Here is a 57,671-nt window from a genome sequence, read left to right as displayed (position 1 = left end):
CGCCGATCATTGCTGCGGTACCGGCCAGCTGCGCACCGGCTTCGTCGGCGCGGAATTCGCGGCGGCGCGAGAACCACATCACGATCATGCTGGCCAGGATGCCAAGGATCAGCTCGGCAACGATGGTCGCCACATAGTAGGCAATGCCTTGGCCCTCTTCGTTCTTGAAGATGACCTTGTCGACAAAGTTGCCGATGATGCGGGCAAAGAACATCACGAAGGTGTTCACCACGCCCTGCACCAGCGCCAGGGTGACCATGTCGCCGTTGGCAACGTGGCCGATTTCGTGGGCCAGTACCGCGCGCACTTCATCGGGCGAGAAGCGCTCCAGCAGGCCCTGGGACACTGCGACCAGCGCGTCGTTGCGGTTCCAGCCGGTGGCGAAGGCGTTGGCCTCGTAAGCCGGGAAGATACCCACTTCAGGCATTTTGATGCCCGCTTCGCGGGACAGCTCTTCGACCGTTTGCAGCAGCCACTGCTCGTGGCGGGTGCGCGGCTGGCTGATGATCTGGGTGCCGGTGGTCATCTTCGCCATCCACTTGGAGATGAACAGCGAAACGAGGGAGCCGGCAAAGCCGAACACGGCGCAGAACACCAGCAGGCTGCTGAGGTTCAGGTCGACCCCGTTGGCGGCCATGAACCCGTTGAAACCGAACAGGCTCAGGGTAATGCTTGCAACCAGCACCACCGCGAGGTTGGTGGCTACAAACAACAGAATGCGCATCATGGTTGTTACGTTCTCCTGACGGATGAGTTGTCGCTTACTGCGGGGTATATAAGGGGCCTGCCGCGCCGATTCAATCGGGGGACTATTTCAAACTGTGTACGGCGGAGTATGGCAGAGGATGGCGTGGGGGCTGTGGGATAGAGCGTTGCAGGATGTAAGAAACATTCGGCTTGGGGGCTGCGTCAAGGCCGCTGGGTGTTTGCCGCAAGTGGTGTGGTGCCTGTGAGATGAGGGTGTCAGAAATTTTGTGTTCGGGCATAACATGAGTAAGAGGTGCATGTATGCCAACCAAAAAGAAACCCTTGCGTGACCTGCCCAAAATCCCCAAAGAGCTGCTGGAGCAGTTCGGTGAGGGCCTGATGACCGCAGAGGCTATCGAGGATGCCTCTGCGGCGTTCAAGAAGGCCTTGATCGAACGCGCTCTGCACGCCGAACTTGGCCACCACCTGGGTTATCCGCCGGGCGCGCAGCGCCCAGAGGATGAAACCAACCAGCGTAACGGCAAGAGTGGCAAGACGGTTTTGACCGGCGATGGCCCGCTGCGGCTGGAAATTCCTCGTGACCGAGACGGCAGTTTTGCGCCCATTCTCATCCCCAAGCATGAGCGGCGGTACACCGGTTTCGATGACAAGATCATCGCCATGTACGCCCGTGGCATGACGGTCAGAGAGATCCGAGCCTTTCTGTCCGAGCAGTATGGAACAGAGGTCTCACCCGACTTCATCAGCTCTGTGACAGACGAGGTCATGGAAGAAATTGGCGCGTGGCAGCAGCGGCCACTAGAGCCCATGTACCCGGTCATTTTCTTCGATGCACTGCGGGTGAAGATCCGCGAAGAAGGCTTGGTGCGCAACAAGGCCATTTACTTGGCGCTGGGCGTTCTACCCGACGGGACGCGCGATATCTTGGGCATCTGGATCGAGAACACCGAGGGTGCGAAGTTCTGGATGAAGGTCTTTAACGATCTCAAGACACGTGGTGTCGAGGATGTGCTGATTGCCGTGACCGATGGCCTCAAAGGCATGCCAGAGGCTCTCAGCGCCGTGTTTCCAGAGACGACTCTGCAGACGTGCATCGTGCACCTGATCCGCAACAGCCTGGACTTTGCAGCCTGGGACAAGCGGCGGGCACTGGCCAAGGCGCTCAAGCCGATCTACCAGGCCATCAACGCCGAAGCGGCTGAGCAGGCACTCGATGAGTTTGAAAACGGGCCCTGGGGCAAGCAGTATCCAACGGTCGTTGCGGCCTGGAGACGCGCCTGGGATCGAGTGATTCCCTTCTTTGTCTTCCCACCAGCCATCCGGAAAGTGATCTACACCACCAACGCCATCGAGAGTATCAATGCCCAGCTGCGCAAGATCATCAAGACCCGAGGCCATTTCCCGAACGATGACGCAGCTACCAAGCTGATCTGGCTGGGGCTGCGAAACATCACGGCAAACTGGGGCTCAGCGGCGCATGATTGGAAAAGTGCGATGAATCAATTCGCGATTTTGTACGGAGATCGGTTCATCAGGCCGACCTGGTGAAAGTCAGGGCCTGCCTGACGGCAGGCCGTTACCGGCCCGCACACAAAAAATCTGACACTTCCTGTGAGATCGAGCGCCGCGCGGGCGGCGCTCGATCTGCGCCCCACCACCACCCCCGCGTCGAACCTCTCGTAGCCCCCGGCGCCCCCGTCGAACCCTACTGCGAATAACCCTTCAGGAAATTGCCGATCCGGCCAATTGCCGCTTCCAGGTCATCCACCCGCGGCAAGGTCACCACGCGGAAGTGGTCCGGCCACGGCCAGTTGAACGCCGTCCCTTGTACGATCAGCAGCTTCTCCGACAGCAGCAGGTCAAGGGCGAACTTCTCGTCGTTGAGGATCGGGCAAACCTTCGGGTCGATCCGCGGGAACGCATACAGCGCGCCCATCGGTTTCACGCAGCTGACGCCAGGGATGTCGTTGAGCAGTTCGTAGGTGCGGTTGCGCTGCTCCAGCAGGCGGCCCGGCGGCAGCACCAGGTCGTTGATGCTCTGGTAGCCGCCCAGCGCGGTCTGGATGGCATGCTGGGCCGGCACGTTGGCGCACAGGCGCATGTTGGCCAGCATGTCGATGCCTTCGATGTAGCTGTGTGCGTGGTGCTTGGGCCCGGAAATGATCAGCCAGCCAGAGCGGAAGCCCGCCACCCGGTACGACTTGGACAAGCCGTTGAAGGTCAGGCACAGCAGGTCCGGAGCCAGCGAGGCGGTGCTGATGTGCACGGCTTCGTCGTACAGGATCTTGTCGTAGATCTCGTCGGAGAACACCACCAGGTTGTGCTGGCGGGCCAGCTCCAGCATGCCCAGCAGCAGTTCTTTGGAGTAGACGGCGCCGGTCGGGTTGTTCGGGTTGATGATCACCAGCGCCTTGGTGTTCGGGGTGATCTTGGCCTTGATGTCCTCAAGGTCAGGGAACCAGTCGGCCTGCTCGTCGCACAGGTAGTGCACCGGCTTGCCGCCGGCCAGGCTCACGGCGGCAGTCCACAGCGGGTAGTCGGGGGCCGGGATCAGCACTTCGTCGCCGTTGTTGAGCAGCGCCTGCATCGACATGACGATCAGCTCGGACACACCATTACCCAGGTAGATGTCCTCGATGGTGACGCCTTCGATATCTTTCTGCTGGCAGTACTGCATCACCGCCTTGCGGGCACTGAACAGGCCTTTGGAGTCGCTGTAGCCCTGTGCGGTGGGCAGGTTGCGGATCACATCCTGAAGGATTTCATCAGGCGCCTCGAAGCCAAACGGCGCCGGGTTGCCGATGTTCAGCTTGAGGATGCGGTGGCCTTCCTCCTCCAGGCGTTTGGCGTGCTTGAGCACTGGGCCGCGAATGTCGTAGCAGACATTGGCGAGCTTGTTCGATTTGCTGAACTGCATGATGGGATCCCGATTGAGAAAACGCGCTACGCCCCGCCGAAAGGTTTGAAAGGGCAGGAAGCGGGTGCCAGACTGAACGCCTGGCACACGAAGCCAACTAATATACGTGCCACCCGCGCCCCGGAAAAGACGGTGCGGGGTGAAATTCAGCCTGCCGAGGTCCCTACATGAAAAAGATTGAAAAAACCCTGGACGAATGGCGGTCGATGCTCGACCCCGAGCAGTACCAGGTATGCCGCCTCAAGGGCACCGAACGGCCATTCAGTGGCAAGTACAACAGCGAGCGCCGCGACGGCATCTACCACTGCATCTGTTGCGGCCTGCCGCTGTTCGATGCGCAGACCAAGTTCGACGCCGGCTGCGGCTGGCCGAGCTTCTACGCGCCGATCGAGGACAGCGCGATGATCGAGATCCGCGACACATCCCACGGCATGATCCGCACCGAGGTCACCTGCGCCCGTTGCGACGCGCACCTGGGGCATGTGTTCCCTGACGGCCCGCCACCGACCGGCCTGCGCTACTGCATCAACTCGGTGTGCATCGACCTTCGTCCGCGCGACTGACCGGAGCCCGACCATGGCTGCAACGATGCTGAACATCCCCTGCGTGACCCTGGGCGGCGAGCACAAGACGCTCGGCGACTTCCCGGGCAAGGTGCTGTTGGTGGTCAATACCGCCAGCCAGTGCGGTTTTACCCCGCAGTACAAGGGCCTGGAGCAACTGTGGCAGGCCTATCGCGACCGTGGCCTGGTGGTACTGGGCTTTCCGTGCAACCAGTTCGGCAAGCAGGAACCTGGCGATGCGCGGGAAATTGCGCAGTTCTGCGAGCGTAATTTCGGCGTGAGTTTTCCGCTGTTTCGCAAGGTCGAGGTCAACGGCCCGGGCGCTCACCCTCTGTTCGTCGAACTCAAGCAACGCGCCCCGGGTATTTTGGGTAGCCAGAAGATCAAGTGGAACTTCACCAAGTTTCTGGTCGACCCGGCCAGTGGCCAGGTCAAGCGCTATGCCCCACCACCAAGCCACAGGCCCTGGAGGCGGACATCGAGCGTTTGCTCAGCCGCTGAAGGGCACCCAATGGTCGACCAGGGCCAGTAGCTCTTCGCGGCGGAATGGCTTGGCCAGGTAGTCGTTCATGCCCGCCGCCCGGCAGCGTTCGCGTTCTTCGGGCATGGCGTTGGCGGTGAGGGCGACGATGGGCAACTCGGGCCAGCGGCCGCTTTGGCGGATACGCCGGCTGGCCTCGTAGCCGTCCATCACCGGCATGTTGCAGTCCATCAGCACCAGGTCGAATTCCTCGCGCGCCAGCAGCTCAAGGGCCTCCGCGCCCTGGGTGGCCAGTTGCACCTGGCAGCCGAGCTTGGCCAGCATGCCCTTGGCCACCAACTGGTTCACCGGGTTGTCCTCTACCAGCAGTATCCTCGCACGGCCTTGCTCCTGGGTAATGGCCGGGATGGCCAGCGGGTGTTCGGGCTCATGGCCTTGCAAGGTGCGGCGCAGGGTCTGGTACAGGGCGTTGCGTGCCAATGGTCGGGCCAGCTGGTGCAGCGGGGCCAAGGCCAGGGACTGCTCGTTGGGCAGGAAGTTGCCGTAGGCGGTCACCAGCAGAATCGGGGTTTTCAATGCCGGGCGCAGTTCGAACAGGTGCTCGACGTCGTCGGTGATCAACAGGTCGATCACTGCGGCAACCAGCGTGGCGCAACTGTCATGGCGCTGGTAGGTCAGGCCCCAGGCGGGCAGCAAGTGCTGCAACAGTTCATTGAGCCCGCTGCCGGCTGCGCTCAGTGCGGCCACGCGGCCATGCAAGGGCGCTGGCGGGATGGCTTCGGTGTGCACGGTCAGCGGCAATTCGGCGGTAAAACAGCTGCCAAAGCCCGGCTCGGAGCGAATGTGCAGGTGGCCCTGCATGGCCTTGCACAGGTTACGCGTCAAAGCCAGGCCCAGGCCGGTGCCACCGTACTGGCGGGTGATGCCGGCACCGGCCTGGGTGAAGGGCTGGAAGATGCGCGCCTGGGCGTCTTCGGGGATGCCGATGCCGGTATCCCGTACCTCCAGACGCACACCACCGACAATGGCCGCCAAGCGCACGTCGACGCGGCCGAAGCGGGTGAACTTCAGCGCGTTGGACAGCAGGTTGCTGACGATCTGCCGCACACGCGTGGGGTCGCCGAGCACGCTGCTGGGGAAGTCGCTGGCGATCAGGCAGGTCAGCTCCACACTTTGCGCGGTGTTCTGCGACAGCAGGTTGGCGGTGTCTTCCACCATCGAGCCCATGTCGAACGCAATGCGTTCCAGCTCTAGCTGGCCGGCATCGAACTTGGACAAGTCAAGAATATCGTTCAGCAGCTCTACCAGCACCTTGCCCGAGTCATGGGCGATAGCCAGTTGCTGGCGTTGCTCGCTGGGCAGCGTGTTGTCCAGCGCCAGGGCGATCATGCCGAGCATGCCGTTGAGCGGGGTGCGGATTTCGTGGCTCATGTTGGCCAGGAAGGCGGCGCGCGCCTGGGCCATGTCCAGCGCTCGGCTGCGGGCTTGTTCCAGCTCCTGGTTGGACAGGCTCAGGCTGCTGTTGCTGGCCTTGAGCTCGTTGGTGCGCGCCGACACGATGTCTTCCAGCTCGTTCAGGTACTGGGTCAGGCGGTTTTCCGCGGTGCGCCGCTGTTCGATCTCGGTGGCCATGCTGACGAACTGCTGGTTGGCGACCTTCACCAGCACGCCGATTTCGTCATGCTCGTGTCCATGTGGGCATTCCAGGCGCGTTTGCCGGGGTTTGCGCGGGTCGCTGCCGCTGAGTGCGCCGATCACCGTCACCAGCGGTTTGGTCAGCATCATGTAGAACAGCGCCAGCAGAAGGCCGGTGAGCACCAGGCTGCGGGCAAAACCATTGAGCAGGGTGATGCCGGCACGGTCGAGAAAGCGGCTGCCGAAGGCGAAGGTGTCGATGTCCAGGTACAGGGTGCCCAGGTATTGCTCTGGCATGTGGGTCAGGTACAGGCGCTCCTTGAACTGGCGTTGCTCGCCGAACAGGAAGTCGCTCAGTGGCCGATAGCGGTCCTGCAGTTTTGGCCGCTCGACATCGGCCAGTACCGTTTCGTTGTTGTCGATCAGCCGTGCGCGGATGACGGCCGGCGACTGCAGCAGGCCGCGGGTCAGCTCCAGCGCCAGTTCCGAGTCGATGTTGTAGGCGATGCGCGAGGCCGGGTTGTGGCTGATTTGCAGCAACGCGTTCACTTCACGGTTGATGGACGCGTCTTCGCTGGCATAATCGATGCCGATCTGGATGAGACTGAGCAATGTTCCCAGGATGAAGCCGACCAGGACTGTCAACCGGGCTTGCTTGTATGACAGGCGATTGGTGAACTTGATATCCATGAGTCCCGAGCCGGTTTCCCGTTCCTTGCGCTGCGCAAGCATAGCCGAATAGCCCCGGCTGCTGGTGGGTCTGTCTGTTCATTTCAGTTGATCGCCAAGCGGGGGCCGCTTGGCGCCCCTCCGCGGGCTTGCCCGTTCCCACAGGTACAGCTTAGCCCCAGGCTGAACGCAAGCCCTGTGGGAGCGGGCAAGCCCGCGGAGGGGCGCGCAGCGGCCCCCAAAAAACTGAGATTGTTAGGAGTCGTCATGGACGCTCGCTTGATCGCTTTTCTGGACCGCGCCGAATCGGTACTGGCGCGCCTTGAACCCCTGTTGCCGGCACAACGCCCGCACATCGACTGGGGCACCACACTGGCCGCGCGCTGGCAGCGTGATGGCCGCAGCGGCTACCTGCTGCCGCTGGACGTCAGCCTGGATATCCGCCTGACCGACCTGATCGGCGTCGACAAACAGCGCGACCAGCTGGGCCGCAATACCCATCAGTTCATCAACGGCCTGCCGGCCAACCACGCGCTGCTGTGGGGCTCGCGCGGTACTGGCAAGTCGTCGCTGGTCCGTGCCTTGCTGGCCGAGCACGCCAGCGCCGGCCTGCGCTTGATCGAAATCGAACGTGACCACCTGGCCGACCTGCCACGGGTGGTCGAGCAGCTGCAAAAGCTGCCGCAACGCTTCATCCTGTTCTGCGACGACCTGTCGTTCGAAGCCGGGGAGGGCGACTACCGGGTGCTCAAGAGCGTGCTCGACGGCTCGCTGGAGCAGGCCCCGGACAATGTGCTGCTGTACGCCACCTCCAACCGCCGCCACCTGGTGCCCGAGAAGGAAAGCGACAACGAGAACTGGAAGCGTGTCGACGGCGAGCTGCACCCCAGCGAAGCGGTGGAGGACAAGATTGCCCTGTCTGACCGTTTTGGCCTGTGGCTGTCGTTCTACCCGTTCACCCAGGACCATTTCCTGAACGTTGTCGAGCACTGGATTGGCCAGTTGGCGCAACCTGCTGGCCTTGTGTGGCAACGCACCGAAGCACTCGACATCCTCGCCGTGCGCTGGGCCACCGGCCGCGGCAACCGTAATGGCCGTTGTGCCTATCAGTTCGCCCGCTACTGGGTCGGGCTGCAATTGCTGGAGCAAAAGTAAATGATCGACCTCAATGCCAGTGGCGCCGGCCTCGACGGCTATAACCTGCTGGCGGCGCAAGTGCAGGCGCTGTTCGCCGACGAGCGTGACTTCATCGCCAACGCCGCGCAGTTTTCCGCGTTTCTGTATAACCAGGTGGACGACCTGAACTGGGCGGGGTTCTACCTCAACCGCAACGAAGAGCTGGTGCTGGGCCCGTTCCAGGGGCAGGTGGCGTGCGTGCGCATTCCGTTCAGTAAAGGTGTGTGCGGGGCTGCGGCGGCAACGCGGCAGACCCAGCGGGTTGAGGATGTACATGCATTCCCTGGCCACATTGCCTGTGACAGTGCCTCCAACAGCGAGCTGGTGATCCCGTTGGTGAAGGACGGCAGGTTGATTGGCGTGCTGGACCTGGACAGCCCGACGGTCGGGCGGTTCAGCGAGGCGGACCAGGTGGGGCTGGAGCGGTTGGCGGCGATCTTTCTGGCGTTGACTGACTGCTGATCAATGTTGCCTGAGTCGGCCTCTTCGCTTGTAGGAGCGGGTTTACCCGCGAAGAGGCCGGCACAGGTTAACCAATCAGTCGTAGATCACCTTCTTCTTCCAGGTTTCTTCCTCATCGGTCTTGAGCCCATCGGTCAATTCGTTGTGCTCGTCTTCTGCCGGGGCCATGCGGTCCAGTACCTGGGCATTGGCCCGGGCCAACAGTTTCTCAAGATACGTCAGCTGCTCTTCATACACCTTCGGCTCCGGCTGCTTGCGCAAATACTGCACGCCGCGCTCGAAGGCCAGGCGCGCCTGGCCGGGCTGGCCTTTTTGCAGGGCCTGTTGGCCGAGGTTGTTGAAGAACTCTATATGCAGCAGCACCAGGATATGGCGGATTTCCTTGACCCAATGCTTGGCCTCGACAGCGGGCAAGAAGCCCTCATGGGCAGCGCGGGTCACCTGATTGTGCAGCGCCTCCAGCAAGAAGCGTACGTCCTTGGCCTTGATCTCGGTGTGGATCGGGTTGGGTGGGTTGTTGACCGGGATCTTGTCGCCCAGGGCAATCAGCCCTTCCAGTTCGGCGATGCGCGCCTTGAATTCGGCATTGTGCTTGTCCACCGCCAGCAGGCGCTGGTTGAGGTTCAGCTCCAGGCGGGTCAGCAGCAACTTGAGGGCCGGGGTCATGAACTGGCCGGGGAACGTTTCGGTGATCTCGCCACAGCGGCGCAGGCGGTCGGCGAGCTCGATCTTCATCCGGGCGCGCTCAAGCTTGCCATTCTCGACCACATTGTTGAGGTAGCCGATCACGATCAGCAACGCGATGCCCGCCACGATGAGCAGGGTGATCAGAAGTGGTGTCACCGTTAAAGCCTCATGAATAGGTTTGCATGATTGAGTGTAGGAGCGAGCTTGCTCGCGAGAGCCCTGACAGCCATTCTCTTTTTCTATCGGCAAACTGTGCCATGACTGGATGCTGGCACATTAATGCTGAGTTAACGCCAGAAAATCAACGCCAGACCCCAACAGGCGTACCAAAACAGCGCTAGGTGTACCCGGAAGTCATTGATTTAAATAAATTTCTACAAAGGGGTTGACGCCTTCCCGAACCATCCATAGAATGCGCGCCACTTGCAGCGTAAAGCACACAGCGAAACGCGGCAGGGAGTGAAAGCAGGCAGTAATGCCAGCAGCGTGTCCCCTTCGTCTAGTGGCCTAGGACACCGCCCTTTCACGGCGGTAACAGGGGTTCGAGTCCCCTAGGGGACGCCAATGCGGGAATAGCTCAGTTGGTAGAGCACGACCTTGCCAAGGTCGGGGTCGCGAGTTCGAGTCTCGTTTCCCGCTCCAGTTTCTCCGGCACTGCTTAGCGGCGGGGCAGGAAAAGAAAACCCAGGCTGAATCGTGAGGTTCATGTTCTGGTGCACTGAAAAGTGTTGTGTGTCCCCTTCGTCTAGTGGCCTAGGACACCGCCCTTTCACGGCGGTAACAGGGGTTCGAGTCCCCTAGGGGACGCCAAATGCGGGAATAGCTCAGTTGGTAGAGCACGACCTTGCCAAGGTCGGGGTCGCGAGTTCGAGTCTCGTTTCCCGCTCCAGTTTAAATACTGTGGCGTCTATGCGGTGCAGTGGTGGTGAAGGTCGTAAAGGCGCTTCACGCCGAACGTGGTAAAGCTTCAAATTGCGGGAATAGCTCAGTTGGTAGAGCACGACCTTGCCAAGGTCGGGGTCGCGAGTTCGAGTCTCGTTTCCCGCTCCAAATCAAGATTTACAGCCTTCCACGGAGGTCTGTAGATCCTCGAAAATAGACGCTTCGGCGTCTTTTTTCGTTTCGGTCAAAGCCATCGGGATCCATGGGCATCCCCACATTTGGCTTCACTGCAAAAAACGCCACTCTTTCGGGTGGCGTTTTTTTTTTGCATCGGGCTACGGCTTGTCTTCCAGTTGGGCTGCCGCATCGGGAAATTTCAACCAGCTCAGCTTATCGTCGAACGACACTTCAACCGACACCCGGAACTGATAGTTGATTGCCAGCCTCAACAGTTCGGTTTTCGTGACGCTACCCAGCACCATCACGCCCGTTTCGCTGGGTACAGGCAGCGCGGTGGCAATCGGCAGCCTGATTTCCCGAGTGACGTTGCCGCTTTCCACCCCGTCGATCCAGGCGTTGACGAATTGCGACGTATGCCGGAACGGCCAGCTTTCCAGGGTAAAGGTGGTGCTTTCGCCCAGTGTGCGCAGATTCAGTGCGCGGTTGCGGATATCACTGCACTGCACGATTGGCAGTCCTTCGATTTTCCGCACCGTGACATAGTGCGAAGGCGAGGGGGGCACGTCAGGCTTGTCGATTTGGTAATACAGTTCCACCCGGCCGCTCATGTGCGGCGGCACATATTGGCTGGGGATCAGGTATTCAAGTGCGCCTGGCGATATGGGCGTGCTGGTGGAGTAACCGCCGAGCGTCCCGGGTTGGCCCCAGAATACGGTGACAGTTTCATTCGGCCTGATGTCGGCATCGTCGGGTATGACGAATGTGACGCCGTCGAATGCGTTGCCAGGTTCCAGCGTGCTTTGGTAATCGCTGCCCTTCGCCTCCTTGATGCGTGGCGGTGGCAATTCGCGTGGTGCCAGGGAAAGGTCGGACTCCAACGCGACCGCTAGCGCACGCTGGGGCTGTGTGCCAGCGCGGTCCTGCACTTCATAACGCACGTAACGCGTGCCGTTGCCGGACTGGCGAATGAAAGCGCCCGGGAAGGTCAGCTCGAGCGGTTTGCTGGTGCCTAGCGGGCCCAGTGTTTCGATGTGCTCCTGGGTCAGTGTCATCATGTCGACCATTTCCTGCCCGGCGCCGTTCTCGCTGTAAAACCACTTCACGACATCGCCCGGCTCTGCACCAATGAACGAGGGGACTGTGCAGACGAGCTTGTCGCCGTTGGCCGCGAGGTACTCCTCGGTGACACCTTCGCGAATAACGTAGTCGGGAAGCATTAATCGATCATCCGCGGGGAGCAGTGGCGGGGTCTTGTCGATGTAGATATCCAGTGGCCGTGAAGACACATGGGTATCGCTGTACAGCGTGACTTCGTAGTGCAGGCGGTGCGGGCCTTCAATAAGCTTGTCGACCGGTACCAATATGAATAGCTCTTCAGGTTCGATAGGCTTGCTGAAGGTCTTCTTGTCGACCAGTACGTCATTCCAGTAGAGGAAAAGGTATTCCTCATCTATTTCCGGGTGCGAATTTGCCCACGGGTGGAACTCCACCCGCAGGGGGGAATAGGTTGCCCGGAACTCGACCGTGTTGGGTTTCCCCCCTTCAACATCGTCCACCACGCTTGGTACGGTTGGGGGGACAAGAGAGGCCGAGTCCAGTTCAGGGGTTGGAGTTCTGCGGTTACCGGAGCGCTTGTTCTGTGTCATCGTCCATCTCCATGTGTCACGCATGAATGCAGAAGGGAAGGCGCATTGGCCTTCCCTCGTTTCTTTACCAGTTGTAACGGGCGCCGACGCTCACGCCCCATGGCTGTTCAAGCTTGCTGCCATGGCTGTAATCGAAGTCGGCGTGGGCCTGCCATTTTTCGCCCCAGGCGACCGCCACCCCTGCACCGATTTCAGCACGCGAACCGGCCAGGTTGCTGCTGAAGCGGTTGTCGTTGACTTTCACCTGGTTGTCGTTGACGAACTCATGAACTGCTGCCACCCGCAGGTAGGGTTGCACGCTACGGCCTGTGCCCGCGCTGAAGGTGCGCCCGACCGAGGTACCCACTTTGCCCAGCAGCGAGTGGGTACTGTTGCTGTTGGCGCGCATGCCGTTGTCCAGGCTGTAGTCCTTGCCCTGGACCACGAGCCCGGACAGTTGAGCGAACGGTTCGAGGAACCAGTCGTCGGCCAGGTTCAGATGACGCCCCACCTCCAGCGAAACGCCAGCACCCAGGTTGCTGTAGTCACCCTTGGCCTTGCTGCCGTCACTCAGGCGCACGTCGGCCTGATTGCGGAAACGGTTGATGCGCGCCACGGTGTCGATGTAATAGCCGCTTTCGGGATCGAGCCAGGTGGCGTAGGCACCGGCGTGGTAGCTGTCGACGCTGGCCGAAGAGCCGCGGGCAAGGTTCAGGTCGGAATTGCTGTAGCCGGCCGTGATCCCGACCAGCCAGTTGCCGTCGCCAGCTGCCAGGGGCGCATCTGCGCCGATCGACAGGCCTTGTTGCTGTTGCTGGTACGCCGCGCCAGACGTCGCCGAGACATTGAATTGGTTACCGTAGCTGCGTACCCAGCCACCGGCCTTGCCAGGGTTGCGGCGCACGTCGCCCATGCGGCTACGCAGCACGCCGAGCTCGCCGTACCAGATGGTCGGCACGACGTTGGCCAAGGCCATCACCGTTTGTGTGCCGGGGCTGACCGTACGGGTGGTCGCGTCCAGGTACCAGTCATTGTCGCCGCGTTGCACCAGGTCGTAGGAATAGGCTCCCAGGTCCACGGAGCCACCCAGCAGCGAGAATTGTGAATCACCAGCAGCGGTATGCACCACATGCAGGCTGTTGTCTGTCAGCGGATCGTTGCCGCTGGCGCTGATCAGCAACTGGTGGTTGCCGCTGGCGGTGCCCGTCACGTCGAGGAAGTCCGACTGCGAGGTGCTGAAATCGGCCTCCATGATGAAGGTGCCGTTGCCGGTGAGGTTTTCCACGGAAAGGGTAAAGAATTCGCCCGGCCCGCCGAAGCGCACGGCACCGTTATCCAGTGACAGGTCGGTCACCTGGCTGTTGTCGACCAGGGTCCATTCGCCACCGCTGTTGATTTCCAGGCTTGCAACGTTGTCCAGCCGGCCTTTGAGGGTGGCGAAGTTTTCCAGCAGCACGTTGGCGGTGCCGCCGCTGGCGGCGACGATATCGCCGACCAGGTGGCTGTTGTTGACCCGCAGGTTGGCGGCAGCATCCTCCGCCACGTGCAGCAGCATGCCGTTGCCACCACTGAGGCTGGCACCGTTGATAACGTCGATCTGCGCCGATGCTGCAAAGCCGGCCCCTCGGCCGACGGCAATCGCTGGCCCGTTGCGTCCCTCGATCAGGCTGTTGTCGACCACCAGCGTAGAGCCGCGGCCGTCGTCCTCAAGAATGCGCGCGCCATAATTGCCGCCGCTGATGGTGCTGCCGTCCCTGGCAATCAGGGTGCCGGCAACCAGGCGTGCGCCCTCGCTGCTGGCGCCCGTCCCGCGTAGTTCGCTGCGCTGCAGTTCGGCAGAACTGGCATTGAGGGTCGCGCCTTGTACGCCGCCTTCGATCACGCTGTCGTTGATCAAGGCGCGCGAGCCGTTTCCCGCCCCTGCAGCACTCAGCGCCAGGCCACGGGCGTCACTGCGGATGGTCGAGCGGTGTACGGTGGCACTGGCACCATTGAGCGCCAGGCCATTGCCATTCGATTCAGCGGTGACCTGGCTATCCGACAGGTTCACGGTGGCGCCCGCCTGGGCGGCGATCTGCAACGTCGTCGCCCCGGTGGCTGTCAGAACGGCCGGGCCGATCACCCGGTAGCTGTCGAGTGTGCTGCCGGCATCCAGCTGAGTATCGGCATCTACGAGGGTTTCTGCCCAGCAGGCACTGGCGAAAAACAACGGGCCCGCCAGCACGAGATGAGCGGGTGTTGAACAGTGGCGAAGGGCGTGAAAAAGGCGGCTCGGCATTCAGGGAAAACCTCGAAGTGAACAAATTTTTGTAAGACCGTTCTGCTTTTCGCTGGAGAACAATCCGCATACCGCGAGGCTAAGCGCGTTAAGTCGCAAAAAATGTAAGGAAATTCCTACTCTTCAATGGAAAATTCCTATAAGTGGATCGGCAGCGGACGATTGCCAAAGCCGCTGCCGAGGCTTGCTCAAGGTTGGCTCACGTCACACGAGCCTCCGGTACCCTGATCGGCGACGCTGATCTTGTTGGTCGTGGTATTGGAGGTAATAGGTGGCTGCGTGTTGATGACGTAGTTCACCTCGGCCCGCCCGCCCGACGGCGCGGCGTCATAGATGGGCTTGATGTGCTGATCGTACGGCTCGACTCGCGTGACGAAGCCGTTCGCGATCTGCCCGGCGTTCAAGGTCACAGTCCAGGTTTTCTCGACGCCATCGATCAGGTTGCCATCCACAATTTGGTCATACACCACCCAGTTCAGTGTCATGGTGGTGTTTGGTGGCACGTTGAAGCGGCTGCAGGGCGGTACCTTCACCCTGATCGCCGGGGCGGCGGAGGGGTCATCAGGGTCCCAGAGGGATTGGCAACTCAGCCAGAGCCGGTCCGTTAAACCCAGGAACTCGAGATCGTCGGCCGTCATGTCGATGGCCGATACCTCTACGAACTGTGGAAGCGACTCCTGTTCATTGAGCGCGTTTTCGTCGCCCCTCACGGTGTAATGCACAGGCAGCGCCAGCTTGTTACCAGCTGCCTCGATATAGCTCCACGGAATCGTGACGGACTTGTCGGCACCGGGTGCCTCATCGACAACCCAGCGTGCCGGGGTCACCTGCGTGCCGTCCCAGTAGAAGTCCACTACCTGGGGGGCTGCGGCGCCCTCGAATACCTTGAAGGTCAGCGTGGCGTCTCTGCCGCGGTCGGCCGGGGGAATGAGATTCGTATCGCCGCTGAAACTGGTGATTGTGGGCTCGAGCATCTTGTCGTTGACCGGGTCCGGCCAGTCGGGGTCGGGGTCAGGGCGTTCCGGGCCAGCAACGGAAAAGTCGACAGCGAAGTCATCGGCCGCCGGTCCGTAGGCGGCGTGGCCACGTAACACCTGGTAGCTGACAGGGGTCGCTACCTCCCCGGAAGCCTTGCCGTATTCGTTTCGCAAGATATCGCTGGGTACGGGTATCGAAACAGGGAATGGGCGTGAGCCTACCTGTTCGACGATCAGGGGCGTCGTGCCCCACTTGATCGCGATCTTGTCCTCTTTGCGGGAATTGGTGTAAGCCCGTATTTCTATGTGCACACCCGCCTGTGCATCTTTCAGGCTCAGTACGCCGTCATCTGCCGCTAGCGGCACCTCGGGTGGCAGCAGGTCCTTGGGCTCTGGTGTGAGCACCACATCGACCGTCGCCGGCAGCCGGATGCGACTGCGGTTCTGGGCTTTATCGAACAAGTAGTAGACGATGTAGAACCTGCCATCACCCAGGCTGCGTACCACATCTGCCGGAATGGTTATCTTGCGGTCGTCTGTGACGGTGCCATTGACGACAGGGTTATCGTAGTCCGCATTTTCTTCAGGCCATTCCTTCAGATAGAACGCCTGGTAGGTATCTTTGGATGTACGGTCCGGGTACTCAGGTATACCCAGTTCAATGCCGGCTTGGTGGTTGGTCAGGTAGGCTTCGTTGATGATGTCCGTGGGCGCGGTCAGCGGGGGAGCGGGCTCATCCCCCCAGGGCGGAACACTGTCGCAGATCAGCTCGATGGGGTGTGAAACATATTGGTCGCCCTTGTGGTCGACCAGTTCGTAGCGAATCCACAGTTTGCCATTGCGTGGAATGGACGCCTGGGGAAAAGCCAGTGCTAACGGAAAGTCTCCTGGCACGAGGGGCGGGAGAAACTTTTCGACAGGGCCAATGGCCCTGAAGGTGTTTTCGGCGCCAGTCAAGGTGAACTGCAGTTGTAACGTCGAGTAGTCATTTGGATCACTGCCCGGTGGCAGGTCAGACCATGCGGGGATCTCGACGGTCAGGTCGGTTTTCAGGCGGTCTTTGTGCAGCGTGCCATCGTCACTGTCGATGATGCCTTGGACATTGGGGGCGGTCACCGGTAACGGCGCTGTCTTGTCAGGGGCATCTTGCAACTTCAGATACTTGCGCCGGGCTTTGGTGGTGCGGTCATGTTGCTGCGTGCTGAACGTTAGTGGTTTCATTGTTGTCTCCAACAAGTATGCCTGCCTGAAGTGTTTAACTGCAGTGACGGGTTTTGTGTTTCGGTTTGTTATTTAGCGTCTGATTTCTGTAGACGGTAAATATATTTTATGGCCGACTGGAATATCCTCTGCTACGGGGAAGAAATGCTTGGATTTTGAGACTGAGACAGGGCTTCTTGGGTGGATGATTTGCCTTGCCATTTTTAATTCGGATAGGGTTTTCCCGCTGTTTATTAGAGGGTCGTCGGTGATCGTTGTGACTGTATAACTGCCAGCGCGCCATGCAAGATTTGGTATTTTTGCAATCAACTGCATCGCGCCCACCGCAAGCCCCAAGATAGCTGCCGAGTAATTCAGGATTGTCCCAATATTGTTCCGCTTTTCATGCCCCGAAAGTATCGCTTCCGTTTGGAGCGCCGTACCGGTGACTGACAACGTGGCTGTAGCCACCGCGGCCGCCAACTTGATGCCGACGGCGAGCGATACGCTGGCAATTGCCCCGACACCTGCCGAAAGTGCCGCACCCGCGCCACTGATGCCGCCACCGGCGGCTGCCCAGGCAGCCGCGATTGCCGGCGCAGCTACGCCACCTGTCACCACGACGGCGGCCACGGAGGCAACTGCGGCGAAGAGTATGCCCAGGCCTATCCCCGTCCAGCCGATCGCACCTAAGGCCTTGCCCCGCCAGATGCTGTAGCTATTCAGGTCTGCCAGCGATCGGCTTTGCCCGCTGTAGCCGATGCTGTAATGCCCGGTCGGGTCGCGGAAGGTTATCGGGTTGCCTTGGCAATAGCCGTAGTAGTTCAGCCCCCCCGCGCCGAAGGGGCTGAGTGCGTCGGGGCTGTGAAAGCGCATCAGCACCGGGTTGTAGGCGCGGTAGCCGCTACCGAGCAGGTACCAGCCGCTGTCGGGATCGAGCGCTTCGCCGTTGTAGCCCAGGGTGCCGAGCAGTGGATCGTCGGCGTGCCGCTCGCCATAGGCGGTATAACGGACGGCGCGCGTGCTGCCGGCCTGGCTCTCGGCGATCACGCTGTGGCTGGCACTGGTGTGCAGCAGCAGGGGCGATTGCGCACCAGTGCCTTTCTGCTGCTGGCCCAGCGCCTGCTCGTCATGATGCAGGTACAGGGTTTGCAGGCTGTCACGCACGGCCATGCGCAAACGCTGGCCGTCATGCAGCAGCAGCGTGCGCTCGCCGGCCTCGGGCCTGCTGACCAGCAAGCCGCCTGCGTCGTAGCCATAGGTGTCCGGGGCGCCGCTGTCGTTAAGGCCCAGCAACCGGTTCTGGCTGTCGTAGCGAATTGGCCGGGCTTGCTCGTCTCGGGTCAGGTTGCCATTGGCATCGTAGCTGAACTCAGGATTGGGCGCGGTGCGCGGCGGTGTGTACTCGATACGCTGCAGCTGGCAGGGGTCGCGTTCGGCATGAATGAACGTGGCGCGTTCAGCGGCCGGCCCACCTGTGAAGGAAGTGACGGTCAACTCGATGTTGTTGTAGGCATCGAAGTTGAACACCTGCATGGCGATGCTGCGGCCCAGCGCATCGCGAGGTTGGTCCGGCCCTGTGCAGTTGTACATGTTCAGGCGTGCATGGCTGTCGTAACCGAACTTTTCGACCAGTCGCGATACTCCGCCGACCTGCAGGGTGCGGCTGAGCAGGAGGTCATCCTTGTCCCAGACGGTTTCCTGTGTGCGTTCTGGCTGCCCGGGCTGACGCCAGGTGCGTTTGACTTCACGGTCCTGGTCGTCGTACTCGATCTTGGTTTCCAGGGCCTGTGCGCTGGCTCGGTCATGGCTTGTGATGAGTTCTATGCGGCCCAGATCATCGTATTTGAACTCGGCCTGCAGCTGCCCCTGAAGGGTTGAGACCAGGCGGCCCTGGGCGTCGTATTCATGGGTGGTGTCTTCACCGTAGGGTTCGTGGGTGTTCTTCAGACGATCTTGCAAGGTGCTGCTATGAATGCGGCTCCAGGTCTTGCCGTCGCGCTTGTCCTCCCAGTGTTCGGCGGTCAGCTGATTGGCTTTGTTGTATTCGAAGCGCCGTGCGCATTGCCGGTTGTCGTCGCTCAGCAATCGGGCGCTGACAGGGTCGTAGGCGAAGCTGGCGTGTTCCTCGGGCGCGGTGTTGCTGATCGGCTCATTGGTCAGCTGCAGGTTGTAGTCCTGCTCGATGGTCTCGCCAGCGGGGTTGATGCGTTGGCGCGGTATCGATTCACCGTCGCGGAACAGGAAGTACTCCGTCCGGTCACCGGTGGTGGTCCCTATCAGGCGGTCCAGGCCGTCGAAGTACTGCGCGCCGAACGGTGTCTCTGGCGATACCCTTTCCTCGGTGACTCGGCGCAGGGCGTCGTACGCCCATTGTGTGTGAACCCCGTTCTCGTTGAGTTCGTAGAGCTTCTCGCCATGCAGCAGCGAGCGCCGTTGAACGGTGGACCGTTGCGCGCCGTCGTAACCAAAGAGGGTCTTGCGGGTTTCCAGTACCTGATGGCCGCCCAGAGGGTCTAGCAGTGAATTGAACTGGTACTGGGTGGTGGTTTCCAGCTTGTTGCGTTTCACCACCTCCTGATAGCGACGGCCGTGCCGCAGGCTGGACTTGGGCGCATCGAGGTAATAGTAAATTTTCTCTTCCAGGGGATGCGCCGGATCGTGCGCATGCGTCAGGGTTTCACTGTGCTCGACAATCATCGGGTTGAGGGTGATGGCGTTGCCTGCCAGTGGCGCCAGCGCCTTGTAGCGGTAGTGCTGAGTGAGAACAGGGGCTTGCCCCCGGCCGCTGCTCGCCGGGGTGGTGGTTTTGCTCTTCAGGTGACGAACGAAACCATTGGCATCACCGGGGTAGTCATCTTCCGCTTGGGTGCCATACCACTCTTGGGTCTCGGTCACGCCGTTGGCGAGTTTGCGCCAGATGATGTTGCCCGATGTATCGTAGGTGGTTTCGACGGTTTCAAGTCGGCTGCGCGTGATGTTGTCCGCCAGCGACCAGCGTGTCTGTTCCCTGATCGGCATTTGCAGGGTCGACACCTGTTGATTGAAGGGGACGTCCTTGATGTTGTACTGCATGGTGACTTCATGTACGCAGTTGTTCTGCACGGTTCTGGTCGAGGTCAGCAGATGGAAGCGGTTGAAGGTGCGGGTGATGTCGCGCAGTGCCGTTCCGTCCTCGTCGCGCAAGGTTTCGACCGTTTGATACTCATAGTCGTACCGTTTCGACTCGTACAGGTTGTCCAGCCCGTTGTCAGACCAACCGATCCCGGCGCCGTAACCCAGAAAGTTGTTCAAGCCCGGATAGGTATAGGTTCGCTGGAACGCAGGTTGGCCACCGCGCGGTTCGATGACGTGCCGGGTCACGCGCGGCAGGGGGGGCCGGGCGTCACCGGGGAACAGATGGCCACGGTCCTGGTAGTAGAGATATTCACGGGCACCGGTCGGGGGCTCGACCTTGCTCACGCACAACAACCCGTTCACCAGGGCGTATTCCAGGCGCCAGCTGGCCAGCTCATGGGTTGGCAGCACGATCGATGTGACCCAGTCCGTGTTGATCAGGTTCATCGCATATCCGGAGCTGGAATTGGGCGATTCGCTGGTGCTCTATGCCGTAGGGCCGGAGGTGACGCTGCGCAGCCTGCGTGTGGATGCGAGTTCGGTGGACAGCAAACGCTTGACCTTCCACCTGGAGCGGGAGTGGCTGCAGAGCGAGGTCAACCGCGGCAAGCGGTTCGCGTTCAGCTATGAGTTTTCGCGTCAGGGCGCGCAGAGGCGCTCCCAAGTGCTGGATCTGGTCTTGCAGCGCAAGCTTTACCTGCCTTTACCGATAATCCCGGACGCCACGCAGGAAGACGGTGACGCGTCGTACCAGGGCGTGGTCCATCCAAGCAGGCTGGAGTCTGGCGCCAAAGTGCGAATCCCGGCAGAGGCCGAGCTGGGTGATGGCGCGGAGCCTGCGCCGACCGTCAACCTGCATTGGGAAGGGCACGGCAGCACGGGGGCAGCCATCGTTCCCCGGCCGCCGTCAGGTGACACACGCCTGTTCACGGTGCCGCGGTCGGCCATGGCCGCCAATCTGGGTAGACGTCTGTGGGTGTACTACACCGTCACCCGCGCCGGCGAAACGCCACGCACATCAGAAAAGTTCGAGCTGCGGGTAAGCGATTTCGATCAGCGCAGCTACCCGATAATTCAGGTCGAAGGTGCCGAGAACCGGGAATTGAAACTGCATGAGGTTCCAGTGGGTGGCGCTTTGTGCACGCTGCCTTTTTGGACGTTCATGGCAGAAGGGCAATTGCTGGGTATCGAGGCGCTAGGCCGTTCGGCATCTGGCCAGGATGTCACGCATATTCTGCGCCCCCCCACCGAGGCGGTGACATACGACGAATATTCTGATGGCGTTATTAAAGCCTACCTGCCCAAACAGTTTCTCGGGAACTTGGACTTAGGCAAAGATTTCAGATTGACCGTATCTGCAAGTTTCGATGACGGCGAAACCTGGCGGGCATTTCCAATCGTTGATCTTAAGCTGGTTTCTTAAACAGACGCGCCTGCGTGTGTGTAAATGTGAGGTGATTTATGTCGAGCAATTCGAAACAGGATTTGCTGGAGTGGTTGCAGTCTGACTACCGGATGTTGGGGTGGAATACGATTTTCGCTATCCAGAAGGACAAGGCGGACGCTTTATTGACCCAGGAATATATACGGCGCTTCAAGACCAGCGCTTACCTGGACCCTATCAGCGGTGAGACGGCGCCGGACAATGGTTACAAGGTTTATATGCAGAACTTTGTTCTGGATCACCCGCGGTTGTCATTCGATAATGCCGATATCACCGGTTCGCGTGCCAGCCTGCGTATGAAAATACTCGGCGGCAACCAGGGAGGGCTGAAGCAGGTGGGGGCCCATTGGTACCCACAGCGGATCGATCGGATAGAACCTCTGGTCGGGCCAGAGCTGCGCCTGCGTCTGGAACTGTCCGACGTGCCTGGCTATGTCGCTGACAACGGCGCATTGACGCTGGACTTGCACAACAGTGATGACTTTGTAGTGACCTTCTCGGATTCCAGGCGCGTTCGCGAGCTGGGGGGGGACTTCTTCAAGGAGCTGTTTCGGGGGTTGCCGGACCATCAACGTGTCTGGTCATTCGGCAGCATCGAACATGGCGAAAATGACCTGATGCGGCCCGAGTCGTTCATCCTGCGTACCCAGCGTAACCCCTCGGTCGCCCTGGCCCCGATGGAGAGCGATGACGCCGCTGACGTGGACGGTGCGCTCGTGGGGCTGGTCGCCATGGGGCCCAGTAACGGGCCGCAGAATATGCCTGGCCCGGAATACCGTTACTTGATTCCCGATGACAACGGTGATTACTCGGCGACGGTACTGCTTGATAAGGCCTGGGTGGCGTTGGCTACCGTGTTAAGCAAACTGCCATTGGAGTTTTTCACGAATGTTGAATTTGAATTTGAACGTGCAGAAAACGGTGATCTGACAGCGACTGCCATTGCAGGTGTGATCGCCGCAGAGAAAGAAAGTTTTGTTAGTCCTTACTATGAGTCTTACTGGCGCGGTAGTGTTGATTGTCGGGCGTACATCGATTTGATTACCGATGAGCTGTCGCTCAAGGATGTGCTGAAGTTTCGGGTGTCAGGGGACCGTGTGTCCATGGAACTGGTCACCGTTCATACAGCCACTGCGGATTTTACCCGATATGAAGAAATCGTCGCCACGCCGCAGTCCTGGACGTGGGGGCACGCGTGCGTGGGGCTCTGGCATGCTGAAATCAATGTGGAAATAACAGCCAGTTGGCAGATACAAGACCTGCAAGGCGCTACGTTGAAACTTGAAGAGTATAAGCACAAAATATACCCCAAACAGGACGGTTCGTTTAAATTTGAAGGGGACCCCTACGAAGATCAGATCAGCGCGTTGAGCCTTTTTCATGTACTTTGGGGAGTTGCAGCGCCGAATGTTTCATTTGTCTCGCTGAGCTCCGATCGCGGCCCCCTTGCCGCAGCAAGAGCCGCACTCGCCAAGGACCTTCGTTTAGACCTGTACATGGAGGAATTGATCGATAAGACCATCAAACTGAACTTTGGTGGCGCGATACTCGCAGGCGAGCGGCACATGCCCCGCGACATTGCCTGTTTTGGCGGCGTCGCTCCACAGCTGACCACGTTCGCCGTCACCCCCCTGGAAAAAATCGTGACCCACGGCAGCACGTTGCAGCTTGCCACCGTCCCGGCGCAAGCCAACGTAACCTGGTCGGCCGAGTCGGTAGAGGGCTCCTCGGATGACCCGGGCCATTTCGACCAACACACCCATGGCCTGTATCTGGCGCCCGGGGCCACGGGCATCGAAGGTGAATTTACCAGGGTGCGTGTCACTGCCACTGTTCCAGGCTCAGGCTTTGCCAGTTCGGCCCTGCTCACCGTGGTCAAGAACGCGCTGCAGGTCAGCCCATTGCTGTCAGTCTGCCAGGTGGGCGATGAGGGCGTCAGCCTCAAGGCGGACAGTGTCGCTGAAGGACCGCTGCAATGGCGCATCCTCGGCGCTTCACCCCATGGCAGGCTGGCGCAGGAATCGGGCACGGCCAATCGCTATATCCCCGGCGAGAACCTGCCCGACAAGTCATTCATCGTCGAAGAAGTCGAGGTCCGTAACAGCTTGACCAATGAGCACCGGACGCTGTGCATCGTTACCCAGATGACCCTGAAACGTCCCTCTGATGTGGTGGTGGACAAGCGCGATGAACAACACGCCAGGGTGTGGCTGTCGATCCATTTCAGCGAGGCGTCAGGTGTCGACCAGTTGACGGTGGTGCATGGCCCGGGGCAGATCGATATCGATGAAGACGGCAAGCCTTACTACCAGGCCGACGCCGCGAGCCCCGCACATTTCTGCGTGGTTGGTGCGGTCTGGAGGCTCTCCCCCGACTTACCCATCACGCTCGAGGGTTTCATCGTGCTGCCGCTGCCGCTGGGGCAGCACAGTCAAGCCTATCAGGCCCTTGAGCAGGCAGCGCAACGGGCAACGCGCAGGTAGTCAACCGGCGTTCACCTAAACCCATACCTTTCAGCACTCCAGTTGAGCGGGGCCACATCATGCCTACCAATTACCTCTCGGTCATCACGACCTGGATGAAGCATAACCACAAGCACCTGAACTGGGACCTGACGTTCGCCACGCGTCCCGAGGCCATCAATGACCTGCTCGCGTTGGCACATTGCAGCCAACCAGACAGTGCCTTGGGCGATATCGAAGGTGAGATCGCCATGCCCGATTCCGATGTCACCCACATTCTGACGGGCTACCGCATGGGGCCGCCCGCACTGGTGGATATGCAAGCGAACTACACGTCGCCCAAGGTCCGGCAAAGCCTGGCATTGGAAGGCGGCAGCCATCTGGTCATGGACAAGACCGACGGGTTGCTCAGCCTGTCGGTTCATGACCTCCTCGACCCGTTGCCGGTCACTCAGACAGTGCCGCTGAGCGCCGATGCCCAGGGCGTGAGCGCCGACCTGCGTGAAGGCACGGACACCGAGCTGGACCTGGGCGGTGGTTTGCCACAGCGGCAGGCCGCCGGGCGATTCTTCAAGGAGGTGCTCAGCGGATTGGGCAGCGCCCGGCAGGTCTATCCCTTGGCGGACTTCAAGGCGCTGTCTGGCAACCCCTACCTGGCGGTTCGGCACAGTGAAGTACGCACCCACGTCAGCAAAGCCGACGGCAAGTCCGCACTGGTGATATTCGCGGGTATCAACAATGGCTCTGTGGGCAACCTGCCCGCTGAGCAGTCCGATTACCCGTTCCTGCTCCCCGATGATCTTGCGCAACCGGTCGACAGCGCACTGTTGCTGACGTCGCGCTTCCTGCACCGTGCAGCTTACGCCACGGGCCTGGCGCAGATGCTCGAGGGAGGCGCGTTCGAGGCTCAGTTCGATGAAGACAATAACCTGCAGCGGCTGAATGCCACGGCCGGCCTGTTGGAGGTGTACCCCAGCACTTATGAGAGCGACAAGTATCAGTTTGCCTGCGAGGGTTTCAAAATTGCCGTGGACGCAGGGGCCCCGGCCAGCGATCAGGCGCGGGCTGCCCTGGCGGATTTTCAGCCCCTTCTGAGTGTCACCTTTGAACACGATGAGGTCCGCCAGCACTGGAAGTCCCATTGCACGCTGACCTTCACCTACAAGCCCAAGCCAACAGGTCCCCTGTACAGCCGAACCGCAACGTTCCAGTTCGACCTGCAAACGGTGTTCACCCTGAATGCACCTGCATCACCTGAGGAAAGCGCTGGTTGTATGTTGCTAGGGCAGGTTTTGTGGCCGTGGCAGGCGGCCGAAGTGACGGAAGTCAGTGGCCTGCCCAGCGACACGCCATCGGACCTGCGAGAGGAGATTTATGCGTTTGTCGCCTTCCTGGTCAAGCAGGCGGTACTTGAAGGGTTGGCCAGGGAGTTGACGGCGATGATCCCGGAACAGGTGATGGCCGGTCTGTCGCTGGCAGATGGCAAGCGCCTTGTACCGTTCGACTTCCAGTTACCCGATGGAATGGCCGTGTTCGCCAGCGGCTACGGCACGGCCGGCATGCGCATCGTCGATCGCCCCGTGACGCTGGCACCCGGGCAGCGGCATACGTTCAGCGTTGAACCGCCGCGTGAAGGGCTGACATGGTCCCTGGAGGCTTTGCCAGGCACTGTCGGTGATCTGGGGCGCATCGACCCCGCCAGCGGTGAATACCGGGCACCGCCTGCGCACGCCATGGCGGGGAAACCCGTGCGGGTCCGGATCATCGCCACCGACCCGGGTACCAGCAAGCAGGCCATCAGCATGGCCTCTGTGGCGCCCGCGACATTGACGGTCAATCCACTGATCCGGGTCTGCTACTTCGACGACACACTGACCCTCACGGCGGGTGCGCAGACCGGAGACCTCGACTGGTCTGTGGTCGATGATGGCGAAGAAGGACGGGGCTCGGTCGTCGCTGAGGGCGATGGCAGGCGTTGCACCTATACCGCAGGCAGTAAGGTGGATGCCAACGTGGCCTACGTGCTCGATCAGGTCAGGGTACAGAACCGGGAGACCAGCGAGTCGCGTTCAATCTATGTGCTGGTACGCCAGCGGCGGCCTGAACTGGTGATCGACGTCAAGCAGTTGCCCGATGGCGACCTGCAGTTGACAGGTATGTTCGATGGGGTAGGCCAGCCAGACACCCAGTGGGCATTGCCAATTGCAGGGACTGGCGAGATCGATGAGGCCACTGGCCGCTATTCCCCTGCATCTGCCGACGCCGATGCGCGTTTCGCGCTGATTACCGCCAAATGGGCGATTCCAGGTTCTGTCTTCATCCTGGAAGGTCACCTCATTCTGCCGCTGCCCCTTTCCTTGCACTTCGACGCTGCACGGCGCGCTGCCAGCCCGACAGGCCTGCGTGTGGCCACATCACCATCCATTGGAGGTTGAGACCATGTCCAATTCACTGGAAGAACTGCTTGAGCTCATGAAAAAGGGCTCAGTAACGCTAGGCTGGGGGGCGGTTGCTGTCTATAGCCGTGACCGGCTCAACCGCTTGCTGGAGCAGCAATACCTGACGCGCTTCAAGGAAAACCGCTACCTCCCGCCTTTCAGTCACACGTTCGCAGGCGTGGCCATGCCTCCGACGACGGCCTGGAGCTGCTTGCCCGACTGCTGTTCCCTGAGCTCAATGCCTTTGTCAAGAAAGTGGACAGTACGCCGCTGGACCGCGTCATGTTCGGCAATATCGACCCGTTGCGCACGCAACTGACGGTGAAACCGACCATGGGCACCGTGGTGACGGCCGGCAAGACGCAGCAGTTTCGGCTGTACGACGGCAAGGATCAGCTGATCACTGCCAGCGCCTGGTCGGTGATCAACCCGCAAAGCCATGATGACGCAGGGCATGGTTCGATCGATGGAAATGGCCTTTTCACGGCCCCTTCACCGGAAGTGATCGGACAGGAAGTGCAGACATTCATCATCAAAGCTGAATATAAGCAGGGTGAGGAGACTTACCATGCCGCCGCCCGCGCGCTGGTGATTTCCGAGCCAGTGCTGGCGATGCCTGCCTTCGGCGCCTATCGCCCGCAAGAGAGTGCGAACGGGATCGACCTGTGGAATGCAGGCAAAGGCAACGTCAGCTTTGAAATGCTCGGGCAGCCGCTGGGCCAGATAGCCAGCCTGGGCAATGGGCGCTCGCGCTTTGTGCCTGATCAGCAAGCCGGCCGGCGGATTCTGGGCGTGCAACGATTGCAGGCCGGTTCAACGGCAAAGGGCTACAACGCGCTTGTCCTGGTGAACAGCCAGCCACTGGTTTCGGTTGACCCACCTTTCGTACCCAGGGTCGGCCACGGTGAGACCACCCAGCTGAGCGAGGTGAACCGCATCATGCCCAACGAAGCGCGGCGTTGGCGGATGCTGGCAGGGCCGGGCAGCGTCTCGCCATCGGGCCATTTCCGGGCTTCTGAGCTTGCTGTTTCGCAACCCAACGTAGTGACCTGTGAAGTGGTGCGCAACGGTGTCGTGTTCGCGGCGGGCTACAGCGTGGTGAAAGAGACTGCGGTCAAAGCCATCAGCGGCTGGGTGGATCTGCAGCGCTTTGCCCTCACGGTCGGCAAGAGCCCTGACGGTGTGATCGGCACTGTGGGTTCCAATGGTTACCAGCAACTGGAACTCGAGGTCACCGTCGAAACCATGCAGGCGGATGGCCAGGACTACAAACTGTGTCTGGACGAGATAGCCTCCATCGCGCTGTTCGACAGGTCGGGGATGAAGATTCCTTTTCTGTGCGGGGATGGGATTGACTCGGGCTCTGGCAATGTCTGGCGCACAAACCTGAAGCCGAACGATTTCATCCGCGCCAATGAAAGTCTAATGGCGACTGAAGGGCAGGGGCCGCAGCCCGCAGCGCCACGAGGTGCGGAGGACCGAACCATCCGCCTGCAGATGTTCTTGCACCGCCGCGGAGCCTCTACGTCGGAAGTTTTTTACGCCGGTTTCCAGGCAAGGACCGGGCGATGGTTCTACTCGAACGACACCCGTCATCAGAATGCCGAGATCGAGGTCAAGGTACACACGCCGGACGCCTACAAATCCACAGACTACACATTTACCCGCACACGGGCGGCGGGTGGCGGTGGTAATTCGGGCTCGACAGATCCGGAGCACGAAGATTTCGACCTGCACCCGGAGACCGACGATTACTGGATGTTGAGCTACAACCACGGGACCTTCTATACCGCCGAATTCGTCAAGGCCAAGGAAAGTGATAACGACAGGGATGTGAATACCTCGATGGTGCGCTGGGAAAGTTCTTTTCCTGGAGAGTACTATCGCAGTTACACAGGGTATGTTTTTCAGGGCTACAACGAGCCGCTGCCGAAGTTTGTTTCCTTTGATCCCGATTCGAAGCCTTTGATCGATGGCGTCGAACGTGAAGTCAGCTCGGTGTACCAGCCCGGTCTTTTGGCAATTGTCAATTACCGTCGGCGGGATCTGCCTTTTAATCGTACAAGCGATCATAGGGCTCTCTTTGAGAAGCTGAGTAAACCGTTACGCGTTCAGTTGCGCGATGCTCACGCTAATTTGCATATTATCCAGATCGATTATCTGCCCGCTGACACCATCGGTGATCGTAATATTCTGGCCCACACGGTCCCCTCGCGACCGACGGGCAGACAAACTTCGATTACCCGGCTTAGTAATTACCAAGAAGGAGAGCACGTATGAAACGCCATTGCATGGCAGCCCTTGTGATCGGTATGTTTTCCGGCTTCCACAGTGTGGGCCAGGCAGCGACTGAGCCAGTTCGTCCAGGTACGATTCAGCTCGCCGAGAATATGGAAGCAGGGCTACCCAGTGGCAAGCAATGTACGGTCGTGGGGGTGGCGGGTATGCCTGCACCCTACAACATGTCAAACACCAACTGTAAGAATGATACGATTAGCTACTTCAAATTCAATAATGTACCCTCAACGACAACGGTGACGTTTAAGTCCGATGGCTGCAACGATAGTAACTATGACTGGAGGTTTGTCGTTAAAACAACAAAACAACCGACTACCACGGGTTGGATGAGTATCGAAGAGCTCAATGCGCATCGTGAAGGCGACCCGGTGACAGCGGGATTGGAGCTTATTAAGCATGTCTATAATCATGGCAATATCAAAGGCAAGCTATCTTGTGTGGTCATTCGTGTGCCGGCGGGCGAAGTAGGGTCTAGTGCGCGTAAATAGTCTCGATTCTTTGATGGAGCCAAGTGATGAGCACATCCACTTCAGTGCATTCCAATGCCTTTAATTTTTCTTCCTATATAGAAAGCGGCGTTGATCCTCGCACCGGGCAATACACCGTGTCGATCAGGCTGCCCGAACTGCAAGGCAATGATTTGCAAGGCCCAGGTTTCGAGCTGGCCTTGTTCTACAGCCCGTTGAATGGCGAGGACTCTGGATTCGGCAAGGGCTGGAACCTGCAACTGACACAAGTACGCAAGCACATCGTGACGCTGAGCAGTGGTGAAACGTACAAGATTACCGGTAAGTCTTCGGTTACCGGGCGGCTGGAAATGAAAGAACAGAAGCTGCGGCAGTTCGATCTGTATGAGGATCCCCCTGGGCCCGGTGGGGCCGCACGTTTTCGCGTGGAGCACCGCTCAGGGTTGGTCGAGGTGCTGGAAGTGATGGGCTCGGGAGAGGGCGAGGTCGCCTTGCCCGTGGAGCTGCATTCACCGCTGGGGCACAGGTTGCACCTGAGTTACCTGCCCTTCGGCCAGGGTCACATGCGTTTGAGCGAGGTCCAGGATGAAAGTGACGTGCTGCTGAGGCTGCAACGCAGCGACAATAGCCGTGTCGAACTGCTTTGCTACCCTTCCGGTGGTGATGATGGTGGCCCGCTGGCCCGGTATGCGATGACGTTGAGTGAAAGCGACAACCGGGTCAGTGAGATCATCCTGCCCACGGCCAACCAGGCCCGTTGGCGCTTCACTTATGAGGACGTGTTGGGGTACTTGTGCGTACGTGAATGCACAACACCCTATGGTGGGGTGGAGCGCGTGTTCTACCAGGACGCCGGGCATAAGTTCCCAAGCAGCGCAGCACGTGACAAAAATCTGCCCAGGGTTACCCGCCATGAAATCGATCCACGCTTTGGTCAGGCGGCGAAAGTGGTGCGGTATGAATACCCCGGCACGCACAACTTCATCGGCGGTGGCAGCAGCATCTCGTGGTCTGACGATGGCCTGGACAATCTCTATAAGGTGCCGGAGGACTATACCTACAAGTCGATTCAGATACAGGAAGTGCGGAGGCAGTCGGTGCGTACGATCACGCGTACATTCAACCGCTTCCATTTGCTTACCGAGCAGGCCACCGCTCAGGGTGACAAGCTGTTGCAAGCCTTCACCCGTTACGCTGACAACGCTGGCAACTTCGAGAGCCAGGAGCCTTATTTCCAGCTGCCCCATGACGAAACCCAGCGTTGGTCGCTGATCAGCAACCCCTCCCGGCAGCGAGAAGAAAAGCGAGTCACCCGCTATGACAGCCACGGCAACGTGTTGACTCGCCTGTTGCCGAATCAGGTACTGGAAACCAATGTCTGGTACTCGGCCGAGGAGGAGGGTGATGAGCACGGTTTCGTGCGCAACCTGAAGACCCGGACCGTGCAACCCGCAGCGACAGGACACGGGGCGGCCGCCACCTTGACCCAGGCGTTCCAGTACCGGGCGCTGACCCCGTTGGGTAGCTACCTGAAGCAGCCCTGGCGCTTGCTGGAAAGCGAGACCCTGAGCGAATCAGGTAGCGCGCCTGGTACGTTCCTGGAAAAAATCAGCAAGCTTTACCAGGAGGAATCGGCCGAGCGCTTCAGCTATGGGCGAGTCAGGCAGCAAACTGTCAGTTACCCCGGTGTCGATGGAGGCAGCCCGTTCGACACCCTGACCCATTATGGCTACTCCCTGCCGGACGATGAGCGTGCACTGCAGACGGTGGAAAAGCTGGTGGGTGTTGACGGTGAGTCCAAGACCATCACCTTGCGACATGCCCTGGACACGGGCGAGCCGCTGCTCAACCTGGACGACAACGGTGTCGAAATCCGCTACTACTACGACGCCTTGCGTCGGGTAACACGCGAGGTCGTGGCGCCAGGCAAGCCTTTCGAAGCGGAACGCAATTACAAGTACTTCCTCTGCGCATACGACAACGAGCAGGCCCAGCAATGGGCCTATGACGTGAAGCAAGTCGAGACGCACACACTGCTCGACGGGCTCAGCCGACCCATCTTCGAAGAACGCGCAGACAAGGACAGCGCGACGTATGCTGGTGCTTTGCGGCCTATCTATCGCGCACGTTACGACGAACTGGACCAGCTGGTCGAGGAAACCGAAATCGACTGGCTGGGTGATGGTTTGCTGGAATTGACGAGCCACATCAGTTACGACGACTGGGGCCAGAGGTACGCTGTCCTGAATCCGGATGGCACGACTCAAGTCGAGGAAATCGACCAGGTGGCGAGCACGGACGGTCCGGTGCATCGCGCCTGGCGTGAGGTGGAGCACTCACGGGTCAGCGGCATCACCGAGACGTGGTACAACCTGTTCGAGAAGCCGGTGCGGATCGAGCGATTTGCCCTGGATGGAAGCACCAGTATCAGCTTGCAGGTCAATGACTACGATGGGCTTGGCCGGCTGAGTAGGGAAGCTCAAGGAAGCGGTGCAGGCCAGCGTGTGGTTGAGTATCGTTACGATGCTTTCGACCGTGTCCGTGAGGAACGGCTGGCCGATCGAGTCAATACGGTCTATCGCACCTATGCCGGGCACAGTCGCAATGACCTGCCGGTCAGCATCAAGGTGGGGAACACCGAAAGTGCCGCCGTGTTGTTGGGCGAACAGGTGTTCGATGGCCTTGAGCGGCGAACCGTAGCCATTACCGGAGGGCGAGAGCAGACATTCGAATATGACCCAGGTGAGCGGCAACCGCATTGGGTGAAGGCGCCGGATGGTACCCGGATCGAGTACCAGTACCGGCCAGCGTTGGGTGAAGAGCCCGTCCTTCGGGTCCTCTCCGGCAAGGAAGCGAAATACGAGTATGACCTGAAAAATGCCAGGCTTACCCATTGCGAAGAGCCTGGGGATGACGAGAATTCCGGTTACACATTGGACCGTAGCCATTTCCTGAGCAACGGCGAGGTCAAGCGCGAGTCGCGAACGGTGGATGGTGAAGCGTTCAGCATGACTTACGACTACAGTTTTCGCAGTCGCTTGCGTGCCTATGTGGATGTGCTGGGGCAGACACAGCTCTACGATTTCGACGATGTCGGGCGCCTGGAAAAAACCACGCTGCACGCGCCTGAGCCCAAAAGGACTCGCTACCGGCTGCAGCGTGCGCCTGCCAGGCAACTGCTGCTGCTGGAGTCGACGTTCGGGTATGACCGCCAAGGACGCATGGCGTCCATTACCACCACCGATGCCAGCACCGGGCATGCTTTGGCAACTCTGCTCGAGTACGATGAATTCGACAGGGAGATCCTGCGGACCTTCGATTTTGGTGACACCGTGCAAACGTTGGCACAGGACTATGATGAGTTCGATTGTTTGAAGTCCCGCATTCTGAAAGAGCGCCCGAAGGGCAGCGACGAAAGCCAGGCCACGCTGTTGCGGCATGAGACTTACCAGTACGATCGGCGCGGGCGGCTGCAGATATACACCTGTGATGGCCCTGAAGCGCCCGTGGACCCCTCCGGTCAAACCATTGCCAGGCAGATATTCGGCTTCGATGGCCTGGACAACATCCTCTCGGTGATCACCTACAGACCGGACGGGTCGTGGCAGCGGACCTTGTACGAATTCAAGAATAGCGATCCGGCACAAATGAGCCGGATCATTCCGCCTGATGCGCTACTGGAGACCTATGACGTCGATCACGACCTGGAGGAGTTGTTCAAGATCGTCAAATACGATCCGCAGTTGGCTATCGATTTGCATTACGACGGCAATGGCAACCTGATCAGTGATGAGCAGGGGCGGGTACTGACGTATGACGGGCTCAACCGTTTGCTCAGGGTCGAGACCCCTGACGGTGAACGCTGTCGCTACAACTATGACCCAGAGAACATTCTGTCCGGCACGGCCCCTGGCTAAGGGCACCGGGGGGGCGACGAGGCCGGTATAGGGACCGGCCTCGTCGCATTCAGCGGTAGCGAATGGTGAAGTTCAAGGCACCCTTGGCCAAGCCCGTGCGCAGGCTGCTGTTGGGTTCTGTCTGGAAGAAGCGGGCCTGAAAATTCAAAGGCACGTTATCGCTCGTCAGGGGTACCAGGTCGATCTCTTTGTTCAGGGGCATCGATACCCCGTTGTACAGCATCTGAATACCTATGCCACGGGCTGCGGAGTCGTCGGTCAGGCTGAACACATTTTCATCTGCAGGGCCAATCGGTCGAGAACCATTGATGCCATCGAGTTCGATGGTAGCGAGCGTTTCGTTACCCGGGTCAGGGTCCACCTGGCAGTTGCTCAAGCGGACCTGGAATGCTGCAGGAGGCGTGGTGAAGCCTGGGCCGGTGAAGTCGTTGACGCTCCATTCGCCGAGGTCCACCGGGTTGGCACTGACGTCTGCTGAAGCATCGCACTGGGTCTGGATGACCATTGCCCTGAGGGTGTATTCCAGAACTTTGCCAAAGCCTCCCCAGTCCAGATGGCCGGTCACCAGTACGCCATCCAGCTGATGCTCGCCGGGCGGCAGATCGCCGGTCTTGACCAGCGTGATCCTGTGCCTGAACGTGGCTAGCGTGGCCGGGCCCAAAAGGGTCTGCTCGTAATAGGCCGTGAACGGCACTCTGGGTGGCCTGCTGTCGGGAATGAACTGGTCGGTGCCACCGAGGAAGGGGTGCAGCAACTCTACGATCGCTCCGATGCCTGGAATGTTGGTCCTGAGGACGGGTGCGTCGAGGAAGCGCCCATCAACCGCAGGCAGGGGAGGATGTACCCCGCGGGCGGCCTGGAAGTTGAAATTTATCCGCTCGCCGTAGGTCCGGCACAGGAGGGCAAGGTTGTTCTGGTCGAGAGTGGCTTCGAACAGCTCTGGGGTGCCGATCGTTGTGCCGATCCGCGCATCGCGTGGCACATAAAGGGTGTTCAGGTCGCGGACATGGACCTTGAGGTTTGCGCTGGTCAGCTGTTCGAACTCGCAGCGGGTCTGGTCTACCGGCATGGCCATGGCGTTTGCAGCCGGCCATGCCAGAGTGGCGAGCAGCGCCTGGAAAAGGGTCTTGTTGATGTTTTTCATGGGGGTCCTGAAAGACGCGGTACGGCCGTGGGTAAGGCTGCACCGCGTGAAGGTTGCTAGATACAGGTCAGGGTTTGCTGGCGATAGCCGTCGACGACGGGAGCGTCCAGTTCATCGAGATGCACCTGGCAGCCGGCGTTGGGCTGTTCGCCCCAACTCACCTGCAGCGGTTGCTCCTGGCTGGGGTTGGTGAGCATTACCAGGCCCGCCTGCCCGACCATGCCCAGTTGGGTACCGTTCTCGGCCAGCACCTGGGCCCCAAAGGGCAGCGGTTGACCCTGGGTATCGTGCAGGGTCAGTACAAGGCGTGAAACGCGGCGTGCCTCGAAGCGGTGCTTGACCACTGCACCCTGGCGAGGCACTACCTGGGCGATGCCGTTGTCGATTTCCACATCAGGATCGAGACGGTCGGTTTCCAGGACCACCGAATTGGTCCGGTACGGTTGCAGGTAGGGCAAAAGTGCATAACCGCGTGAATTGGTGCGCGTACCCGTTGCGTTTTGCAGGCCCACATTGGCCACGCCAGGGACTTCGATCAAGGCCGCGGTATCTCCCAGGTATCGGCCGAACTCCAGCCCGTCAGCATGCAGCAGCACCGCACCACTGGCATTCAATGACAGGCTGCGGTAGTTGTCGGCTTCGGTATAGCCAGCACTCACGCTGGCATAGGGGGCCTGATGGCCGAGCGACAGTGCCGCTGTCTTGCGGGCGTGTTCGTCACGGCTCAGGCTGGTGCTGTAGCTCAGCGCGCGCGCGCTGTCGCTGCCGCTGAGCGTGGCACGCTGGCTGTAGCCGTTGGCGTTGTGCTGCAGGTCGAAGGTCGCATTGGCGCGGTGACCGAAATGCAAGGGTACCGTCACGCTCAGGCCAAACTGACGATCATTGCCGTAACGGTCGGTCAACGATTGTGAGGCGAACAGGTTGTAGCCTACACCCCGATGCTGGGTATTGAAGTTGAACTGGTATTGCCGTTGGGTGGCATTGCTGCGCCAGTAGTCCTGTTGCGACAGCGTCAGGGTCAGCGAGCTGGTCCTGCCCAGGCTCTGGTGGACCGAGGCCTCCAGGCGGCTGCGGCGACTGCCGCTGAACGTAGTGTCCTGGCTGCGCTGGCGCACCACTTCATCGAAGTCACGGTAGCCTTGGGTCGAATAGCGATATCCGGCAAAGCGCAGGTTGGTTTGAGTGGTGAAGGCCTTGGCATACTTCAGGGCGTAACTGGAACCCTGCACCTCGCGCTCATGGGCATTGTCGATTGCGCTGGACGCCTGCGTTACATCGAAGGCCACTGCGCCCAAGTGGCCCAGGTCCTTGCTAAACCCCAGGTTGCCCGCGCGGTAGAATTCGCTGGCCATCAAGCCGCCGTAAACCGTGGTGTCCCAGTAGGAGCCTACGGCCAGCGTGCCTTGCCAGAGCAGCGGGGTCTCGAGGTCGCTGGAGGGGTTGTAGCGCCCGACCGTGGCACTGTAACGCCATACGCCTGGGCGCAGCAGATTGCTCATGGTCGAGTACGGCTGGATGAAGCGGCGGACCTGGCCATCGGCCTCGGTCACGACGACTTCCAGCTCGCCGCTGCCTGCGGTACTCAGGTCGTCGATGGCGTAGGGGCCGGCGCTGACGTACGTCGAGTAGATCGGATAACCATGCTGCCAGATCTCGACTTTCGCCCGGCTCTGGGCCACGCCGCGAATGATCGGGGCATAACCGCGCTGGTTGTCGGCCAGCATGCCCATGTCCGAGGCCACGCGCACGCCTGATATCGGCACCGAACGGAACACCTCCCTGTCCGTGAAGGTTTCGCCAATCGTCAGATTGGCGAGGGTACCCGGTATATCGCGCTGTGCGTAGGTCTGTGCCCGGGTCCATTCAGTCTTGCCCTGGCTGCCCTGGCGCCAGGACTGGGTACTGCGCAGGCGCCATTCGCCCAGGTTGATACCACTGTTCAGGTACAGGTCGTTGCTGGTGTAACGGCCAGAGGAGCGGTTGCGGCCGTTCAGGGTGGAGGCCTGATAGTTGATGAAAGCGGCATTGATACCACTGTCCCAGCGGGAAGGGTCGACCTGGTTAGCGGTGTTCCGGCGCATGGAGATCTGCGGAATCGAGATGGCCAGGTGCAGCTCCGTAGGGGTGAAGACGATTTGTGCACCAGGAACGACAGTCAGCAAGTCCAGGCAGGCACTCGCCTGATCCTCTGGATTGGCCAGTGCGTCCAGGCGCATTCCCCATTCGCCAAGCAGCCTGGCTGGCAGGCATGGCTGCAGCTCACCGTCCGGGCCTGGCTGGAAATCCAGCTCATGCTGGCCGGCAGGTTCAAGATTGACCTGTACCTCTACCCGGTAGCGGCCAGGCGCGAGCCCCTGATCGCTGGTCAACATGCTCAGCGACCAGGCACTCGCTGCTTGCGGTTGGCCAGGCACTTGGCGCAGGAAGCCGCTCTGGAACCCGGAGTCTGCCTGGGAGTAGGGCGCTGAGAGCAAGGTGGAGCTACCCAGCAGGCACAGCAATGCGCTGCGCTGGCGGCGCATAGTGCGCCAGCGTAGTGGGGGGAGGACCATGATGACGATTCCTGTTTGCGTGCGAGGCAGGCCCTAGTTGGCCAGTTGAATAGGCGCGCTCAGCGGTTCGGTGAAGCCACCGTAGTCATTGACGATGGAAAAACGGGCCTGCAGGCTGGAGGCGCGAGTGATGCCGGTCAGCGGGTAGGTTTTTTCGCCAAAGGGTTCCAGCATGGCGGTGTTTTTCAAGGTGTGTTGCTGGCCTTGGCCCTTCACCTCCAGGCGGTTGAAGGTGATGTGGAAAGGCGATGGGTTCTTGACCACCAACTGCTCCACCCCGTTACGTACGCTCAAGGAAAACGTCAGCGAGTTCAGGTGATCGGTCGGCGTACCCTTGAGTGTGGGCGGCCGATAGAACAGTTTGATGCGTGTGCGCAAGGCGATGTTGAGTTGATTGCCAGTGTCGCTGCTGACTTGCGGAATCTCCTGCACGTTGAAGAAGAACAGCGACTCGCGGTCGTGTGGCAGTGTATTGGGCAGTCCAATTATTTTTAGAAGTTGTTCACTGTTCGGGTTGATCTTGAACAGCGGTGGGGACGTTGCAAAGGGTACGCTGGTCGTATTGTCGTCGGCGTCCGTATTTATCCACGCCTGCACGGCATAGATGCTTTTCGATGGGTTTCGAACAACGACGGATGTACTGCGTTTGTCGCCGTTGAAAACGAGGCGCGTGTTGTTTAATGTCAAGGCGGCATGACTGTTTACCGAGAGGGTAAGCATCAATAAGGTCAGGCAGACGCAAACAACGACGCGGGCGGGTATCGTGAATGTTGACGGATTGGTCATCGGGTAACTCGCTGCATCCAGACGCACAACTACGCCTGGATGGTTTAACCGTGCAAGGACTGCACAGAATTTATGCGTAATTATTGATAGTCGACGGTGTAACGAACCTGGGCGGATGCAAGGCCGTGCGTCACGGTGCTGGCAGTGGAACGGTAGTAGGCGTCGAACCGGAGGTCGGTTGGGCCTGTCGCGTTGAGTGGGTAATCAACCGAGGTTCCACCGGGTTTGATCGATGCCTTGGACTTGTCCCTGATCACAATCGAGATGTTTTCTGCCGTGCCGGCACTGTTACCAATGCTGAAATAGTCGCCGCTGGCATCAGCGGCACCGTCAAACTTCACGAAGGCATTGTCTTCGCTGATGCTGCAGACTGTTTTGTCGGGTACGCGGATGTTAAAAGATGCGCCACGGACTTCAACGTTGGCAGCGGGGAATCGCCCCATGGGAATTTCGCCCATGGCGACGCGGTCACTGACATTGCCGTCACCGGGATTGACGATCTCGATAGGACACGTTTCGGGCGTGATGCGGCCTTCAAAGAATATCGAGCCGGAAGCGAATGCAGCATTGCTTGCCAGGCCAGTAAGCAGGCCGAGGGATAGAACTAAGGACTTCTTCATGACATAACCTGATTGGGTAAATGGGTCAAGTTTCAGTGCGGGGGTGGGCTGGGTCTTTCCCGTTTCCCGTTTTCGCCCCGGCGCTGATTCTATTTGTCATGAGATTTATCGGGCTGTAGGAATAAGCCGGACAACTTTGCGATCTTTCGCTTTGTTACAAGATCTTGAGGTGTAGGCTTCCACAGGTGCCCTGGCGTTACCAGGGCACCTGAAATCAGGTTAATGGGTACTGCTTGGGCCACTCTGGCTCAGCAGTTGCTTTTCCAGGTTCCAGTCGAATGGCTCTGCGTTCAACTCGGCCTCGTGGCGACGCTCTTCAAGCTGCTGATAAAGCGCCAGCTCCTCGTCTGGCATGAAGTGCAGGCAATCGCCAGCGAAGAACCACAGCAAGTCACGCGGCACCAGATGAGCGATCTGCGGGTAACGCTGGATCACCTGACACATCAGGTCCTGGCCCAGGTACTGGCTCTCAAGCGGATCCTGCGGCAATAGCGTCAGCAGTTCGTCGAAGCGTTCGAGGAACAGGGCGTGGCTTTCTTCTGGCACCTGCTCTGCTTCACCCAGCGCCACCAGAATGGTGCGCAGGTGCTGGAGCAGTTGCAGGTGATATTCCAGGTAGGGGTTGGCCATGGAATGGGTCCTCGGTATGGCTGAAACGGGGGGCGGAGTATACGCCGCCCCCCGTTTCTCGCGAAGGGTCAGCGCACCTTGCCCGGTACGGCGAGCAACTGCGCCTTGTCGAAGGCATCGACATCGATCACCTTGCGCCGAGCCTGTTCGGCCTCGTGCAGCCGCTGGCCATCGTCGGGTTGCAGCACGCCTGCCTTGACGGCGGCGTCGATACCGGACTGGCCGGGGGCTGGCTGGACTTTGCCTTCCTTGACGGCTTGGTACAGGGCCTTGCTCAACTGTGCCGTGTCTTCGAGCAGGTCACTGGCCCGTTGCAGATCCGCGACCGGGTCGTGTTCTGCCTGTGGGCGGTAGCAGCCGGCCAGCAGTTCCTCCAGTGCCGGATCGCCCTTGCGCCGGCCGATCAGCTCGGCCACCTCGGCATCCAGTTCATCACCGGGGCCCTTATGGCGGCGGCCGAAGGGGAACACCAGTACCCGCAGCGCGCAGCCGACGAAGCGGTTGGGGAAATTGTCGAGCAGGCGGTCCAGCGCACGCTCCGTCTGGCCCAGGCTTTCTTCCATGGCCCAGCGCAGCAGCGGCTGCAGGTATTCGGGCGAGCCCTGGTCGTGATAGCGCTTCAGGGCAGCGCTGGCGAGGTACAGATAGCTCAGCACATCGCCAAGCCGGGCGCTGAGGCGCTCGCGGCGCTTGAGCGCCCCACCCAGCAGCATCATCGAAAGGTCGGCCATCATGGCAAACGCCGCCGCCTGGCGGTTCAGGGCGCGGAAGTAGCCTTGGCTCAGGGCATCGCCCGGCACCCGCTCAAAGCGACCCAGCCCCAGGCCGTAGACCAAGGTACTGGCCGCATTGCCGGCGGCGAACAGGATGTGTTTCATCAGCAGGTCATCGAATTCCTTGAGTGCCTGATCGTGGTCTTCACGCCCGGCCAATGCCATTTCCTTGAGCACGAACGGATGGCAGCGAATGGCGCCCTGGCCGAAGATCATCAGGTTGCGTGAAAGGATGTTGGCACCTTCGACCGTGATGAAGATCGGCGCACCTTGCCAGTTGCGGCCCAGGTAGTTGTTCGGGCCCATGATGATGCCCTTGCCACCGTGCACGTCCATGGCGTGCTGGATGCATTCGCGGCCACGCTCGGTCAGGTGGTACTTGAGGATCGCCGACAGCACCGAGGGCTTTTCGCCCAGGTCCACGGCCTTGGCGGTCAGCAGGCGGGCACTGTCCATCAGCCAGGCGTTGCCGCCAATGCGTGCCAGCGATTCCTGGATGCCTTCGAAGGCCGCCAATGGCACGTTGAACTGCTCGCGGATATTGGCGTACTGGCCGGTCACCAGGCTGGTGTACTTGGCGGCACCGGTGCCGACCGCCGGCAGTGAGATGGAGCGGCCCACCGACAGGCAGTTCATCAACATCATCCAGCCCTTGCCGAGCATGGCCTGGCCACCGATCAGGAAGTCCAGCGGTACGAACACGTCTTTGCCGCTGTTGGGGCCGTTCATGAAGGCGGCGCCCAGCGGCAGGTGGCGTTTGCCGATCTCGACGCCGGGCGTGTCGGTGGGGATCAGGGCCAGGCTGATGCCGAGCTCCTCCTGTTCGCCCAACAGATGGTCGGGGTCGTAGGCTTTGAAGGCCAGGCCCAGCAGGGTGGCGACCGGGCCGAGGGTGATGTAGCGCTTTTCCCAGTTCAGGCGCAGGCCGATCACTTCTTCGCCTTGCCACTGGCCTTTGCAGATGATGCCGGTGTCGGGCATGGCGCCAGCGTCCGAACCGGCCAGCGGCCCGGTGAGGGCGAAACAGGGGATTTCCTCGCCACGGGCCAGGCGCGGCAGGTAGCGGTTGCGTTGTTCGTCGGTGCCGTAGTGCAGCAGCAGTTCGGCAGGGCCCAGGGAGTTGGGCACCATCACCGTGGAGGCCAGGTCGCCGCTCCGGGTGGCCAGCTTCATCGCCACCTGGGAGTGGGCGTAGGCGGAGAAGCCCTTGCCGCCGTATTCCTTGGGGATGATCAGGGCGAAAAAGCCATGTTGCTTGATATGTGCCCAGGCTTCGGGCGGCAGGTCCAGATCCTGGCCAATCTGCCAGTCGCTGACCATGGCGCACAGTGCTTCGGTCGGGCCATCGATGAAGGCCTGTTCTTCTTCGGTCAGTTTCGGTGCCGGGTAGGCCAGCAAGGTGCGCCAGTCGGGGCGGCCACTGAACAGTTCGCCGTCCCACCACACGGTACCGGCGTCGATGGCTTCGCGCTCGGTCTGCGACATGGGTGGCAGGGTGCGCTGGAACCAGCGGAATACCGGGGCGGTAAAGAGTTTGCGTCGCCACTGCGGGAGCGCAACCAGGGCGATCTTCAGGGCCAGCACCACCCAGATCAGCGCCAGCAGCCAGCCGGGGGCACTGCTGAAAATGCCCATCAACAGCACATAGGCCGCCACGATGCCGAGAATCTGCAAGGGCGCCAGGCGCCGGTGCGTGAGGTACGCCGCGCCGATCACCAGCACCACCAACCACAACAGCAACATAATCGGTCCTCCTTGGAACCAAGGGCTTGAGCCATTCCAGACAGCTTAGACGCAATGCTGTGAACGGCATGTTCAGAACAGTGACAGGGCGTGGCGGTGGGAGTTTCAGCTCATTTGTTCGCCTGTACCGGCCTATTCGCGGGTAAACCCCTCCTACAACGGAACGTGGCGATGCCACCGATTGATGAATGCGGTGGCGGCCGCGACGGTGAATGACCGGGGGGTTGGCTGGCAGGCTCGGCCTATGTGTGGGTAAAACCCACGCAGGAATACCGGTGACGTGAAGACGGTGGTGAGCCTGTGGGAGCGGGCTTGCCCGCGAAGAGGCCCGTACAGGCGGCGAAGGTCTGGAGTAGACTGTGCCACCTCCGCACTCAAAAGGATGTTGCCATGCTGAAGATCTGGGGCCGCAAGAATTCGAGCAATGTGCGCAAGGCGCTGTGGATCGCCCACGAGCTGGGCCTGGACTTCGAATCCATCGACGCCGGCGGCGCCTTCGGCGTAGTCAACGAGCCGCACTACCGCGCCCGCAACCCCAACGGCCTGGTGCCGATGCTCGAAGACGGCGACCTGACCTTGTGGGAATCCAACACCATCGTCCGCTACCTGTGCGCGGAGTACGGCACGGAGCAGGGCTGGTATCTGGCAGACCCACGCCAGCGCGCCCTGGCCGACAAATGGATGGACTGGACCACATCGTCCTTCGCTACCCCATTCCGGCCCCTGTTCTGGGGCCTGCTGCGCACGCCGGAAGACCAGCGCGACTGGGTGGCGATCAACGCCGCGCACAAGCAGTGCGCGCAATTACTGGCCATTGCCGACGAAACCCTGGCCAGTCAGCCGTACCTGTCCGGTGACCAGATCGGCATGGGCGACATCCCACTGGGTAGCTTCATCTATGCCTGGTTCGAACTGCCCATCGAGCGCCCGGACATGTACCACCTTCAAGCCTGGTATGAACGCCTTAAGCAACGCCCGGCCTACCAGGCCGCCGTGATGACCGCGCTCACTTGAACCTGCTTCGATAGTCATTATCAATAGATGTGACTGTACTTGTGCAGCCTGGCCTTGCACCATGGCTGCACTCACTGCGCCAGTGACTTTACCTGGCGTGTCCTGCACCTTTTTCTTCGGTAAGTGACCCGCTATGAGTTCCGCCCTGTCCATCCGACAGCTGACCAAGACCTACGGCAATGGCTTTCAGGCCCTCAAAGGCATCGACCTCGATGTTGCCGAAGGCGACTTCTTCGCCTTGCTCGGCCCCAACGGCGCCGGTAAATCCACCACCATCGGCATTCTCTCGACCCTGGTGAACAAGACCAGCGGCACAGTGAACGTGTTCGGTCACGACCTGGACCGCGAGCCCTCCGCGCTCAAGCGTTGCCTGGGCGTGGTGCCGCAAGAGTTCAACTTCAACCAGTTCGAAAAGACCTTCGACATCGTCGTGACCCAGGCCGGGTACTACGGCATCCCGCCCAAGCTGGCCAAGGAGCGCGCCGAGCAGTACCTGACTCAGCTGGGCCTGTGGGACAAACGTGATGTGCAGTCGCGTTCGTTGTCCGGCGGCATGAAGCGGCGCCTGATGATTGCCCGCGCATTGATCCACGAACCGCGCCTGCTGATCCTGGACGAACCCACCGCCGGGGTGGATATCGAGCTGCGCCGCTCGATGTGGAGCTTCCTCACTGAGCTGAACCAGAAGGGCATCACCATCATCCTCACCACCCACTATCTGGAAGAGGCTGAGCAGCTGTGCCGTAACATCGGCATCATCGACCATGGCACCATCGTCGAGAACACCAGCATGCGCCAGTTGCTGGGCAAGCTGCATGTCGAAACCTTCGTGCTCGACCTCAAGCAGGACCTGGCCGCGGCGCCGGTACTGCAGGGCTACCCGTGCCGGCTGCTGACCCCGCATACCCTGGAAGTGCAGGTGGAGAAGGACATCGGCATCACCGCGCTGTTCGGCCAGTTGGCGCTGCAGAACATCGAAGTGCAGAGCCTGCGCAACAAGACCAACCGACTCGAGGAGCTGTTCGTGTCCCTGGTGGAAAAAAACCTGTCGAAGGTGGCCGTATGAGTGTGGAACTGCGCACCAACTGGGTCGCCCTGAACACCATCGTCTACCGCGAAGTGCGGCGCTTCCTGCGCATCTGGCCGCAGACGTTGCTGCCGCCAGCGATCACCATGGTCCTGTACTTCGTCATCTTCGGTAACCTGATTGGCCGGCAGATCGGCGACATGGGTGGCTTCACCTACATGCAGTACATCGTGCCGGGGCTGATCATGATGTCGGTGATCACCAACTCCTACGGCAACGTGGTGTCGAGCTTTTTCGGCAGCAAGTTCCAGCGCTCGATCGAAGAGCTGATGGTGTCGCCGGTGTCGCCGCACACCATTCTCGTCGGCTATGTGCTGGGTGGGGTGCTGCGTGGTTTGGCGGTGGGTGTGATCGTGACCATCCTGTCGATGTTCTTCACCGACCTGCAGGTGCACCACCTGGGCGTGACCGTGGCGGTGGTGCTGCTGACGGCCACCATCTTTTCGCTGCTTGGCTTCGTCAACGCAGTGTTCGCGCGCAACTTCGACGATATCTCGATCATCCCGACCTTCGTGCTGACGCCGCTGACCTACCTGGGCGGGGTGTTCTACTCGATCAACCTGCTGCCGCCGTTCTGGCAGACCGTGTCGTTGGCCAACCCGGTGCTGCACATGGTCAACTCGTTCCGCTACGGCATTCTAGGGGTGTCGGATATCAGCATTGGCACGGCGATCACCTTCATGCTGGTGGCCACTGCGGTGCTCTACGTTGTTTGCGTTCGCTTGCTGGTCAGCGGCCGCGGCATGCGGGCCTGAAGCCTTGCACCGGCATTGGCGACGACGCCACTGCCGGCCCACCCACCAGCGCCAGTAGAACATGGTGGAGAAGTAGGCAAGGATGCCCAGCACCACGCCGCACACCACCGAGCCGAGCAGGAAGGGTTGCCACAGCGTCGACAGCTGGTCGGTGATCCACTGGAAGGTCAGCTCGTCGGGCAGGGTGCGCGGCGGTACCTGCATCAGCCAGGCACCGGTCATGTAGGTGACGAAGAACACCGGCGGCATGGTCAGCGGGTTGGTCAGCCACACCAGGCTGACGGCGACCGGCAGGTTGCCGCGCACCGGGATCGCCAGGGCCGCCGCCAGCAGCATCTGCATCGGGATGGGAATAAGCGCCGCGAACAGGCCCACACCCATGGCTCTGGCCACCGAATGGCGGTTCAGGTGCCAGAGGTTGGGATCGTGCAGCAACTTGCCGAAAAAGCGTAAGGATTTGTGTTCCCGAATGCTGGTCGGGTCCGGCATGTAGCGTTTGAAAAGTCGGCGCGGCATGTAGGCTCCCGGAGCGTTGACCCTGGCAGTATGCCCTTAATCCTGCTCCGACTCGTTTAGAGTTTGTGACAATTGTTGAGCAAGCGTTGCCGGCAATTGGGCTATGCCTCAGGAGGTGATTCGCCTTCTGGAGCTCTACCTCATGCGCACAGGGATGTTTGCGCTCGCGCTCGGGCTGTTGTGCCTGGGCTTTCTGCCCGCATTGCCATCGGTCGGATGGTTGATAACCCTGGCAGCCTGCGCTGTCGGCAGCCTGTTTACCCGGGTCTGGCCGCTGGGTTGGTTTCTGCTGGGCTTGTGTTGGGCGTGCGGGTCTGCTCAGCAGGCCCTTGATGATCGTCTGGCTACCGGCCTGGAGGGGCGCACCTTGTGGCTGGAGGGGCGGGTGGCGGGTTTGCCGGCCCGCACTGCACACGGTGTGCGTTTCGAGCTGGAAGCGCCACGCTCGCGGCGGGCCGAACTGCCTCAGCGCCTGCAGCTGAGCTGGTTCGACGGCGCGCCGCTGCGGGCGGGCGAGCAGTGGCGGCTGGCCGTGACCTTGCAGCGCCCGAACGGGCTGCTGAACCCGCATGGGCCCGACCGTGAAGCGCAGTTGCTGGCGCGACGGGTGGGGGCTACGGGTACGGTCAAGGCGGGGCAGTTGCTGGCGCCAGTCGCCGGTGGTTGGCGCGATGCGCTGCGTCAGCGCTTGCTGATGGTCGAAGCCAATGGCCGGCAGGCAGCGCTGGTGGCACTGGTGCTTGGCGACGGTGCGGGCCTGGCCCGTGAGGACTGGCAGACGTTGCAGGCCACCGGCACGGTGCACCTGTTGGTGATTTCCGGCCAGCACATCGGCCTGGTCGCCGGTTTGCTCTATGGCCTGGTCGCCGGGCTGGCGCGTTGGGGGCTATGGCCGGCAAGGCTACCGTGGTTACCCTGGGCCTGCGGCCTGGCCATGGCCGCAGCGCTGGCCTACGGGTGGCTGGCTGGCGGTGGGGTGCCAGTGCAGCGGGCCTGCCTGATGCTGGCCGTGGTGTTGCTCTGGCGTCTGCGCTTTCGCCACCTTGGCGCTTTTTTTCCGTTGCTGGTTGCACTGGTCGCTGTACTTGTCTTCGAGCCACTAGCGGCGTTGCTGCCTGGGTTCTGGCTGTCGTTCGCCGCCGTGGCCACGCTCATCTACTGCTTCAGTGCCCGGTTGGGTGGTTGGCGGCCCTGGCAGGCCTGGACACGAGCGCAATGGGTGATCGCCGTCGGCTTGCTACCGGTGTTGCTGGCCACCGGCTTGCCGGTGAGCCTCAGTGCGCCGCTGGCCAACCTTGTGGCGGTGCCGTGGGTCAGCCTGGCGGTCTTGCCGTTGGCGTTGCTGGGCACGCTGATGTTGCCGCTGGCGGGTGTTGGCGAGGCGTTGCTCTGGCTGGCAGGTGGCCTGCTGGATGTGCTGTTCCGTGGGCTGGCGCTGGTGGCGCAGCAGCGCCCGGCATGGGTCCCGCCGGCCCTGCCGTTGTGGGCCTGGCTGCTGGTATGTCTGGGTGTGCTGTTGGTTTTGCTGCCCCGTGGTGTGCCGCTGCGCGGGTTGGGAGGGGTAATGCTGCTGGCGCTGTGGGTGCCCCGGGAGCCGGTGCCGTTCGGCCAGGTCGAGGTCTGGCAGCTGGATGTTGGCCAGGGGCTGGCGGTGCTCTTGCGTACGCGGCATCACAGCCTGCTCTACGATGCCGGGCCGGCCAGGGGGGAAAGCGACTTGGGGGAGCGAGTGGTGCTGCCAACCTTGCGCAAGCTGGGGGTGGGCGGCCTTGACGTGATGGTGATCAGCCATGCACATGCCGATCATGCGGGCGGGGCCGTGGCCATTGCGCGTGGTTTGCCGATCAAGCGGATAATCGGTGGGGAAGCGCTGGTTGATGTTCCGTTGCAGCCTTGTGCCAGTGGCGAGCAATGGGATTGGGATGGCGTGCGCTTTTCGCTGTGGCGCTGGGTGGACGGGCAGAGCAGTAATGACCGTTCCTGTGTCTTGTTGGTCGAAGCGCAGGGCGAGCGCTTGCTGCTGGCGGGGGATATGGAAGCTGCTGCCGAAAGGGCCTGGCTGGCGGACACTGAAGTGCCGCGTATCGACTGGCTGCAGGCGCCGCATCATGGCAGCCGCAGTTCGTCCACCGAGGCGTTCGTCCGGGCTACCGCACCGCGCGGGGTATTGATTTCGCGGGGGCGCAACAACAGCTTCGGGCACCCGCACGTGCAGGTGGTCGAGCGGTATGGGCGGCATGGGGTGGTGATGCATGATACGGCGGAGGAGGGGGCATTGCGGTTGGTGCTGGGGCGGCATGGGGTAGTCGAGGGGGTTAGGGGGCAGCGGCGGTTCTGGCGGGTTCGAGGGGAGTGAGGCAGAGGCAGGCATCTGCCAGCCCAGACCCCAATTCCCTGACCTTCGGCAGATGAGCCCTCGGCGCGCCTATGGTAGAGTGGCGGCCTTTTTCCGAAGGGGCGTTTATTGTGTGGGAATTGGTCAAGTCCGGTGGTTGGATGATGCTGCCGATCATTCTGAGCTCCATCGCTGCCATGGCTATCGTCGTCGAACGCCTGTGGACCTTGCGCGCCAGTCGCGTCACCCCGCCGCACCTGCTGGGCCAGGTATGGATGTGGATCAAGGACAAGCAACTGACCAGTGACAAGCTCAAGGCCCTGCGTGCCGATTCGCCACTGGGTGAAATCCTCGCGGCGGGCCTGGCCAATTCGCGTCACGGTCGGGAGATCATGAAAGAGTGCATCGAGGAGGCCGCCTCGCGCGTCATCCATGAACTGGAGCGCTACATCAGCACCCTCGGCACCATCGCCGCCATGGCGCCTCTGCTGGGTCTGCTGGGCACCGTGCTAGGCATGATCGACATTTTCAGCGCCTTCATGGGCTCGCAGATGACCGCCAACGCCGCCGTGCTGGCCAGTGGTATCTCCAAGGCCCTGGTCACCACTGCGGCTGGCCTGATGGTCGGTATTCCGGCAGTGTTCTTCCACCGTTTCCTGCTGCGCCGCATCGATGAACTGGTGATCGGCATGGAGCAGGAGGCGATCAAGCTGGTGGAAGTGATCCAGGGTGACCGTGAAGTGGAAGTGGCCGGAGGCAAGGCGTGAAGTTCCGGCGCAATCGCCAGCGGGAGAACGTCGACATCAACCTGGCGTCGCTGATCGACGTGGTGTTCGTCCTGCTGCTGTTCTTCGTGGTTACCACCACCTTCACCCGCGAAACGCAACTTCGCGTCGAGCTGCCCGAAGCCACCAGCGCCGAGCCGGCGCCGGCCGACCCGGGCAAGCTGGTGGAAATCACCATCAGCGCCGAAGGCGTGTATTCGGTGAACAACCACCTGCTGCCCAAAAGCGACCTGGCCACCCTGAGCGAGGCCATAGAGCGCGAGTCGGGCGGCGACAACAAGTTGCCGCTGGCCATCAGCGCCGACGGCAAGACCCCGCATCAGGCTGTGGTCACCGCAATGGATGCTGCCGGCAAGCTCGGTTTCAGCCAGTTGCGCATGACCACCGTCGAGGCGGCCCAGGGCACGCCTTGATGGCTTTCGCCGATCGCTTGCTCGCTGCCTGGTATGCCGGGCATCCGGCGCTGGCGCTGCTGCGTCCGCTGGAGGCCTTGTATCGCCGCGTGGTCACGCGCAAGCGGGCACGTTTTCTAAGGGGTGACAGTGCCAGCTACCGGGCACCGGTACCGGTCATTGTGGTGGGCAACATCACCGTCGGTGGCACCGGCAAGACGCCGATGATCCTCTGGCTGATCGAACACTGTCGCCGGCAGGGGCTGAAGGTGGGTGTGGTCAGCCGCGGTTATGGTGCCAAGCCTCCACAGCTGCCTTGGCGGGTGCAGGCCGATCAGGCGGCCGATCAGGCGGGCGACGAGCCGCTGCTGATCGTGCAACGCACCGGCGTGCCACTGATGATCGACCCCGATCGCTCCCGTGCCGTGCAGGCATTGCTGGCAAGCGAACTCCTAGACCTGATCCTGTGCGACGACGGTATGCAGCATTACCGCCTGGCCCGTGACCTGGAACTGGTGCTGATCGACGCTGCCCGCGGCCTGGGCAATGGCCGCTGCCTGCCGGCGGGGCCGTTGCGTGAGCCGGCCGACCGCTTGCGTGAGGCTGACGCGGTGCTGTTCAACGGCGCCAGCGAAGACCGCACCGATGGTTTCGGTTTCTGCCTGCAGCCGTCGGCCCTGGTCAACGTGCGCACTGGCGAGCGCCGTGCGCTCGACCATTTCCCCGCCGGCCAGCGCCTGCATGCGGTGGCCGGTATCGGCAACCCGCAACGTTTCTTCAACACCCTGCTGGGGCTAAACTGGCAGCCGGTGCCGCATCCCTTCGCCGACCATGCGCAGTTCAGTGCCCGGAGCCTGGCCTTCAGCCCGCCACTGCCGCTGGTCATGACCGAGAAGGACGCGGTGAAATGCCGGGCCTTTGCCGCTGACGACTGGTGGTACCTGGCCGTCGAAGCGCAGCCTACGCCGGCTTTCAGCGCCTGGTTCGACAACCAGCTGCAACGCTTGTTGCGCAAACCCTGAGCCCGTTTTCTATTTCCGGCCACCTGGCCTAAAGGAAGCCTCCAATGGACACCAAACTGCTTGATATCCTGGCCTGCCCGATCACCAAGGGCCCGCTCAAGCTGAGCGCCGACAAGACCGAGCTGATCAGCAAAGGCGCTGGCCTGGCCTACCCGATTCGCGACGGTATCCCGGTCATGCTGGAAAGCGAGGCACGCACCCTGACCGACGACGAGCGTCTTGACAAATGAGCCTGGAATTTACGGTAGTAATCCCCGCCCGGCTGCGCTCCACCCGCCTGCCAGGCAAACCGCTGCTGCTGATTGCCGGCAAGCCGATGGTGCAACATGTGTGGGAGCAGGCCCGCAAGAGCGGTGCCAGCCGTGTGGTCATCGCCACCGACGACACCAGCATCCTCGAAGCCTGCCAGGCCTTCGGTGCTGAAGTGATGATGACCCGTGCCGATCATGAATCGGGCACTGACCGCCTGGCCGAAGTGGCCGCGTACCTAGGGTTGCCGGCTGACGCCATTGTGGTCAACGTGCAGGGCGACGAGCCGCTGATCCCGCCGGTGATCATCGACCAGGTGGCGGCCAACCTGGCTGCGCATCCGGAAGCCGGTATCGCCACCCTGGCCGAGCCGATCCATGAGCCGGAAACCGTGTTCAACCCGAACGCGGTCAAGGTGGTGAGTGACAAGAACGGCCTGGCCCTGACGTTCAGCCGAGCGCCGCTGCCCTGGGCCCGCGATACCTTTGCCAAGGCCCGCGACGTGCTGCCGGAAGGGGTGCCCTATCGCCGTCATATTGGCATGTACGCCTACCGTGTCGGCTTCCTGCACGACTTCGTCAGCTGGGGCCCATGCTGGCTCGAGCAGGCTGAAGCGCTGGAGCAGCTGCGTGCCCTGTGGCACGGCGTACGCATTCACATCGAGGACGCCATCGAGGCGCCTGCCGTGGGTGTCGACACCCCAGAGGATCTGGAGCGCGTACGGCGCTTGCTGGAGGCCTGATGCGCGTCCTGTTCGTGTGCCTGGGCAACATCTGCCGCTCGCCCACCGCCGAAGGCGTGCTGCGCCATCAATTGCACGCCGCCGGGCTCGCTGACAAGGTGCAGGTGGCTTCTGCCGGCACCGGCGATTGGCATGTCGGCAAGGCGCCAGACAGCCGCACCTGCAAGGCGGCGCTGGCGCGCGGTTACGACCTGTCGCAGCAACGCGCCCAACAGGTCAAGGCATCGCACTTCGCCGAATACGACCTGGTGTTGGCCATGGATGAGCACAACCTGCGCGATCTGCGCGCCCTGCGCCCGTCCACGGCAGTGGGCGAACTCGACCTGTTCCTGCGCCGCTACGGTGCAGCCCTGGATGAAGTGCCAGACCCGTACTACGGTGGCGCCGACGGCTTCGAGCAGGTGCTGGATCTGGTGGAAGCGGCTTGCCAGGCGCTGGTACTGGAAATCAAGGGGCGTCTATGACAGTGCAGTGGCAGGAGCAGGTATCGCTCAAGCCTTACAATACCTTCGGCATCGACGTGAAGGCGCGCTATTTCAGCCAGGTGCAGGACGACCAGCAGGTGCGTCAGGCACTGGGCCAGGCACAGCAGAGGGGCTTGCCGGTACTGGTGATCGGGGGTGGCAGCAACCTGCTGCTGACCCGCGATATCGATGCACTGGTGCTGCACATGGCCAGCCGCGGTCGGCGTGTGCTCAGTGACGATGGCGAGCGTATCGTGGTCGAAGCCGAGGCCGGTGAGCCGTGGCACGCTTTTGTGCAGTGGACGCTGGCGCAGGGCTATTGCGGGCTGGAGAACCTCAGCCTGATCCCCGGCACCGTCGGTGCTGCGCCGATGCAGAACGTGGGCGCATACGGGGTGGAGATCAAGGACGTGTTCGCCGGGCTGACAGCCCTGGACCGTGAGACGGGCGAGCTGCGTGACTTCAGTTTGGCGGAATGTGCTTTCGGCTATCGTGACAGCCTTTTCAAGCGCAACCCTGGCCGCTGGTTGATCCTGCGTGTGCGCTTTGCCCTGACCCGCACCCTGCACGCTCATCTGGATTACGGCCCGGTGCGCCAACGCCTGTCTGAGCGGGGTGTGACCGAGCTGACCGCGCAAGCGATCAGTGATGCAATCTGCAGCATTCGCCGCGAGAAGCTGCCAGATCCGGCAGAGTTGGGCAATGCCGGGAGCTTCTTCAAGAACCCGGTGGTAACGGCTGATCTGGTCGAGCGTATTCGTGCGCAGTATCCCGGTGTCGTGGCATACCCACAGGCTGATGGTCAGGTGAAACTGGCGGCGGGCTGGTTGATTGAGCAGGCGGGCTGGAAGGGTCATCGTGAGGGTGATGCTGGCGTGCATCGCTTGCAGTCGCTGGTGCTGGTCAACTATGGCCAGGCGAGCGGGGCGCAGATGCATGCGCTGGCGCGCAAGATTCAGGCGGATATCTTCGAGCGGTTTGGGGTTGAGCTGGAGATGGAGCCTAATCTTTACTGATTTGCCGGCTGTGAACCCCCGTAGGAGCGGGTTTACCCGCGAAGAGGCCCGTCAGGCAAACCAAAAAAAGCCCCGCCAGTTTGCACTGGCGGGGCTTTTTCATTCAGCTTTGGCTATCAGCCGTGATGAGGTTTGTGCTCATCGGCGGCTTCCAGGGCTGGTTCCTGGGAAGCTGCAGCAGCTTCCTGTGCCGCTTTGGCAGCAGCCTCGGCCTCCCGCTTGCGGCGACGCACTTCACGTGGGTCGTTCGGTGCACGGCCGTTGGCCAGCATGACAGTGGCAGGTTCGACCACTGCAGGTGCAGGTTCGACCACCGCAGGTGCAGGCTCGGCCACCACTTCTGGCTGGGCTTCGACAACCGGGGCAGGCTGTGCGGCAACCGGAGCGACTTCGACCACGGCCGGGGCCTGTTCGATTTCACCGGCTTCTACCACTGGGGCTTCTGCCGGGGTTTCAGTGACCGCGGTTTCTGCAACCACGACCGGCTCAACAGCAGGTGCATCTTCAGCGACAGGCTGCGGGGCCACTTCGACCACAGGCTCGGCAGTTGCCTCGGCTGCGGCCACTGGCTCGGTGACCGGCTGCTCGACCGCTGGGGCCACGGACGCTTCTTGAGCTTTGGTGGCCGCTTCGACCTGCTCGACCGGTTGGGCGGCTTCGCTGTTGTCGGTTTCTGCAACGGCAGCGACTTCGGCGGTAGCACGCTCGGCCTGCTGGTTGGCCTGGGCTTCTGCGTCGGAGCTGATGTTGCTGCTGGCGACAGCAGCCGTCACGGCAAGGCCAGCAGCCAGTTCGGCACCCAGCTCGGTGGCCTGGTGCTGTTGTGGCTGCTCTTCGCTGCCTTCTTCTTCACTGCCGTCGATCAGCTCGCCGTTGGCATTGCGCTGACGCTCACGACGGTTGCTGCGACGACGCTGGCCACGGGAGCGGCGGCGCGGGCGCTCGCCATCGGTGCCTTCCTGCTCGTCTTGCAGCAGCTCTTCGCCTGGCAGTTGCTCTTCGGCCAGCTCGGCTGCCTGTTCGGTTGCTTCTTCGGCAGCGCGTGGTTGGCGCTCTTCGCGTGGTGGGCGCGGGGCGCGTTCTTCGCGTGGAGCACGCTCTTCGCGCGGTGCGCGTTCTTCACGTGGAGCACGTTCTTCGCGAGGGGCGCGTTCTTCACGTGGGGCCCGTTCTTCACGTGGGGCACGCTCTTCACGCGGTGCGCGTTCTTCACGTGGAGCACGCTCTTCACGCGGTGCGCGCTCTTCACGTGGCGCTCGCTCTTCGCGGGCTACACGTTCTTCACGCGGCTGGCGCTCTTCGCGTTCGGCTGGCGGGGTAGCGTCCAGCGGCTCGCGCAGTTCGCGAACGCGCTCTTCGCCGCGGTTGCCACGGCGGTCTTCGCGTGGCTGGCGCGGCGCACGTTCTTCACGCGGTGCACGCTCTTCACGTGGGGCACGTTCCTCGCGCGGTGCACGCTCTTCGCGTGGGGCGCGTTCCTCGCGCGGTGCACGCTCTTCACGCGGTGCGCGCTCGGCACGCTCTTCACGCGGCTTGCGTTCTTCGTCGCGGCGGCCGTTGCGGTTGCGGCTTTGCTGGCGGCCGTTGCGGCGTTCTTCGTTGCGCGGGCTGCGCTCGGCAGCCGGTTTTTCGGCGGCGGGAGCCACTGGCGCGGCGGCAGGCTCGTCCTTGCCGGCGAACAGGCTCACCAGCGACTTCACCAGGCCTTTGAACAGGCTTGGCTCCGGAGCGCTCGGGGCAGGGGCGACCGGCGCGGCAGCCTGGGGCTCTTCAGCGGCGGCCGGTACCGGTGCGTTGGCGCGGGCCGGGGCCGTCTTCACTGCGGCTTCCTGGCGTACCAGGGTGCGGGTGGCGGTCGGTTGCGGCGCTTCTTCGGCTTCGGCGGCGGCGATTTCGTAGCTGGACTGGTTGTTCAGCACTTCAGGGTTGTCGTCGCGCAGGCGCTGGACTTCGAAGTGCGGGGTTTCCAGGTGGTCGTTCGGCAGGATGATGATGCGCGCACGGGTGCGCAGCTCGATCTTGGTGATCGAGTTACGCTTTTCGTTCAGCAGGAACGCGGCTACCGGGATCGGCACTTGAGCACGCACTTCAGCGGTGCGGTCCTTCAGGGCTTCTTCTTCGATCAGGCGCAGGATGGCCAGCGACAGCGATTCGACGTCACGGATGATGCCGGTGCCGGAGCAGCGTGGGCAGACGATGCCGCTGCTTTCGCCCAGCGATGGGCGCAGACGCTGACGGGACATTTCCAGCAGGCCGAAGCGCGAGATGCGGCCAACCTGCACGCGGGCGCGGTCGGCTTCCAGGCATTCACGCACGCGCTCTTCAACAGCGCGCTGGTTCTTCGCCGGGGTCATGTCGATGAAGTCGATGACGATCAGGCCGCCGATGTCACGCAGGCGCAGCTGGCGGGCGATTTCCTCGGCCGCTTCCAGGTTGGTCTGCAGGGCGGTTTCTTCGATGTCGCTGCCTTTGGTGGCGCGCGCCGAGTTGATGTCGATCGACACCAGGGCTTCGGTCGGGTCGATCACGATCGAACCGCCGGACGGCAGGTCGACCACGCGCTGGAAGGCGGTCTCGATCTGGCTTTCGATCTGGAAGCGGTTGAACAGCGGTACGCTGTCTTCGTACAGCTTGACCTTGCTGGCGTACTGCGGCATCACCTGGCGGATGAAGGTCAGCGCTTCTTCCTGGGCGTCGATGCTGTCGATCAGTACTTCGCCGATGTCCTGACGCAGGTAGTCGCGGATGGCGCGGATGATGACGTTGCTTTCCTGGTAGATCAGGAATGGCGCGGCGCGGTCCAGGGACGCTTCCTTGATGGCGGTCCACAGCTGCAGCAGGTAGTCCAGGTCCCACTGCATTTCTTCGCTGCTGCGGCCAAGGCCGGCGGTGCGCACGATCAGGCCCATGTCGCCCGGTACGGTCAGGCCGTTCAGGGCTTCGCGCAGTTCGTTGCGCTCTTCGCCTTCGATGCGGCGGGAGATGCCACCGGCACGCGGGTTGTTGGGCATCAGCACCAGGTAGCGGCCGGCCAGGCTGATGAAGGTGGTGAGGGCGGCGCCTTTGTTGCCGCGCTCTTCCTTCTCGACCTGAACGATGACTTCCTGGCCTTCGCTGAGCACTTCCTTGATGTTGACCCGGCCTTCCGGGGCCTTCTTGAAGTACTCGCGGGAGATTTCTTTCAGCGGCAGGAAGCCGTGACGTTCGGAGCCGAAGTCGACGAAGGCGGCTTCGAGGCTGGGTTCGATGCGGGTGATCTTGCCTTTGTAGATGTTGGCCTTTTTCTGCTCGCGCGCGCCGGACTCGATGTCCAGGTCGTAGAGACGTTGGCCGTCCACCAGGGCTACACGCAACTCTTCGGGTTGAGTCGCGTTAATCAGCATTCTTTTCATGTTGTACCGTCGGTTTCCGGGCTGCCGGAAACGGCGTTCGGCACACACGACGTCTCATGGTCGGTGCCAAGGTGCGCAAAGGGTGGCCGGGCCACCCCCGTGTCGAGCGACGTTCGGCACCAGCCGGTTGCCCAGCCTGCCGTTGTCGCGACGACGCGTCCTGTTTGCTGCGGTGCCAACAAGGCCCCGGTGGCTTCGAATAGGTATCCGAATCAACCAAGCGGGCCTTGTGCACTCAGTCAGGAGGAGGAATCAACCGTCAGCCGTGGACGCCCGGAGGGCATCTGTTCAGGACCTTATCCGCTCACCAGCCGTCAGTGGGCTGGTGGCCGGACGCGGTGCTACACGGTCCGAGGGCTGTGCATCTCCACCCTGCACGTATCCCTGATAATTCGGGTGCTGCCGCGCGCTGAATCCGCAACGGGTTGCATTTTTCGCCAGCGCTGGTTCTGCGCTGGCGCCATTCATGTCCAAGGCAGGTATTTCCGAAGCATTCGCCGGGCGATGCGTGGAAGCGACTCGCGGGCAGAGGTGCAGCGAAAAGAATCGGGTAAGCAGGTGAAACACCGCACTTGTCGTTTTTTTTCGGTCTTCTCTACACGGCGCTGGTGGCGATTCCAGGCATTTCGGTAAACTGGCGAAAACCCCGTAGGACGGCCTCGCGTCCTGGAGAATTGCGAAGGTCAGGGACCGGCAAAGAGCCTGGTGCCGCTGGCCTGCCGCTTTTGGCGGCGTTCGCGACTATAGCAGCAATGATTAAGTGCTTCAATTCCATAAAAAATTGTTATGATCCCGTAATGACGACCAATACCCCTCCGACTTCCGGCGTTCAGCTGATCGAAGTCGCGCCGGAGCTTGCCGGCCAACGCATCGATAATTTCCTCATCACGGCCCTCAAGGGCGTGCCCAAGACACTGGTCTACCGCATCCTGCGCAAGGGTGAGGTGAGGGTCAACAAGGGCCGCGTCAAGCCGGAGTACAAGATCCAGGCCGGCGACATCGTGCGGGTCCCGCCCGTCCGCTTGCCGGAACGAGACGAACCGGCGCCGGTGGCCCAAGGCCTGCTGCAGCGTCTGGAAGCCGCCATTGTCTACGAGGACAAAGCGCTTATCGTGATGAACAAGCCGGCCGGCATCGCCGTGCACGGCGGCAGTGGCCTGAGCTTCGGGGTGATCGAGGCGCTGCGCCAGTTGCGCCCGGACGCCAAGGAGCTGGAGCTGGTGCACCGCCTGGATCGCGACACGTCTGGTCTGTTGATGATCGCCAAGAAGCGCAGCATGCTGCGTCACCTGCATGCCGCCCTGCGCGGTGATGGTGTCGACAAGCGCTATATGGCGCTGGTGCGCGGCCATTGGCCAACCTCGAAAAAGCAGGTCAACGCGCCGTTGCTCAAGAGCAACCTGCGTTCCGGCGAGCGCATGGTCGAAGTGAACGAGGAAGGCAAGGAGGCGCTGACCCTGTTTCGCGTCCTGCGCCGTTTTGGTGACTTTGCCACCATCGTCGAGGCGCGCCCGATCACCGGTCGTACCCATCAGATCCGCGTGCACACCCTGCATGCCGGGCACATGATCGCTGGCGACAGCAAATACGGCGACGAAGACTTCAGCCGGGAAATTCGCGAGTTGGGCGGCAAACGCCTGTTCCTGCATGCCTACGCGTTGACTGTACCGCTGCCGGACGGCGGTGAATTGAAGCTCGAGGCGCCTGTGGATGAGGTCTGGGCAAAAACCGTTGAACGTCTGAGTGCGCCCTGATCCATGAAAAAAGGCTATGAGCTACTGATCTTCGACTGGGACGGCACCCTGGCCGATTCCATTGGGCGTATCGTCGAGGCCATGAATGTCGCCGCAGAGCGTGCCGGCGAGGCGCAGAGCAGCGACGCTGCGGTCAAGGGTATCATCGGTCTGGCCTTGGACGAGGCGATCCACACCCTGTACCCGCACCTGGCGCCTGCAGAGGTTGCCAGCTTCCGCCAGCACTATGCCGATGTCTACGTTGCGCTGGATCAGCAACCTTCGCCGTTGTTCGATGGCGTGGTCGAGTCGCTGGATGCCTTTCGCGCCGAGGGTTACCGCCTGGCGGTGGCCACCGGCAAGGCCCGTCGCGGGCTGGATCGGGTGCTCAAGGCCAATGGCTGGGAGCGGTTCTTCGACATCACCCGCGCCGCTGACGAGACCCGTGGCAAGCCACACCCGCTGATGCTTGAGGAAATCCTCGGGCATTGTGGCGTCGAACCGTCGCGTGCGCTGATGGTCGGAGATTCGGCATTCGACTTGCAGATGGCCAGCAATGCCGGCATGCATTCGGTGGCGGTTGGCTATGGTGCCATGTCGCTGCAGGCGCTGGCCGAGTTTGGCCCGCAGGTATGCATCGATCACTTTTCCCAGTTGCGCGAGTGGCTGGGTGGTTCCGCAATTCCACTTCCAAGGTAGGTAAGCATGGCAGACGAATGGAAAGCTCCTGAGGCCGAGCCCGGGGAGCGCGAAGAGCGCAACAGCTGGAAGCTGCTGGAAAAGACCTTGCTGGCCAGCGTGCAGGAGCAGCGACGGTCGCGGCGCTGGGGGATCTTCTTCAAGCTGCTGACCTTCGTCTACCTGTTCGGCATTCTGGCGTTGTTCTCGCCGCTGATGGACATGGACAAGGCCGCTTCGCGCAGTGCCAGCCATACCGCGCTGGTCGAAGTGCGCGGGGTGATTGCCGATCAGGAGGCTGCCAGCGCCGATAACATCGTCAAGAGCCTGCGCGAAGCGTTCAAGGACGACAAGACCAAGGCTGTGGTGATGCGCATCAACAGCCCGGGTGGCAGCCCGGTGCAGGCGGGTTACGTGTATGACGAAATCCGCCGCCTGCGTGCCGAATATCCCGCCATCAAGCTGTATGCGGTGATCGCTGATCTTGGTGCTTCCGGTGCCTATTACATCGCCAGTGCGGCAGACGAGATCTATGCCGACAAGGCCAGCCTGGTGGGGTCCATTGGGGTGACGGCGGCGGGTTATGGCTTTGTTGGCACCATGGAGAAGCTAGGGGTCGAGCGCCGAGCCTATACATCGGGTGAGCACAAGGCGTTCCTT

39 protein-coding genes, 5 tRNA genes and 2 pseudogenes (2 of these 46 only partly in view) are annotated in these 57,671 nt (G+C 61.4%); 30 read left to right on the top strand and 16 right to left on the bottom strand.

Annotated elements, in window-relative coordinates; translation table 11 throughout:
* Positions 1–727, bottom strand: partial view of a protease HtpX gene (htpX, locus tag LU682_RS21515; protein WP_010952899.1) — the 5' portion only. It extends 161 nt beyond the left edge of the window; the window shows 727 of its 888 coding nt (coding positions 1–727); its start codon is at positions 725–727; the stop codon falls past the left edge of the window.
* A 281-nt stretch (positions 728–1,008) separates the two neighbouring features.
* Here htpX and LU682_RS21510 point away from each other — a divergent pair, with 281 nt between their 5' ends.
* Positions 1,009–2,256: an IS256 family transposase gene (locus tag LU682_RS21510; RefSeq protein ID WP_060489951.1), complete on the top strand. Its 1,248-nt coding sequence runs from the start codon at positions 1,009–1,011 to the stop codon at positions 2,254–2,256.
* Between the two features lie 157 nt (positions 2,257–2,413).
* On the opposite strand, the gene LU682_RS21505 is transcribed toward LU682_RS21510, so the two are convergent.
* Complete coding sequence (locus LU682_RS21505) at positions 2,414–3,625, bottom strand: pyridoxal phosphate-dependent aminotransferase (RefSeq protein ID WP_010952900.1); 1,212 nt, start codon at positions 3,623–3,625, stop codon at positions 2,414–2,416.
* A gap of 167 nt (positions 3,626–3,792) precedes the next feature.
* On the opposite strand from LU682_RS21505, the gene msrB reads away from it, so the two are divergent.
* Positions 3,793–4,188: a peptide-methionine (R)-S-oxide reductase MsrB gene (gene msrB, locus LU682_RS21500; protein ID WP_010952901.1), complete on the top strand. Its 396-nt coding sequence runs from the start codon at positions 3,793–3,795 to the stop codon at positions 4,186–4,188.
* A 13-nt stretch (positions 4,189–4,201) separates the two neighbouring features.
* A pseudogene (locus LU682_RS21495) lies at positions 4,202–4,689 on the top strand (glutathione peroxidase).
* Here LU682_RS21495 and LU682_RS21490 read toward each other — a convergent pair.
* Positions 4,679–7,036 carry a hybrid sensor histidine kinase/response regulator gene (locus LU682_RS21490; RefSeq protein ID WP_232857644.1) on the bottom strand — a complete coding sequence of 786 codons (2,358 nt, stop codon included), beginning with the start codon at positions 7,034–7,036 and terminating at the stop codon, positions 4,679–4,681. The pseudogene LU682_RS21495 and the gene LU682_RS21490 overlap by 11 nt on opposite strands.
* A gap of 204 nt (positions 7,037–7,240) precedes the next feature.
* On the opposite strand from LU682_RS21490, the gene LU682_RS21485 reads away from it, so the two are divergent.
* Entirely contained in the window at positions 7,241–8,128 is an 888-nt protein-coding gene (locus LU682_RS21485; RefSeq protein ID WP_003247104.1) for an ATP-binding protein, read from the top strand.
* Positions 8,129–8,611: a GAF domain-containing protein gene (locus LU682_RS21480; RefSeq protein WP_003247105.1), complete on the top strand. Its 483-nt coding sequence runs from the start codon at positions 8,129–8,131 to the stop codon at positions 8,609–8,611. It abuts the gene before it with no gap.
* A 75-nt stretch (positions 8,612–8,686) separates the two neighbouring features.
* Here LU682_RS21480 and LU682_RS21475 read toward each other — a convergent pair whose 3' ends face one another.
* Positions 8,687–9,454 carry a hypothetical protein gene (locus LU682_RS21475; protein WP_010952905.1) on the bottom strand — a complete coding sequence of 256 codons (768 nt, stop codon included), beginning with the start codon at positions 9,452–9,454 and terminating at the stop codon, positions 8,687–8,689.
* A 332-nt stretch (positions 9,455–9,786) separates the two neighbouring features.
* On the opposite strand from LU682_RS21475, the gene LU682_RS21470 reads away from it, so the two are divergent.
* From LU682_RS21470 to LU682_RS21450, 5 genes are all read left to right on the top strand, one after another.
* Positions 9,787–9,862: transfer RNA gene (locus LU682_RS21470), tRNA-Glu, on the top strand.
* A gap of 2 nt (positions 9,863–9,864) precedes the next feature.
* Positions 9,865–9,940, top strand: a tRNA-Gly gene (locus tag LU682_RS21465).
* 92 nt (positions 9,941–10,032) lie between these two features.
* A tRNA-Glu gene (locus LU682_RS21460) sits at positions 10,033–10,108 on the top strand.
* A gap of 3 nt (positions 10,109–10,111) precedes the next feature.
* Positions 10,112–10,187 (top strand) — tRNA-Gly (locus LU682_RS21455).
* A gap of 85 nt (positions 10,188–10,272) precedes the next feature.
* Positions 10,273–10,348: transfer RNA gene (locus LU682_RS21450), tRNA-Gly, on the top strand.
* A gap of 167 nt (positions 10,349–10,515) precedes the next feature.
* On the opposite strand, the gene LU682_RS21445 is transcribed toward LU682_RS21450, so the two are convergent.
* The 4 genes from LU682_RS21445 to LU682_RS21430 all read right to left on the bottom strand — a co-directional run bounded on the left by LU682_RS21445 (position 10,516) and on the right by LU682_RS21430 (position 20,004).
* Positions 10,516–12,006 carry a hypothetical protein gene (locus LU682_RS21445; RefSeq protein ID WP_232014088.1) on the bottom strand — a complete coding sequence of 497 codons (1,491 nt, stop codon included), beginning with the start codon at positions 12,004–12,006 and terminating at the stop codon, positions 10,516–10,518.
* A gap of 64 nt (positions 12,007–12,070) precedes the next feature.
* Positions 12,071–14,263, bottom strand: coding sequence for an autotransporter outer membrane beta-barrel domain-containing protein (locus tag LU682_RS21440; protein ID WP_010952907.1), 2,193 nt, complete (start codon positions 14,261–14,263; stop codon positions 12,071–12,073).
* A gap of 188 nt (positions 14,264–14,451) precedes the next feature.
* Positions 14,452–16,461 (bottom strand): hypothetical protein, encoded by a 2,010-nt coding sequence (locus tag LU682_RS21435; RefSeq protein ID WP_049586917.1) that lies wholly within the window; start codon positions 16,459–16,461, stop codon positions 14,452–14,454.
* Between the two features lie 72 nt (positions 16,462–16,533).
* Positions 16,534–20,004: an RHS repeat-associated core domain-containing protein gene (locus tag LU682_RS21430; protein ID WP_232857454.1), complete on the bottom strand. Its 3,471-nt coding sequence runs from the start codon at positions 20,002–20,004 to the stop codon at positions 16,534–16,536.
* Positions 20,005–20,023: 19 nt separating this feature from the next.
* Here LU682_RS21430 and LU682_RS21425 point away from each other — a divergent pair, with 19 nt between their 5' ends.
* From LU682_RS21425 to LU682_RS21400, 6 genes are all read left to right on the top strand, one after another.
* The gene (locus tag LU682_RS21425) at positions 20,024–20,980 is read left to right on the top strand and encodes a hypothetical protein (protein ID WP_232857455.1); all 957 of its coding nucleotides are present in this window, start codon (positions 20,024–20,026) and stop codon (positions 20,978–20,980) included.
* A gap of 38 nt (positions 20,981–21,018) precedes the next feature.
* Positions 21,019–23,484: a hypothetical protein gene (locus LU682_RS21420; RefSeq protein ID WP_232914920.1), complete on the top strand. Its 2,466-nt coding sequence runs from the start codon at positions 21,019–21,021 to the stop codon at positions 23,482–23,484.
* 59 nt (positions 23,485–23,543) lie between these two features.
* Positions 23,544–25,898, top strand: coding sequence for a hypothetical protein (locus tag LU682_RS21415; protein WP_010952912.1), 2,355 nt, complete (start codon positions 23,544–23,546; stop codon positions 25,896–25,898).
* Between the two features lie 285 nt (positions 25,899–26,183).
* A complete protein-coding gene (locus tag LU682_RS21410; protein ID WP_232857457.1) occupies positions 26,184–28,181 on the top strand; it encodes a hypothetical protein in 1,998 nt (665 codons plus the stop codon).
* Entirely contained in the window at positions 28,178–28,687 is a 510-nt protein-coding gene (locus LU682_RS21405; RefSeq protein ID WP_049586913.1) for a hypothetical protein, read from the top strand. The genes LU682_RS21410 and LU682_RS21405 overlap by 4 nt, the downstream gene beginning before the upstream one ends.
* 26 nt (positions 28,688–28,713) lie before the next feature.
* A complete protein-coding gene (locus tag LU682_RS21400) occupies positions 28,714–32,583 on the top strand; it encodes an RHS repeat domain-containing protein (protein ID WP_049586911.1) in 3,870 nt (1,289 codons plus the stop codon).
* A gap of 49 nt (positions 32,584–32,632) precedes the next feature.
* Here LU682_RS21400 and LU682_RS21395 read toward each other — a convergent pair whose 3' ends face one another.
* From LU682_RS21395 to LU682_RS21370, 6 genes are all read right to left on the bottom strand, one after another.
* Entirely contained in the window at positions 32,633–33,727 is a 1,095-nt protein-coding gene (locus LU682_RS21395; protein ID WP_010952915.1) for a fimbrial protein, read from the bottom strand.
* A 56-nt stretch (positions 33,728–33,783) separates the two neighbouring features.
* Positions 33,784–36,279, bottom strand: a complete 2,496-nt coding sequence (locus LU682_RS21390) for a fimbria/pilus outer membrane usher protein (protein ID WP_010952916.1) — start codon at positions 36,277–36,279, stop codon at positions 33,784–33,786.
* Positions 36,280–36,312: 33 nt separating this feature from the next.
* Complete coding sequence (locus tag LU682_RS21385) at positions 36,313–37,065, bottom strand: fimbrial biogenesis chaperone (RefSeq protein WP_049586910.1); 753 nt, start codon at positions 37,063–37,065, stop codon at positions 36,313–36,315.
* 80 nt (positions 37,066–37,145) lie between these two features.
* A complete protein-coding gene (locus LU682_RS21380; RefSeq protein ID WP_010952918.1) occupies positions 37,146–37,685 on the bottom strand; it encodes a fimbrial protein in 540 nt (179 codons plus the stop codon).
* A gap of 219 nt (positions 37,686–37,904) precedes the next feature.
* Complete coding sequence (locus LU682_RS21375) at positions 37,905–38,315, bottom strand: PA2817 family protein (RefSeq protein WP_010952919.1); 411 nt, start codon at positions 38,313–38,315, stop codon at positions 37,905–37,907.
* A gap of 68 nt (positions 38,316–38,383) precedes the next feature.
* Positions 38,384–40,831, bottom strand: coding sequence for an acyl-CoA dehydrogenase (locus LU682_RS21370; protein WP_010952920.1), 2,448 nt, complete (start codon positions 40,829–40,831; stop codon positions 38,384–38,386).
* 390 nt (positions 40,832–41,221) lie between these two features.
* On the opposite strand from LU682_RS21370, the gene LU682_RS21365 reads away from it, so the two are divergent.
* The 3 genes from LU682_RS21365 (at position 41,222) to LU682_RS21355 (ending at position 43,687) form a co-directional block, all read left to right on the top strand.
* Entirely contained in the window at positions 41,222–41,845 is a 624-nt protein-coding gene (locus tag LU682_RS21365) for a glutathione S-transferase (protein WP_010952921.1), read from the top strand.
* A gap of 133 nt (positions 41,846–41,978) precedes the next feature.
* Positions 41,979–42,911 carry an ABC transporter ATP-binding protein gene (locus tag LU682_RS21360; RefSeq protein WP_010952922.1) on the top strand — a complete coding sequence of 311 codons (933 nt, stop codon included), beginning with the start codon at positions 41,979–41,981 and terminating at the stop codon, positions 42,909–42,911.
* A complete protein-coding gene (locus LU682_RS21355; protein ID WP_010952923.1) occupies positions 42,908–43,687 on the top strand; it encodes an ABC transporter permease in 780 nt (259 codons plus the stop codon). The genes LU682_RS21360 and LU682_RS21355 overlap by 4 nt, the downstream gene beginning before the upstream one ends.
* Positions 43,688–43,696: 9 nt before the next feature.
* Here the strand turns inward: LU682_RS21355 and LU682_RS21350 are convergent.
* Positions 43,697–44,203: pseudogene (locus LU682_RS21350) on the bottom strand (DUF2062 domain-containing protein); the annotation flags it as partial.
* A gap of 142 nt (positions 44,204–44,345) precedes the next feature.
* On the opposite strand from LU682_RS21350, the gene LU682_RS21345 reads away from it, so the two are divergent.
* From LU682_RS21345 to murB, 8 genes are all read left to right on the top strand, one after another.
* Positions 44,346–46,559, top strand: coding sequence for a DNA internalization-related competence protein ComEC/Rec2 (locus tag LU682_RS21345; RefSeq protein ID WP_010952924.1), 2,214 nt, complete (start codon positions 44,346–44,348; stop codon positions 46,557–46,559).
* 110 nt (positions 46,560–46,669) lie between these two features.
* Complete coding sequence (locus tag LU682_RS21340) at positions 46,670–47,305, top strand: MotA/TolQ/ExbB proton channel family protein (RefSeq protein WP_026031862.1); 636 nt, start codon at positions 46,670–46,672, stop codon at positions 47,303–47,305.
* Positions 47,302–47,736 (top strand): ExbD/TolR family protein, encoded by a 435-nt coding sequence (locus LU682_RS21335; protein ID WP_010952926.1) that lies wholly within the window; start codon positions 47,302–47,304, stop codon positions 47,734–47,736. Before LU682_RS21340 ends, LU682_RS21335 begins: the two co-directional genes overlap by 4 nt.
* Positions 47,736–48,737 carry a tetraacyldisaccharide 4'-kinase gene (lpxK, locus tag LU682_RS21330; RefSeq protein WP_049586866.1) on the top strand — a complete coding sequence of 334 codons (1,002 nt, stop codon included), beginning with the start codon at positions 47,736–47,738 and terminating at the stop codon, positions 48,735–48,737. Before LU682_RS21335 ends, lpxK begins: the two co-directional genes overlap by 1 nt.
* A gap of 44 nt (positions 48,738–48,781) precedes the next feature.
* Entirely contained in the window at positions 48,782–48,967 is a 186-nt protein-coding gene (locus tag LU682_RS21325) for a Trm112 family protein (protein ID WP_003247142.1), read from the top strand.
* A complete protein-coding gene (gene kdsB, locus LU682_RS21320; protein ID WP_010952928.1) occupies positions 48,964–49,728 on the top strand; it encodes a 3-deoxy-manno-octulosonate cytidylyltransferase in 765 nt (254 codons plus the stop codon). The genes LU682_RS21325 and kdsB overlap by 4 nt, the downstream gene beginning before the upstream one ends.
* Positions 49,728–50,192, top strand: coding sequence for a low molecular weight protein-tyrosine-phosphatase (locus LU682_RS21315; RefSeq protein WP_004575950.1), 465 nt, complete (start codon positions 49,728–49,730; stop codon positions 50,190–50,192). The genes kdsB and LU682_RS21315 overlap by 1 nt, the downstream gene beginning before the upstream one ends.
* The gene (gene murB / locus LU682_RS21310; protein ID WP_049586861.1) at positions 50,189–51,208 is read left to right on the top strand and encodes a UDP-N-acetylmuramate dehydrogenase; all 1,020 of its coding nucleotides are present in this window, start codon (positions 50,189–50,191) and stop codon (positions 51,206–51,208) included. The genes LU682_RS21315 and murB overlap by 4 nt, the downstream gene beginning before the upstream one ends.
* Before the next feature lie 116 nt (positions 51,209–51,324).
* Here murB and rne read toward each other — a convergent pair whose 3' ends face one another.
* Positions 51,325–54,600, bottom strand: coding sequence for a ribonuclease E (gene rne, locus LU682_RS21305; protein WP_010952930.1), 3,276 nt, complete (start codon positions 54,598–54,600; stop codon positions 51,325–51,327).
* A gap of 797 nt (positions 54,601–55,397) precedes the next feature.
* Between rne and rluC the strand changes: the two genes are divergently transcribed.
* The 3 genes in view from rluC to LU682_RS21290 are tightly spaced (at most 6 nt apart) and all read left to right on the top strand, a layout consistent with a single transcriptional unit that may run on beyond the window.
* Positions 55,398–56,354, top strand: a complete 957-nt coding sequence (gene rluC, locus LU682_RS21300) for a 23S rRNA pseudouridine(955/2504/2580) synthase RluC (RefSeq protein ID WP_049586857.1) — start codon at positions 55,398–55,400, stop codon at positions 56,352–56,354.
* Positions 56,355–56,357: 3 nt separating this feature from the next.
* Positions 56,358–57,032: an HAD family hydrolase gene (locus LU682_RS21295; RefSeq protein ID WP_010952931.1), complete on the top strand. Its 675-nt coding sequence runs from the start codon at positions 56,358–56,360 to the stop codon at positions 57,030–57,032.
* A gap of 6 nt (positions 57,033–57,038) precedes the next feature.
* Positions 57,039–57,671, top strand: partial view of a S49 family peptidase gene (locus LU682_RS21290; RefSeq protein WP_010952932.1) — the 5' portion only. 357 nt of this gene lie beyond the right edge of the window; only the first 633 of its 990 coding nucleotides appear in the window; it begins with the start codon at positions 57,039–57,041; its stop codon lies off the right edge, out of view.

The sequence above is a fragment of the Pseudomonas alloputida genome (assembly GCF_021283545.2).
Taxonomy (GTDB): Bacteria; Pseudomonadota; Gammaproteobacteria; order Pseudomonadales; family Pseudomonadaceae; genus Aquipseudomonas; species Aquipseudomonas alloputida.
This window is presented reverse-complemented; position numbering and strand designations above follow the sequence as displayed.

Excerpts from the sequence above, each read along its gene's own strand:
- LU682_RS21510 (WP_060489951.1), top strand. The coding sequence starts at position 1,009 with ATGCCAACCAAAAAGAAACCCTTGCGTGACCTGCCCAAAATCCCCAAA.
- LU682_RS21505 (WP_010952900.1), bottom strand. The coding sequence starts at position 3,625 with ATGCAGTTCAGCAAATCGAACAAGCTCGCCAATGTCTGCTACGACATT.
- msrB (WP_010952901.1), top strand. The coding sequence starts at position 3,793 with ATGAAAAAGATTGAAAAAACCCTGGACGAATGGCGGTCGATGCTCGAC.
- LU682_RS21490 (WP_232857644.1), bottom strand. The coding sequence starts at position 7,036 with ATGCTTGCGCAGCGCAAGGAACGGGAAACCGGCTCGGGACTCATGGAT.
- LU682_RS21485 (WP_003247104.1), top strand. The coding sequence starts at position 7,241 with ATGGACGCTCGCTTGATCGCTTTTCTGGACCGCGCCGAATCGGTACTG.
- LU682_RS21480 (WP_003247105.1), top strand. The coding sequence starts at position 8,129 with ATGATCGACCTCAATGCCAGTGGCGCCGGCCTCGACGGCTATAACCTG.
- LU682_RS21445 (WP_232014088.1), bottom strand. The coding sequence starts at position 12,006 with ATGACACAGAACAAGCGCTCCGGTAACCGCAGAACTCCAACCCCTGAA.
- LU682_RS21440 (WP_010952907.1), bottom strand. The coding sequence starts at position 14,263 with ATGCCGAGCCGCCTTTTTCACGCCCTTCGCCACTGTTCAACACCCGCT.
- LU682_RS21435 (WP_049586917.1), bottom strand. The coding sequence starts at position 16,461 with ATGAAACCACTAACGTTCAGCACGCAGCAACATGACCGCACCACCAAA.
- LU682_RS21430 (WP_232857454.1), bottom strand. The coding sequence starts at position 20,004 with ATGAACCTGATCAACACGGACTGGGTCACATCGATCGTGCTGCCAACC.
- LU682_RS21420 (WP_232914920.1), top strand. The coding sequence starts at position 21,019 with ATGTCGAGCAATTCGAAACAGGATTTGCTGGAGTGGTTGCAGTCTGAC.
- LU682_RS21415 (WP_010952912.1), top strand. The coding sequence starts at position 23,544 with ATGCCTACCAATTACCTCTCGGTCATCACGACCTGGATGAAGCATAAC.
- LU682_RS21410 (WP_232857457.1), top strand. The coding sequence starts at position 26,184 with ATGTTCGGCAATATCGACCCGTTGCGCACGCAACTGACGGTGAAACCG.
- LU682_RS21405 (WP_049586913.1), top strand. The coding sequence starts at position 28,178 with ATGAAACGCCATTGCATGGCAGCCCTTGTGATCGGTATGTTTTCCGGC.
- LU682_RS21400 (WP_049586911.1), top strand. The coding sequence starts at position 28,714 with ATGAGCACATCCACTTCAGTGCATTCCAATGCCTTTAATTTTTCTTCC.
- LU682_RS21395 (WP_010952915.1), bottom strand. The coding sequence starts at position 33,727 with ATGAAAAACATCAACAAGACCCTTTTCCAGGCGCTGCTCGCCACTCTG.
- LU682_RS21390 (WP_010952916.1), bottom strand. The coding sequence starts at position 36,279 with ATGGTCCTCCCCCCACTACGCTGGCGCACTATGCGCCGCCAGCGCAGC.
- LU682_RS21385 (WP_049586910.1), bottom strand. The coding sequence starts at position 37,065 with ATGACCAATCCGTCAACATTCACGATACCCGCCCGCGTCGTTGTTTGC.
- LU682_RS21380 (WP_010952918.1), bottom strand. The coding sequence starts at position 37,685 with ATGAAGAAGTCCTTAGTTCTATCCCTCGGCCTGCTTACTGGCCTGGCA.
- LU682_RS21375 (WP_010952919.1), bottom strand. The coding sequence starts at position 38,315 with ATGGCCAACCCCTACCTGGAATATCACCTGCAACTGCTCCAGCACCTG.
- LU682_RS21370 (WP_010952920.1), bottom strand. The coding sequence starts at position 40,831 with ATGTTGCTGTTGTGGTTGGTGGTGCTGGTGATCGGCGCGGCGTACCTC.
- LU682_RS21365 (WP_010952921.1), top strand. The coding sequence starts at position 41,222 with ATGCTGAAGATCTGGGGCCGCAAGAATTCGAGCAATGTGCGCAAGGCG.
- LU682_RS21360 (WP_010952922.1), top strand. The coding sequence starts at position 41,979 with ATGAGTTCCGCCCTGTCCATCCGACAGCTGACCAAGACCTACGGCAAT.
- LU682_RS21355 (WP_010952923.1), top strand. The coding sequence starts at position 42,908 with ATGAGTGTGGAACTGCGCACCAACTGGGTCGCCCTGAACACCATCGTC.
- LU682_RS21345 (WP_010952924.1), top strand. The coding sequence starts at position 44,346 with ATGCGCACAGGGATGTTTGCGCTCGCGCTCGGGCTGTTGTGCCTGGGC.
- lpxK (WP_049586866.1), top strand. The coding sequence starts at position 47,736 with ATGGCTTTCGCCGATCGCTTGCTCGCTGCCTGGTATGCCGGGCATCCG.
- LU682_RS21325 (WP_003247142.1), top strand. The coding sequence starts at position 48,782 with ATGGACACCAAACTGCTTGATATCCTGGCCTGCCCGATCACCAAGGGC.
- kdsB (WP_010952928.1), top strand. The coding sequence starts at position 48,964 with ATGAGCCTGGAATTTACGGTAGTAATCCCCGCCCGGCTGCGCTCCACC.
- LU682_RS21315 (WP_004575950.1), top strand. The coding sequence starts at position 49,728 with ATGCGCGTCCTGTTCGTGTGCCTGGGCAACATCTGCCGCTCGCCCACC.
- murB (WP_049586861.1), top strand. The coding sequence starts at position 50,189 with ATGACAGTGCAGTGGCAGGAGCAGGTATCGCTCAAGCCTTACAATACC.
- rne (WP_010952930.1), bottom strand. The coding sequence starts at position 54,600 with ATGAAAAGAATGCTGATTAACGCGACTCAACCCGAAGAGTTGCGTGTA.
- rluC (WP_049586857.1), top strand. The coding sequence starts at position 55,398 with ATGACGACCAATACCCCTCCGACTTCCGGCGTTCAGCTGATCGAAGTC.
- LU682_RS21295 (WP_010952931.1), top strand. The coding sequence starts at position 56,358 with ATGAAAAAAGGCTATGAGCTACTGATCTTCGACTGGGACGGCACCCTG.